The organism is Streptomyces sp. NPDC057271, assembly GCF_042668715.1.
Lineage (GTDB): Bacteria > Actinomycetota > Actinomycetes > Streptomycetales > Streptomycetaceae > Streptomyces.
This window is the reverse complement of the sequence record NZ_JBHUYJ010000054.1, coordinates 1-52,219: the sequence shown is the minus strand read 5'-3', so window position 1 is coordinate 52,219 and position 52,219 is coordinate 1. Positions and strand designations below refer to the sequence as shown.

General features: G+C 71.4%; 40 protein-coding genes and 2 pseudogenes. 18 read left to right on the top strand and 24 right to left on the bottom strand.

The features are described 5' to 3' along the window. Together ACFUJR_RS23790 and ACFUJR_RS23785 are read left to right on the top strand one after the other, a co-directional pair. Positions 1-507 (top strand): transposase family protein (locus ACFUJR_RS23790; RefSeq protein ID WP_383450695.1); only part of this gene is annotated, 507 nt, incomplete at its 5' end. 120 nt (positions 508-627) lie between these two features. After that, entirely contained in the window at positions 628-774 is a 147-nt protein-coding gene (locus ACFUJR_RS23785) for a hypothetical protein (RefSeq protein ID WP_383450693.1), read from the top strand. A gap of 794 nt (positions 775-1,568) precedes the next feature. On the opposite strand, the gene ACFUJR_RS23780 is transcribed toward ACFUJR_RS23785, so the two are convergent. From ACFUJR_RS23780 to lanL, 5 genes are all read right to left on the bottom strand, one after another. Then, entirely contained in the window at positions 1,569-1,805 is a 237-nt protein-coding gene (locus ACFUJR_RS23780; RefSeq protein WP_383179128.1) for a hypothetical protein, read from the bottom strand. A gap of 137 nt (positions 1,806-1,942) precedes the next feature. Continuing rightward, positions 1,943-2,815 (bottom strand): ABC transporter permease, encoded by an 873-nt coding sequence (locus ACFUJR_RS23775; RefSeq protein ID WP_383179125.1) that lies wholly within the window; start codon positions 2,813-2,815, stop codon positions 1,943-1,945. Then, on the bottom strand, positions 2,812-3,882 hold the full coding sequence (locus ACFUJR_RS23770; protein WP_383179131.1) for an ATP-binding cassette domain-containing protein: 1,071 nt from the start codon (positions 3,880-3,882) through the stop codon (positions 2,812-2,814). The genes ACFUJR_RS23775 and ACFUJR_RS23770 overlap by 4 nt, the downstream gene beginning before the upstream one ends. Positions 3,883-4,205: 323 nt before the next feature. Further along, positions 4,206-4,361 carry a VenA family class IV lanthipeptide gene (locus ACFUJR_RS23765; RefSeq protein WP_164877874.1) on the bottom strand — a complete coding sequence of 52 codons (156 nt, stop codon included), beginning with the start codon at positions 4,359-4,361 and terminating at the stop codon, positions 4,206-4,208. 40 nt (positions 4,362-4,401) lie between these two features. Beyond that, positions 4,402-7,125: a class IV lanthionine synthetase LanL gene (gene lanL / locus ACFUJR_RS23760; RefSeq protein WP_383179122.1), complete on the bottom strand. Its 2,724-nt coding sequence runs from the start codon at positions 7,123-7,125 to the stop codon at positions 4,402-4,404. 931 nt (positions 7,126-8,056) lie between these two features. Between lanL and ACFUJR_RS23755 the strand changes: the two genes are divergently transcribed. Continuing rightward, positions 8,057-8,605, top strand: coding sequence for a DUF4262 domain-containing protein (locus ACFUJR_RS23755; protein ID WP_383179119.1), 549 nt, complete (start codon positions 8,057-8,059; stop codon positions 8,603-8,605). A 41-nt stretch (positions 8,606-8,646) separates the two neighbouring features. On the opposite strand, the gene ACFUJR_RS23750 is transcribed toward ACFUJR_RS23755, so the two are convergent. The 3 genes from ACFUJR_RS23750 to ACFUJR_RS23740 all read right to left on the bottom strand — a co-directional run bounded on the left by ACFUJR_RS23750 (position 8,647) and on the right by ACFUJR_RS23740 (position 19,893). After that, positions 8,647-10,239, bottom strand: a complete 1,593-nt coding sequence (locus ACFUJR_RS23750) for an ISL3 family transposase (protein WP_383179116.1) — start codon at positions 10,237-10,239, stop codon at positions 8,647-8,649. A gap of 784 nt (positions 10,240-11,023) precedes the next feature. After that, positions 11,024-18,358 carry a LamG-like jellyroll fold domain-containing protein gene (locus ACFUJR_RS23745; protein ID WP_383169633.1) on the bottom strand — a complete coding sequence of 2,445 codons (7,335 nt, stop codon included), beginning with the start codon at positions 18,356-18,358 and terminating at the stop codon, positions 11,024-11,026. A 476-nt stretch (positions 18,359-18,834) separates the two neighbouring features. Beyond that, on the bottom strand, positions 18,835-19,893 hold the full coding sequence (locus ACFUJR_RS23740; protein ID WP_383169635.1) for a hypothetical protein: 1,059 nt from the start codon (positions 19,891-19,893) through the stop codon (positions 18,835-18,837). Positions 19,894-20,032: 139 nt separating this feature from the next. Here ACFUJR_RS23740 and ACFUJR_RS23735 point away from each other — a divergent pair, with 139 nt between their 5' ends. Further along, on the top strand, positions 20,033-20,341 hold the full coding sequence (locus tag ACFUJR_RS23735) for a transposase (RefSeq protein WP_383169637.1): 309 nt from the start codon (positions 20,033-20,035) through the stop codon (positions 20,339-20,341). Further along, positions 20,338-20,949: an IS3 family transposase gene (locus ACFUJR_RS23730; RefSeq protein WP_383169639.1), complete on the top strand. Its 612-nt coding sequence runs from the start codon at positions 20,338-20,340 to the stop codon at positions 20,947-20,949. The genes ACFUJR_RS23735 and ACFUJR_RS23730 overlap by 4 nt, the downstream gene beginning before the upstream one ends. A 136-nt stretch (positions 20,950-21,085) precedes the next feature. Here the strand turns inward: ACFUJR_RS23730 and ACFUJR_RS23725 are convergent, their stop codons facing one another. Both ACFUJR_RS23725 and ACFUJR_RS23720 read right to left on the bottom strand, forming a co-directional pair. Next, on the bottom strand, positions 21,086-21,778 hold the full coding sequence (locus tag ACFUJR_RS23725; protein ID WP_383169688.1) for a transposase family protein: 693 nt from the start codon (positions 21,776-21,778) through the stop codon (positions 21,086-21,088). Positions 21,779-22,284: 506 nt separating this feature from the next. Then, positions 22,285-23,316 carry a hypothetical protein gene (locus ACFUJR_RS23720; RefSeq protein WP_383169640.1) on the bottom strand — a complete coding sequence of 344 codons (1,032 nt, stop codon included), beginning with the start codon at positions 23,314-23,316 and terminating at the stop codon, positions 22,285-22,287. Positions 23,317-23,486: 170 nt separating this feature from the next. Here ACFUJR_RS23720 and ACFUJR_RS23715 point away from each other — a divergent pair, with 170 nt between their 5' ends. Together ACFUJR_RS23715 and ACFUJR_RS23710 are read left to right on the top strand one after the other, a co-directional pair. After that, positions 23,487-23,666 (top strand): hypothetical protein, encoded by a 180-nt coding sequence (locus ACFUJR_RS23715; RefSeq protein ID WP_383169642.1) that lies wholly within the window; start codon positions 23,487-23,489, stop codon positions 23,664-23,666. Between the two features lie 51 nt (positions 23,667-23,717). Next, the gene (locus tag ACFUJR_RS23710; protein WP_361433997.1) at positions 23,718-24,017 is read left to right on the top strand and encodes a DUF1876 domain-containing protein; all 300 of its coding nucleotides are present in this window, start codon (positions 23,718-23,720) and stop codon (positions 24,015-24,017) included. Between the two features lie 57 nt (positions 24,018-24,074). On the opposite strand, the gene ACFUJR_RS23705 is transcribed toward ACFUJR_RS23710, so the two are convergent. The 5 genes from ACFUJR_RS23705 to ACFUJR_RS23685 all read right to left on the bottom strand — a co-directional run bounded on the left by ACFUJR_RS23705 (position 24,075) and on the right by ACFUJR_RS23685 (position 29,060). Beyond that, positions 24,075-24,851: a CBS domain-containing protein gene (locus tag ACFUJR_RS23705; RefSeq protein WP_383169644.1), complete on the bottom strand. Its 777-nt coding sequence runs from the start codon at positions 24,849-24,851 to the stop codon at positions 24,075-24,077. A 228-nt stretch (positions 24,852-25,079) separates the two neighbouring features. Then, positions 25,080-26,339, bottom strand: a complete 1,260-nt coding sequence (locus ACFUJR_RS23700; protein ID WP_383169646.1) for a glycoside hydrolase family 64 protein — start codon at positions 26,337-26,339, stop codon at positions 25,080-25,082. Positions 26,340-26,458: 119 nt separating this feature from the next. Then, entirely contained in the window at positions 26,459-27,019 is a 561-nt protein-coding gene (locus ACFUJR_RS23695; RefSeq protein WP_383169648.1) for an exonuclease domain-containing protein, read from the bottom strand. Between the two features lie 117 nt (positions 27,020-27,136). Next, a complete protein-coding gene (locus tag ACFUJR_RS23690; protein WP_383169650.1) occupies positions 27,137-27,802 on the bottom strand; it encodes a GntR family transcriptional regulator in 666 nt (221 codons plus the stop codon). Between the two features lie 82 nt (positions 27,803-27,884). Continuing rightward, complete coding sequence (locus ACFUJR_RS23685; protein ID WP_383169652.1) at positions 27,885-29,060, bottom strand: CaiB/BaiF CoA transferase family protein; 1,176 nt, start codon at positions 29,058-29,060, stop codon at positions 27,885-27,887. A 136-nt stretch (positions 29,061-29,196) separates the two neighbouring features. Here ACFUJR_RS23685 and ACFUJR_RS23680 point away from each other — a divergent pair, with 136 nt between their 5' ends. Then, entirely contained in the window at positions 29,197-30,402 is a 1,206-nt protein-coding gene (locus ACFUJR_RS23680; RefSeq protein ID WP_383169654.1) for an acyl-CoA dehydrogenase family protein, read from the top strand. 21 nt (positions 30,403-30,423) lie between these two features. On the opposite strand, the gene ACFUJR_RS23675 is transcribed toward ACFUJR_RS23680, so the two are convergent. Both ACFUJR_RS23675 and ACFUJR_RS23670 read right to left on the bottom strand, forming a co-directional pair. Next, positions 30,424-30,927 (bottom strand): FBP domain-containing protein, encoded by a 504-nt coding sequence (locus ACFUJR_RS23675; protein ID WP_383169656.1) that lies wholly within the window; start codon positions 30,925-30,927, stop codon positions 30,424-30,426. Between the two features lie 70 nt (positions 30,928-30,997). Then, a complete protein-coding gene (locus ACFUJR_RS23670; protein ID WP_383169658.1) occupies positions 30,998-32,362 on the bottom strand; it encodes a DUF6777 domain-containing protein in 1,365 nt (454 codons plus the stop codon). A gap of 116 nt (positions 32,363-32,478) precedes the next feature. On the opposite strand from ACFUJR_RS23670, the gene ACFUJR_RS23665 reads away from it, so the two are divergent. Further along, complete coding sequence (locus tag ACFUJR_RS23665) at positions 32,479-33,816, top strand: streptophobe family protein (protein ID WP_383169659.1); 1,338 nt, start codon at positions 32,479-32,481, stop codon at positions 33,814-33,816. Between the two features lie 25 nt (positions 33,817-33,841). Here the strand turns inward: ACFUJR_RS23665 and ACFUJR_RS23660 are convergent, their stop codons facing one another. The 4 genes from ACFUJR_RS23660 to ACFUJR_RS23645 form a co-directional block, all read right to left on the bottom strand. Further along, the gene (locus tag ACFUJR_RS23660; protein WP_383169661.1) at positions 33,842-34,429 is read right to left on the bottom strand and encodes a TetR/AcrR family transcriptional regulator; all 588 of its coding nucleotides are present in this window, start codon (positions 34,427-34,429) and stop codon (positions 33,842-33,844) included. A gap of 87 nt (positions 34,430-34,516) precedes the next feature. After that, the gene (locus tag ACFUJR_RS23655) at positions 34,517-35,521 is read right to left on the bottom strand and encodes a serine/threonine-protein kinase (protein ID WP_383169663.1); all 1,005 of its coding nucleotides are present in this window, start codon (positions 35,519-35,521) and stop codon (positions 34,517-34,519) included. Next, on the bottom strand, positions 35,521-36,195 hold the full coding sequence (locus ACFUJR_RS23650) for a hypothetical protein (RefSeq protein WP_383169665.1): 675 nt from the start codon (positions 36,193-36,195) through the stop codon (positions 35,521-35,523). Before ACFUJR_RS23650 ends, ACFUJR_RS23655 begins: the two co-directional genes overlap by 1 nt. A gap of 103 nt (positions 36,196-36,298) precedes the next feature. Continuing rightward, positions 36,299-39,001, bottom strand: coding sequence for an FHA domain-containing protein (locus ACFUJR_RS23645; protein WP_383169667.1), 2,703 nt, complete (start codon positions 38,999-39,001; stop codon positions 36,299-36,301). A gap of 89 nt (positions 39,002-39,090) precedes the next feature. Between ACFUJR_RS23645 and ACFUJR_RS23640 the strand changes: the two genes are divergently transcribed. Together ACFUJR_RS23640 and ACFUJR_RS23635 are read left to right on the top strand one after the other, a co-directional pair. Continuing rightward, positions 39,091-39,711, top strand: coding sequence for a TetR/AcrR family transcriptional regulator (locus ACFUJR_RS23640; protein ID WP_383169669.1), 621 nt, complete (start codon positions 39,091-39,093; stop codon positions 39,709-39,711). Between the two features lie 532 nt (positions 39,712-40,243). Continuing rightward, on the top strand, positions 40,244-41,635 hold the full coding sequence (locus tag ACFUJR_RS23635) for an NADP-dependent succinic semialdehyde dehydrogenase (protein ID WP_383169671.1): 1,392 nt from the start codon (positions 40,244-40,246) through the stop codon (positions 41,633-41,635). 30 nt (positions 41,636-41,665) lie between these two features. On the opposite strand, the gene ACFUJR_RS23630 is transcribed toward ACFUJR_RS23635, so the two are convergent. Both ACFUJR_RS23630 and ACFUJR_RS23625 read right to left on the bottom strand, forming a co-directional pair. Further along, complete coding sequence (locus ACFUJR_RS23630; protein WP_383169673.1) at positions 41,666-42,679, bottom strand: PHP domain-containing protein; 1,014 nt, start codon at positions 42,677-42,679, stop codon at positions 41,666-41,668. Positions 42,680-42,692: 13 nt separating this feature from the next. Then, entirely contained in the window at positions 42,693-44,780 is a 2,088-nt protein-coding gene (locus tag ACFUJR_RS23625) for a SpoIIE family protein phosphatase (RefSeq protein WP_383169676.1), read from the bottom strand. A gap of 89 nt (positions 44,781-44,869) precedes the next feature. Here ACFUJR_RS23625 and ACFUJR_RS23620 point away from each other — a divergent pair, with 89 nt between their 5' ends. The 4 genes from ACFUJR_RS23620 (at position 44,870) to ACFUJR_RS23605 (ending at position 48,107) form a co-directional block, all read left to right on the top strand. After that, a complete protein-coding gene (locus tag ACFUJR_RS23620; protein WP_383169678.1) occupies positions 44,870-45,226 on the top strand; it encodes a hypothetical protein in 357 nt (118 codons plus the stop codon). A gap of 215 nt (positions 45,227-45,441) precedes the next feature. Then, a complete protein-coding gene (locus ACFUJR_RS23615; RefSeq protein WP_352191786.1) occupies positions 45,442-45,642 on the top strand; it encodes a hypothetical protein in 201 nt (66 codons plus the stop codon). Between the two features lie 198 nt (positions 45,643-45,840). Continuing rightward, positions 45,841-47,019 (top strand): acyl-CoA dehydrogenase family protein, encoded by a 1,179-nt coding sequence (locus ACFUJR_RS23610; protein ID WP_383169680.1) that lies wholly within the window; start codon positions 45,841-45,843, stop codon positions 47,017-47,019. Between the two features lie 197 nt (positions 47,020-47,216). Then, positions 47,217-48,107, top strand: coding sequence for an aminoglycoside phosphotransferase family protein (locus ACFUJR_RS23605; RefSeq protein ID WP_383169682.1), 891 nt, complete (start codon positions 47,217-47,219; stop codon positions 48,105-48,107). Here the strand turns inward: ACFUJR_RS23605 and ACFUJR_RS23600 are convergent. Then, positions 48,079-48,369: pseudogene (locus ACFUJR_RS23600) on the bottom strand (cytochrome P450); the annotation flags it as partial. The gene ACFUJR_RS23605 and the pseudogene ACFUJR_RS23600 sit on opposite strands and share 29 nt — an antisense overlap. A gap of 179 nt (positions 48,370-48,548) precedes the next feature. On the opposite strand from ACFUJR_RS23600, the gene ACFUJR_RS23595 reads away from it, so the two are divergent. From ACFUJR_RS23595 to ACFUJR_RS23585, 3 genes and pseudogenes are all read left to right on the top strand, one after another. After that, positions 48,549-49,514 carry a GNAT family N-acetyltransferase gene (locus ACFUJR_RS23595; RefSeq protein ID WP_383169684.1) on the top strand — a complete coding sequence of 322 codons (966 nt, stop codon included), beginning with the start codon at positions 48,549-48,551 and terminating at the stop codon, positions 49,512-49,514. A gap of 7 nt (positions 49,515-49,521) precedes the next feature. Further along, positions 49,522-49,941, top strand: a pseudogene (locus ACFUJR_RS23590) (DUF2236 domain-containing protein); the annotation flags it as partial. Then, the gene (locus ACFUJR_RS23585) at positions 49,923-52,166 is read left to right on the top strand and encodes a tetratricopeptide repeat protein (RefSeq protein ID WP_383169686.1); all 2,244 of its coding nucleotides are present in this window, start codon (positions 49,923-49,925) and stop codon (positions 52,164-52,166) included. The pseudogene ACFUJR_RS23590 and the gene ACFUJR_RS23585, both read left to right, overlap by 19 nt. Positions 52,167-52,219 lie beyond the last annotated feature (53 nt).

Here is a 52,219-nt window from a genome sequence, read left to right as displayed (position 1 = left end):
GACTGGAACTACACCCTGCGGCCCGAGCCCTACGCCGAGATCAACGAGGCCCCGGACCCGTTCGACCAGCCCAGCCCCGATCTCGCCTGGCTACAGCATCCGGCAATCACCGGGCTCACCGCGGTCGAGTGGGACGCCCTGATCGCCCAGCTCCTGGCTCTCCACGACGCCCAGCGCGAGGGCGAACTCGACAAGCGGCGCGGTCACCGGCCCCGCATCAAGGGCGACGGCACCACCGGCCGCCGCCCCATCCTCACCCTCGGCGACCGCCTCCTCGCCGTCCTGCTCCACCAGCGGCTCGGCCTCCCGCAAGTCACCGTCGCCCGGCTCTTCGGCGTCACAGCTGAGACCGTCAACCGCCGCATCCGCGACGTCCGCCAACTCCTCCAGGCAGCCGGGCACACCGTTGAACCCACCGAAGCCCGACTGGCCGACCTGGACTCCCTCCACGACCTCGCGACCAGCCACGGAATCACCATCGCCACAGAGGTCAAGACTGCGGGTTAATGATCTGCAAGCCCTTAGCGTTTTCGCAGGTCACGCAAGTGCTCCTGGAGACCATGGTGTTGCTGCGTAGAGGCCGGGGCCGAGCTTGTGGATGAGCCCGCTATCGGCCCATCTGGAAAGTTGCCGATACCTCGTGTCGAGACGGATGTCGCCGAAGCGGGCGGCGATCTCTGCGACTCTCCAGAGTCGGTTCGGGTCGTCCTGGAGCAGGGCAAGAACGTGGTGTCGGCGGCGCCGGGCGGGTGCGGTGTGCCGGTCATCGCGTGAGACCGCGGGCAGCGGTGGTTGTTCGGGAGCGGGTTCGAGGATGGTGATGGCGAGGCGGGTGACACTGATGCTGTGGTCAGGGCGGCCGTCGTCACGTCGCTCGCTGTAGCGGGACATCGGTGACTTGACCTTGCGGGTGCTGACCCGGTGACGCCGCGGCGGCAGAAGACGGGCCAGGACCTGCAGACCGATCCGACGTCACCCATGACGCCCCACAGCGCCAGCCTGTGCGTGCGAATGTATCCAGCAGCCTGACGGTGGTCCTACCTCGAACACAGCTGTTTCGCGGACGGGTTGTGCCTGATTTCGGATGGGTGTAGCTCTCCGGAGCCGCACCCATCTGGCACCGGTCCTATCGCGCATATTCGGGGCAGGGCCCGCCCGTGCGGACCAGTCGGTCTACCTACGGCCGGCATGGTCGACTCACTGTGCTCCACCAGGGGACGGTATGAGTGAGTCGATGCTCAGGCACGGTTCGCAGAAGACGTGGGGGAGCTGAACATGCTCCTCCACGTCGATGCCACGCTGTGCCTGCCCCTGTACGCGAAATGGATGCGCGGTGTTCCCGACATCCACGCATGGCTCACCGGCCCTGCGATCGGCTGCCGCGGCTCACGTCTTGTCCCGACCGTGGCGAGCGGCTTCCCCGGCTTCGGCCAGTACCGCCCCCGGGCAGACGGCACCGGCTACGTGCCCTGGGCCCTCCAGGTCCTCGAATTCCGCGACGACCGGATCAGCGGCATCACAGTAGAGGTCGGAGTCCTTGGCGAGGCGGCAGCGGGTGCGGCCGTCGGTCAGGGGTTCTGGTTGACCGGGTCGGAGGCCAGGCGTGCGGTCACCGCCGTCAGCCATATGAGGCCAAGGCCTGCTCCGGCTGTGAAAGCCAGGACGGAGGCGGCGGAGGGCGCGAAGCCGGCGAGGACGGCGACGGGGACGAGGCCGCGAGGCCACGGCCCACCCGGAGTGGTCCCGGTCGGCGAGCGGACGGCACGCGGGGCGCCCGCATCGCGCGACGAATCGAGGTCCCACATGGCCCACACCTCCAAGACCGGGGACACTGTCGGCGACTTCCGGCTGCCCGGCAGGCCCCTCGCCAGCCGCGCGTGCCGGTGGCCCCCGGCGCGAGACTCAAGGCCGTTCAGGGCGATCGCGATCCGCTCGGGTGGGGTCATTCGGGGCGGCTGAAGCGCCGGGTGGCGTAGAGCAGGGCAAGGACGCCGGCGGTGAGGAGGGCAGCGGCTTCGAGGAGGAGCGGGGGCTGGTGGCCGAACCATTCGATGCCTGCCGCGGTCGCCTGGTCGGGCACGCGCAAGGCGATGGAGCGGCGCAACAGGTCCACGCCGTAGGCGAGGGGGTTCAGGGCGGCCAGCCCGCGTGCCCAGCCGGGGAGGTTGTCGAGGGGGAAAAAGCCGCCGGAGAGGAAGAGCAGCGGCATCATCACCAGGCCGAGGAGCATGTGGAAGAGCTCGGCGCGGCCGAGGCTGACGGCCAGGGCGAGCGCGAGGGCGGTGATGGTGAAGGAGGCCAGGATCATGCCGGCGAGGAGCAGGGCCAGCAGCAGCGGGTCGTAGGGCAGGCCTACCGCACCGGCCAGGGCCAGGAGGACAGCGCCTTGGACGGTGGCGACCACGGTGCCGCCCGCGCAGTTGCCCAGGAGCAGGGTGGCCCGGCTGACCGGGGCCATCAGCAGTTCTCGCAGGTATCCGCTCTGCCGGTCGGTGATGAGGCGGATGCCGACCATGATGGCGGGGCTCTGGACGGTCATCATCAGCATGCCGGGGAAGAGGTACACCTGGTAGCCCACGCCGAGCGTGGCGGTGGGGATCAGGGTGGCCAGACCGCCTCCGAGGATGAAGAGGTAGAGCACCGGCTGAATCAGCATCAGTGCGGTGTGGGTGCGCTGCAAGGACAGGCGCAGCAGGTCGCGGTGGACCAGGGCGTGGATCGCGCGCAGTTCCCGGCGCAGGCGGGTCGGGGGTGCCGGAGGCGGGTCGGCGTGGTCGTCGGGGTTTCCCGGCGCGGTGACGGCGGGGGCGGTCACAGGTCCTCACCCGCCGTCTTGGGTCCTGCGGTGTGGATGCTGCGGCCGGTGTGGTGGAAGAAGACGTCGTCGAGGGTGGGCGGGGTCGCGGAGGCGGCCCGGACGGGGATGCCCTCAGCGTCGAGTGCCGCGCACAGGCGGGGGATCCAGGAGCTGCCGTCGGGCAGGCGCAGGCTGATCCCGTCGGCGCCGAGGGCCGTACGGGTGCCCGGCGGTGCGGCGCGGCGCACGACGCGGTCGGCGGCAGGGTCGTCGTGGGTGCGCAGGACCACCCGGTCGTCGCCGATGGCGGCCTTCAGGGCGGTGGGCGCCCCCTGTGCGACCAGGCGGCCGGCGTCGATGATGGCGAGGCGGTCGCAGTTCTCGGCCTCGTCCAGGTAGTGGGTGGTGATGAAGAGCGTGGTCCCCTGCCTCTCGCGCAATTGGCGCAGGTAGTCCCAGACCTGGGCACGCGCGTGGGGGTCGAGTCCGGTGGTGGGCTCGTCGAGGAAGAGGACCCGCGGCTCGTGGAGGAGGCCACGGGCGAGTTCGAGGCGGCGGCGCATGCCGCCGGAGAGGGTGCGGACCGGGGCCCGCTGCCGGTCGCCGAGGCCGAGGGCGTCGAGGGTCTCGGTGGTACGCCGTAGGGCGTCGCGGCGGCTCATGCCGTACAGCCGGGCGTGGACGCGCAGGTTCTGCTGCACGGTCAGTTCCATGTCGAGTGCGCTGTGCTGGAAGAGCATGCCGACCTGACGGCGGACCTGGTCGGGGTGGGTGAGGACGTCGACGCCTGCCACCGTGGCCGTTCCGGCGGTGGGGCGGGCCAGGGCGCACAGGAGGGAGATCGTGGTGGACTTCCCCGCGCCGTTGGGGCCCAGGAACGCGAAGGTCTCGCCTTGGTGTACGTCGAGGTCCAGGCCGCGCACGGCGGGGGTGACGCTGCCTTCCGGGCCGGGGTAGCTCTTGCCCAGGCCTCGGGTACTGATGGCGTACGGCCCCCGGCCGGCGGGCCGCGCGCCGTCCGGGGCCGTGGCGGAGGTCGGAAGGGGCGCCCGTGCGGGGGCACCGGCACCGGCGTGCGGCTGCATGGTCACTCGGGTCCTCGTCTGCTGGGTGTCGTCCACGGACTTGGGCGCGCGATACGCGAGAGAGGCGGTGCGGTGCTCGGGGGCGGGTGCTTCGTGCCCCATAGAGGCGGGGCCGGATGCTCCGGCCGGTGGCTGCCGCGGGGGCGGCCACCGGCCGGAGGTCGGCCGGGATTCCTCGTGCTGCCCTGATCGGATTGGCGATGCGGCCGCAGGCGCACTGGGTGTCGCTGGCCTACGGGTGACCGGCGTTCAGTGCCTCGTCAGCAGCGGAGCGGTTGACGAGGCCGCCGGGCGGTATCGGATCCGAGGGGGCTACGGCCTGGTCAGGCGCAGCTGATGCCGACGCAGACGGTGTTGAGGAGCGTGAGCAGGCCGACGCACGCACACGTGTCGGCGAACGCGGCTCCGTCGGCGCCGATCGGGTCGGTCTCCGGAAGGGCGTGCAGGTGAGCCAGCAGTTCGAGGTCGCGGTTCTCCATGACTTTCTCCTTCTCTTGATGGTGTCGACAGGGGTTCCTGTCAGCCCGGCTGCTGGATCGTCCAGAGCCGGGAGTCCGTGTGGCGGGTCCGCAGGAGGAACGCCAGGATTCCTGCGGACCCGTCGCTCCAGCCCGTCGAGATGTCCCCGTACTCGTTGGGGAAGACGACGTGGCCGTCGCGGTGGATCTGTTCGGCGGTAATGAGGCGGGCCAGGGCCTCGGCCGACGCATGGTGGGCGGGATCGCCGGTGGCGGCGGCCATGTCGAGGAGGAAGTCGCCGTTGCCCGCCAGGCCGTGGCATTGGGCGAGGGGGGCCCGGGAGGCACGCTCCATGACGGCCCTCGTCGCGCCCAGGGCGAGGCCGCCGTACCGGTCGTCGCCGGTGGCCTGCCACAGCCGGAGCAGGAAGGAGCCGATTCCTGCCGAACCGTGGCACCAGTACGGGGCGGTGGGCACGTCACCGGCGCAGGAGGGCCACTGTGCCGCCTCGCCGACCGTCAGGGCGGTGGGCACGTCACCGGCGCAGGAGGGCCACTGTGCCGCCTCGCCGACCGTCAGGGCGGTGGCCGCCAGCGCGTCTCCCGCTGCCAGGGCCAGGTCCCTGTATTCCCGACGGCCCGTGACGGCTGAAGCGGCGAGCAGGAAGCATCCGATGCCGGCCGTCCCGTGGGCGAAGCCGAGATAGCGGTCACCGGCGCTCCCGGTGACCACTTCGGGAGGCGCGGGCCAGCTGACACCGGACGGTTCGGGCGTCGCAGCGGCGGTCAGCGCGTCGGCCGCCTCGACGACGCGTTCGGCGAATCGCTGGTCCTCGGTGCGCTGCCAGAGGTGGGCGGCGGCCAGTCCGCTCCCCGCCCGGCCGTGGGTGATGTCGTGGTGGGGTGCCGGTTCCTGGGGGGCCAGGGCCAGGGCCGTCGCGTGCTCGAGGAGCGCGCGGTCGTCGAGGACGCGGCCGGCTTCGTACAGCGCCCAGGCTGTCCCCCGGCCGCCGAAGTGCAGGCCGGCTCGCGTGGAGCGGGTGTCCGTCCGCGCGGCTATCCAGTGCCCCGCGGTGGAGAGCACCTCCGGCAGGCGCTGGTCACCGGTCAACTCGAAGTACCGGGTCAGGACCGCGAGGACACCGGCGGCGCCCTGCTGCACCGTGCACGGGTCGGTCTCTCCCGCCATGGTGGACACCGGCCACAGGCGGCGTTCGTCCTGCGGGGTCATCGAGCCGATGAGGTGGTCCACGATCCCCGCCACCGCGCCCTGCGTCGCGTCGGAATGCGGGGCCCGGTCGGCCGGGCCCGCAGCGGCCCGGCCCGGGAGTCCCCGTACGGCCCGGCGAAGGGCAGCGCCGGCCCGGTCGGGGTCCCAGCGCTCGGCGGGATCGTCACTCATCAGCCCGAGGATCATCTCGGGCAGACCGTCGGGCAGTCGCAGTAGTTCGTCGCAGGCGGCCAGCCACTCGGCGAGCCGCTCGTGCTCGGTCCTGACCGCGGGCTCCTCGGGCAGCAGGCTGGGGACCTTCCCGGTGAGGACGAAGCACACGGCGGCACCCAGGCTGTAGTAGTCGGCCGTCGGCGAGACCGGAGCGCCCGCCAGCCGCTCGGGGGCACTGAATCCGGGGGTCCCCACCGTGGTCGGGAGCGGGACGTCGTCCTTGAGGACGGCGAGCTCCAGGTCGATGAGGCGCAGTTCGCCGTCGGGCCGGACCATGATGTTGCCGGGCGTGAAGTCCCTCAGGACGCAGCCCAGGGCGTGGGCCGCGGCGAGGAGGTCCACCAGACGCCCTGCTTGGGCCAGGGCTTCGGCGCGGTAGCGCTCGCCGCCGACGTCGCGGAAGCGCTCGGCGACCCAGTTGCGCAGCGGGACACCCTCGATCTCCTCCTCGGCCAGGAACAGGTGTCCGCCGTGCTCGAACACGGCGAGCAGCCGCGGAGCCAGTCCCGTGCCGTCGAGGAACTCCAGAACCCGGGCCTCGACGCGCAGCCAGTCCCGCACGTCGGATCCGGAGGCGTCGGCTTCCACGTGCGGCCGGGCCTCCTTGATGACCACCGGCGCGTCCGCGGTGACGTCCGTCCCCCGGTAGACGCCGCCCTTGTTCGTGTGGCGGATCGCCTCCCGTACGGAGAAGCGCCCGCCCAGCAGGACTGGGCCCGTCGCGGCCGCCTCGGGCGGGGCGACCACGGCGGTGGGGAAGGGGCTCACCGCCCAGGACGGAGGGGAGTAACGCCCGGTGCGCACGTCTTCCACGGGGTTGCCGTCCGGGTCCTCCATGTACCACACCAGCAGGCCCGAGTCCGACAACCGCTGCCGGCCGACGAACGCCCCGTAGCGGTAGTGCACCAGGCTGTCCACGGCGTAGGGCTGGTCCGACAGGATCCGAGGGCCGGCGAGTCCCTTCGTGGCCCGGTGCAACTCCAGCGCGACATCGGCGGCGTCGGCGTCGGAGCGGGGGTAGACGGTGATGAACTTGCCGGAGCTACCCCTCGGAGTGGCGCGGGAGTTGAGCGCGCCCACCTGTTCCAGGGAACGGGCGAACTTGAACACGCAATCCCGGAGCAGCAGCACGCCCAGGGACTTGGCCAACACCGCGGGAGCGGAGGCGGACGTCGCCGACACGTGCAGCTTCCAGCCCTGCATGCGCTGCGCCGCGGAGGCCGGCGTGAGGCGGCACCACGTCGCATCCGTATCCACGGTCCACCGGGCGGTCTGACCTGTTGCGTCCAGCGCCCGGCCAAGAAGGTTTTGGAGATCGACTTCGCTTGCCTGGCTCGTCATGCCCATCCTCTCCACCGCGGGGACCGCAGGTTGGACTATGCCTTCGGAACGTATCGACCGGGCGTGCCCACGTCACCCGGCGCATCGAGCGCACTGTGGCATCCACGGCGCTGGACGGTTTCGGACGGCGCGGCGCACGGAGTGCGCGGGGGCGCATCCGGATGTGAATCCTCGAAGCTTCGGCGGATTGTCCTGCAGTCGTCATCTGCTGAAAGCAGCATTCATTCTGGATTGAGGTCCTGTCGATCCCGGATCGAAAATCTTGCCGCCGTGAATTCGGATCGCACGCCCAGGCATCTGACTCCTGTACGGACAGTGAAAAGCCATACGGCCGGCGGCGAACATGACCGCCGGTGCCGCACTGCCTGCGAAACCCTTTAACAGGCGCCAAACCCTGTGTCCGCCCCCGTTCAGCATGCCGAACGCCAAGGGAACGTGGGTTCGGGGCGCGTCTTGGCGGCGCCATCGGGGCGACGCTCCGGTCCCAAAGCTTCGTCGCCGAGCAGCCCGTAGTAAAGGGTTCTATTTCGCCACTTTATTGACCAGCTATGGAAGGTGACAGGCCCCACCGTCGTGAATTGTGATCACAGTCCTGGGCTGCACTCGAACGAAATCTCCAGTGCCCGATATTTTCGTGCGGTCGTGACGGTTTGGCTGAAAACCGCAATGTCGGACCCTCGTTGGCCGATCGAGAAGGGTGCAGCCGACAGGGCGTCAGATTCAGAAGAGGAGTGAGGCGACTGGATTGTCCGCAGGGGAAAGGTGTGGCCATTGCGGCAGCCGTAGGACTTTCCTGGATGGCTTTGTTCATGAGAACCGGGTTCTGGCACAGATCTTGGGGAGCCAACGCGGAGGGTGATGGCGCTGTTCGATTGAGAGCGGTCCAAACCCCGGTGGCTCGACGTGAGGGCTCACCTCGTACCCTCCGCACATGACTGATGATCCGTTCCAGTGCCGCTGTGTCCTCTGCCATGACTACGGCGACCGGGACGAAGCGGACCGCATGGATCTGACGGTCATCGAGCATGTTCAGCAGCACGGATGGCACGTCGTGATGGTTCCCGAAGACGAGATCGGTCCTGGATTCGCCTACACGATCGGCCTCGCGCACACGCACGGCGGACCTGAACTCGCCATGTTCGGGCTCGATCTCCACGCCATGCACCGCATGCTCAACACCCTCGGAGGGAAGTCCGCCTCGGGTGAAGCACTGGCGGACGGCCAGAGCCATCCTGATGTTGTCGCTGGTCATCGAGTCACGCTCAGGCAGGTTGATCGCGGTTGGCACCGGACCTTTTTCGGGCAGGCCATCGGGTTCTACCGGCGGCCGCCTCTCCCCGTGCTGCAGGTCGCGTGGCCTGATGCTGAGGGCCGTTTCCACTGGGATGAGCAGGCTGACGAGAGGCATCGCGAGTCACAGCCTCAGTTGTGGCTGCCTCCGAGTGACCATCCTGTCGGAATCTGGACGAGCGAACTCTGATCTGGGACGCGGCGGGTGCGAGCCGGCACCCGGGTGATGCGCTACTGAAGCAAGACCATCTTGCGTAGGAGTTCGAATCCGGCCCGACCGTAGAGCTGCCGCTTGATCTTCTTGATGCGGTTCACGGCACCCTCGATGCTGCCGGAGCTCCAGTCGAGAGTGAGCCCGGCGGTCACGGCGTCGAGGTCTCGGAGCAGGCGGAGTGCGAAACCGGTGAGCCCGGGCAGCTGGCTGGCGTCTAGTGCGTCGATCCAGGCAGGGAGTGTGGCGCCGAGGCGGTCGGTGAGGATCTCTCCGAAGCCGCGGACATGTCCGGCGGCCGTGTCCAGTTCAGGGCAGCGGGCCAGGACCTCCTTCAGGCCGACGCGGTCTTCCTCGGTCAAGGTCGTGGGGTGGCGGGTGAGCCAGCCGGTCACCTGCCGCACCGTCGGCGGCCGGGGCGGCGCCTCGGAAGGAGCTCCGCGCAAGGTGGCGATGTGGGAGCGGGCCATGCCGTACGTGACCGGGGCGTGCTCGGCGACCAGTTCGCCATGCAGTCGGGTGACACTGGTGCATCCCTCGGCGAATCGCCTTTCCAGGTAGGGCTTGTAGGGGTCCAGCCTGCTGGGCCGGGGCGGGTTCTCGCGGATGGTGTCCTGCCAGCGTACGGCGTTCGCGTACCGGAGCACGGTGTTCAGGCCCCAGCCCAGGTGCCGGGCGATCGCCCGGCGTGAGTGGCCCTGGGCGAGCATCTCGTGGACCAGGGTGTGAGCGGCCTTCTTGCGCTCGGCCCGCCGGCCGACGGGGTCCGAGTCGTCCGGCGGCCAACCGGAAGTTGGTCGGGTGCCCTGCGGCAGCATGCCGCTGGGCGACGGATTGCGCACGCAGTCGCGGTGGGCGGCGACGCAGGTCTCCACGGCCCGGCCGAGGCCCTGCCACAGATGGAACCGGTCGGCGACTTGCAGAGCGTCGGGGGCTCCGCGCCGGGCGCCCTCGGCGTAGGCGCCTGCCCGGTCTCGACAGATGATTTCCACGCCGGGGTGGCGGACCAGCCAGGCGGCCAGCGGCCCGGCTTCACGCGTCGGGAGGATATCGACCACGCGATGGTCTTCGACGCTGGTCAAGACGGTGGAGTAGGTCTGGCCGCGACGGATCGCGAAGTCGTCCACGCCCAGCACACGCGGCGTGCTAAACCGTGGATCGGGCAGTGTCATGACCCTGCGTAACAGGGTCATCCTTCCCGCGCCGAATCCCAGCTGGGCGGCCAGCCGCGCGCCGGCCCGCCCCGCGAGGGCAAGCCCAACCCGCTCCAGGGCGTGGTTGAGCCGCGTGGTGAACCGTGCGTACGGGGCGGCCAGCCGCGAGAACGGCTCGGCGAACGTCCGGCGCGGACACTCCGCCGACCCGCAGATGAAGCGTCGGACCGTCAGCCGGATCACAAAGCCCTGCTCAGCGAGCGGAAGGTCCTTCAGCCTGCGCTGGTAACGGTCGTGGATTCGGTCCGAGAAGCGGCCGCAGTCCGGACACGCCGCCGCGGCCGCGCGGCCTCTCGCCGCCACCTCGACCGTGCCGAACGCGGCCGTAACCGCCTCGACATCCACCTCGTCGATCCCCTCGAACACCAGCGAGTCCCAGAACGGTGCGTCGGTCTGCATGGCCAGCACCATCACCGTCCACAGCCGACCAGAGGAACGGACGGAATACACCTGAGGGAGCGTCACTTCCGGCTGTCAGACGCCAAGGCGTACGCCGTCTCGCACGAGCCAGTCCCTCGCAATCGAACATCGAGGTAACGCTCCGCGACGGCTCCCCAAGATCTGTGCCAGAACCCGGTTCTCGTGAACAAGGCCAAGCGAATCCCCGCTCTGGGGGCGATCACTATGCTAGGGGCTGTATCGAGTGCCGATCATGAGTTCGCGGTCGGGCCGTGGAGCGGTGCGCAGCTGTCGCCGACGGAGGTGTTGTCGCTGATTGCTGCGGTCTTCGAGTCTGCCTGGGTACGCCGACGGGCGGGGACGGGCTGATCCGTCCCCGCCCGTCGGCGCGTGTGTTCGATCGCTGTCGGCGCCCGGTCCGGCGGTGTGCGGCCTGAGCGTGCGGGCCGGTGCCGTCGGCGGCGGGTTCGATCGTGCGGCACTTGACAATCACGACGACGATCAGGACGACCTGGAGTGGGCCAGCTATGCGGCCGCGTGACGACGGTCCGTCGCTGGGCGGCACGTTTGCCCGTCGCCCTTCACGGCCGCGCGGTCGTCGGGTCCGGGGTGAGGGACGGGCGGCGGTCGCATAGGGCCGAAAGGTCGGCGGCGTACGCTGCGAGCCGCTCGCGCAGCACCCGCTGGGTCCTGACGGTGAGGTAGAGGACCTGTTGCCTTGTTGCCGGGGCGGTGCGAACGAGGCGGACCCGGCCCTCCGGGGTGCCTGAGGGCCGGGCGGGAGTCAGTTCTCCATGCCGAAGTAGCGGGTGAGGTAGTCGATGATCTCGGTGGCGTGGGGCAGGAGCTCGGGCAGCTGGGTCGCGAGGACCTCCCGGGTGGCGGTGGCAAGGGCGCCGGTGGTGGTGGCGGCCGGGCGGACGTACGGTTCGAGCCGCTTGATCAGTTCGTAGTTGCTGTCGATGTTCTCGGCGCGCATCGCCTTCTCCAGCGGCGGTGCGCCGGGCGGCGGTACGGGGGCGAGGACGCGGCTGACGTAGGTGACGCGGTGCAGGACGCGCCAGCACGGGGGCTTGGCGGAGTTCTGCCGGGCCTGGCGGAGGGCGGCGGCGTCAGGGGCGGCGCTGTTGGAGAGCCAGGTCGGGTCGACGACCTTGTGGTAGAAGTCGTCGAAGTTGGCGCTGTTCTCGCCGAGGTAGAAGGTGAGGAAGCGGTAGGCGTCGACCTTGCCGGGCACCAGCACGGGTTTGCCGGCGGCGTCGTAGACCGGCTTGCCGTTGCTGTCGCGGCGCTGGAGGTCGCCGGAGGGCGCGCACTGGACGTCGAGGCCGAAGGAGCGGGAGGCGTCCTTGGCCTTGGCCCGGGTGACGCTGAAACCGCCGCCCACGGAGGCGTCGAGGCTGCCGAACCATCCGAGACCGAGGGCGCCGAAGCTGCCTTCGAAGCTGGCGCCGAACGAGCCGCTGAAGCTGTACGAGCCGGAGGTGGTCTCGCTGACGGCGTCGGTGGCCTCGGTGGTCTCGGCGAAGAAGCCGCCCTGGGCGGTCCAGACGTAGGTGTTGGCCAGGTCCCGGTGCGAGAAGCCGGTCGCGGCCGCGCTGCCGGAGGTGCCGCGGCTGGTCTCCTGCTGTCCGCCGGAGACGCCCATCGAGCGCAGCACCGACTGTGCCTGACCCTCGGTCGGGTCCGTGTGGTGGGTCTCGGTGGAGACGGACTCGTAGAAGGCTTCCAGGCGCTGCTGGTCGCGGGTGATGCGGCGCTTGAGCGCGTAGGCGTCCCGGGGCTTGAAGTAGCTGTACTCGCCGTACGCGGTGGCGGTGGGGTAGTCGGGGTCGGTGACCTTGCCGCGGTCGTCGATGCCGACCGCGCCGTCCAGGGTGCCCTGCTTGGTGTAGCGGGGGTTGATCGGGAAGTGGATGATGTTCCAGTCCAGCGGGATGTCGGGGTTGGGCAGCATCCGGTAGGCGACCAGGGCGCCGGTGTGCGCCAGGCGCAGCGCGAAGACGTCGGCGGTCTGGGACTGGACCAGGGCGGTGCCGGTGTTGGCGGGCACGTACCGGCGGCCGATGGCGCTGTTCAGCACCTTGGCCGCGTCCTCGGTGTACCCGGTCAGCGCCAGCTTCGTCCTTCGGGCGGTGTTCCTGCCCTGGCTGACCTTGGTGTCGGTGCTCCAGGTGTTGGCGAACTCCAGGCTTCCCTTCCCGCCGATCTTCATCTGGCCCTCGGCCAGCGGGGACGCGGTGCCGAAGCCGAGCGGGGCGGTGATCGTCAGGACGCTGGCGTCGGTCTCGACGCCGAAGGAGAAGTTGAAGGCGGCGTTGACGCTGCGGGTCCTGCTGGAGGAGAGGCTGCGCACCACCTGGTCGGCCTCGGCGAACTCCACGGAGGAGGCGCCGGCCCAGCCGTCGGCTTTGTCGGTGAGGTTCTCGGACGGCACCGGCGGGGCGCCCTCGACGTAGCCGACGAGCTGCGGGTCGAACTGGGCCTGGCCGACCCACTCGGTGGTCAGGTCGCCGACCTTGTAGCCGGTGACCAGGTGCCAGCGGCCGTCCCGGACGAAGGCGTAGCAGCGCTTGAGCACGCCGAGCGCCTCGCCCTTGGCGTCGTACTGGAGATCGGCGTACTCGGTGACGGCGGGTGCGCCGGCGATGGTGTCGTGGAAGGGGGTGCGGACGTCGGCGAGGGCCGAGCGGACCTGGGCGGTGTCGGTGGAGACGGGCGCGGTGGAGAGCAGGGTGCGCGGTCGCTTGGCGGAGAAGCCCAGGCTGTTGCCGCGCAGGCCCTCGTCCCGGACGGACGTGCTGCCGGGCTCGGTGGAGTCCCGGTCGAACGGCCAGTAGCCGAGCAGGTCCTGCTTCTCCCCGCGCAGGCGGGTGAACAGGTTGTCCTGGATCTGTTCCTGGGTGCGGACGGTCCGCCAGATGCGGACCTCCTCCAGCGTGCCGGTGAGCAGGTCGACCGGCTTGCCGTCCTCCAGCCGTGCGCCCAGGGTGAGTTGGGGGTCGCCCCAGGCCGCGGTGGTGTCCTGTGCGGTCAGTGGTGCCTCGGAGAGCGGCTCGCCGTTGCGGTACAGCCGCAGCGGGCTGGCCAGGGGGTCGACGTCACGGGTCCAGCGGGCGCCGCGCAGCTTCGCCGGGAAGGTACCGGACACGTCGAGGGTGACGTTGCCGGCGTTCTCGTTGAACGCCCAGCGCGCCAGCAGGCCCTTCTCGCGCGAGGTGACCGGCAGCCCGAGCCGGGCCTGCGGCCGGGCGGAGTTCCACAGCCGCAGCTCGCACAGCACGCCGGTCAGTCCGCGGCCGATCACCACCTCGCTGTTGTTGGCCTGCGCGCCGGGGCCGCTGTACACGAAGCTGCCGACGGCACCGCCGTCGAGGTAGAAGCGGATCTCCTGCTCCGGCTGGACCGCGTTCGTGGTCGTCTGGGTAGTGGTGGGCACTGCGGGCTTGCGGCGCTCGCGCACCACGGTGATGCGCTGGAACGCGCCGGGCGTGACGGCCCGGTCGGAGGTGTAGCGGACGGGCTTGCCGTTCGCCTCGGCGAAGGCGAATTCCACCAGGCCATCGGCCCGGATGCCCAGGTGGTACGGGACGCCGTCCCGCCCGCCGTCGACGGCTGTGCCCTTGGTGAGCAGGCCGATGGGCGTGCCCAGCTTGTCGATGCGGACGAAGGCCTCGACGGTGAGGTCCTCCAGCACGTCGAGTGCGGGTTGCGCGGCCACCGACAGGCCCTCGCCGCCGTCCAGGCTCAGTGCCCAGGACTGGGTGAAGGTGGCGGCGAGGTGCGCCCACTCGTTGCAGGGGAAGCGCTCGCCCGACTTCAGCACCCGGTCGCCCACCCGGGCGGTCACCTGGTAGCCCTTGATCGGCGAGGCCGGGCCGCTCGTGCCGGGGAAGGTCCAGTACCCCAGCAGGCCGGGTTCCCGGCCGGAGAGGCGCTGGTGGCGCTCGGCGGAGATCTCCTGCTTGGTGCGGGCCCGGCCGAAGACCCGGACCTCGTCGATCTGGCCGTCGAGGTAGTCGCCGCTGAAGGGGAAGTGGCCCAGGACCAGAGGACCGTTGCCGGTGTAGGCCCCGGTGGAGGTGCGGCGGGCGACCTCGACGCCGTCCCGGTAGAGGATCTGCTCCCGGGTGGCGTTCTTGTACACAGCGGCCCAGTGGTGCCACTCCAGGTCCGGGTATGCCTGAGTGGTCTTCATGTCGTCGCCGTACAGCGAGAAGTAGAAGGTCTCGTCGGGGTGGAACCACAGGTGCAGGGACTGGTCGACCCGGCCGGCCGTCGCGCCGTGGAACAGCAGCGGCTCGACGCGGCCCCGGGACTGGTTGCGCTTGGCCCACAGCTCGATGGTGAAGTCCCGGTTCGCCAGGTCGAGCGAGGGAGTCAGCTGGGCCTTGGTGCCGTTAACGAACTGCCAGGCCGGCAGGGCGGCCGGGGTGAGCGCCAGGGAGTAGCCCGATCCGTCCGTCCTGGCGTGGACGATCCGGCCCCCTCCGGCCTCGGGGTTGACCCATGCCTCCAGACTCAGGTCACCGGTCGGGGCGATGCTCTGCTGCTTGCCGGCGGGCAGGGTCAGATACTGCTCCTTGCCGTCGAACAGGAAGGCCCGGCCGGGCATCTCGGCCCGCCATCGGCAGCCGCGCCCGGTGATCGCCGCCTTGGCGGTGCCGTTGGGCACGGATTCGACCCCGCCCGTGCTCAGCGTGACCAGGCGGGAGCCGGCGGAGAGCAGCACCCCGGGACGGGAGGACTGCGCCCGGGCCCAGTCGTAGCCGACCAGGCTCACCTTGTCGCCGGACTTGGCCGGGACGCTCTTCGCCTTCAGCTCCAGCGACTTGGCGCCGATCGGGGCGTCGGTGGCCACGGCGTAGCCGGTGCCGCCAATCTGCAGGTGGGCCTTGGCCGGGACGGCGACGGTGGTGGGCGTGGTGAGTTCGACGGTGCTGCCCGTCACCCGGGCGACCGCGCCGAGCGTCACCGGGCGGCCGGGGCTGCCGACCAGCGCGGCGGCCATCTGCTCGGCCCTGCGCGGCAGCGAGCGCCAGGTCTCGGTGTCCGCGCCGACGGTGATCGTCAGGTCGCAGCGGCCGGGCGCGTCGCCGTCGCTGACCGTGATCGTGGCGCCGTCCAGGGGAACGGCCGGGTCCCGGGCGAGGAAGCCGATCGTGCCGGTGTCCCCGGCGAGCGTCCGGGTGCCGCGCAGGACGGCGGTGTCGTAGTACGCGGCGAAGAACTGGTCGTCGGCGCCGCGGAAGTACAGCACGAGGTTGCCGGTGCCGCTGTCCAGCAGCGCGGGCCGGTCGGTGCCCCGGGCGAACTCCAGCAGGCCGCCGGTCAGGCTCAGGCCGGTGTTGTCCACCGCGAGCAGCGGCATCGCGACCGTGAGGTCGTCGTCGCCCTGGAGCGCGCCCGACAGCTTGGCCAACTGGCTTCTGGCATCGGCGAGTTCCGCCTGCTTGGAGGTCAGGTTGAGCTGCAGCTCCGCGATCCGCTGCTGGGCCTTGAGCGCCTCCTGGAGGAGGGCGCGGGCAGTGTCCAGCTGCGCCTTGGCCGCGAGGTACTGCACGTCCACTCCGGAGCGCATGGCCACGCGGGTCATCCGGAACAGGCCCGAGTCCGCCTTGAGGCACTCGGCCGACTGCACCGCCGAGGCCAAGTAGTACGTGGAGGGGGAGCCGATCGCGAGCCGGCTCGCCCGGTTGACGATGCGGACGTACTCGCCCTCGGCGATCAGCTGGAACTGCGCCGACCGGTTGCCCGGGGTGCGGGCGATGGTGTCCAGCCTCTCGTTCTCCGCCAGGGAGTTGTTCAGGACGCGCACGTCCTTGTCGTACTGCGCGAAGGACAGCCAGTAGCAGGGCAGGCCGTCCTGGCTCTCGCCGACCGCCTCCACCCGCCAGGTCCAATCGGGGCGCTGGTCGTGGAAGAGCACCGGGGCGCCCTGCTGGCTGGCGTTGGCGGTGACCAGCCACTGCAGCTTGTAGGCGGCGCTGTTCACTTGTACCGTGCGCGGCGTCTTGAGCTCGATCCGGTAGGTCCAGGAGGTGATCAGGTCCTTCTCGGCGAAATAGCGCTGCTCCAGGGCATCGAATCCCGGCTTGAGCCGGTCGTGCTCCGCCTGGTACTCGGCCAGCCGCCCGGCCGCGCCCTTCAGCCGGTTGATGTCCGCCTCGATGACAGCGACCTCCGGCTCCAGCCGCTTGACCAACTGCTGCAGGGTGCTGACCTGCTCCGAGTCCTGGCCCCTCGTCGGCCGCTTGAGCACCTGCGGGTCCAGCACGTCCGGCACCTGGGCCAGCCGGCCGTCCCGGCCCACGGCGAAGTCCAGGGCGGCCACGGCAGGCTCCTGGCCGTACTTGGCGGCGAAGGCCAGCATCACCCGGGCCTGCCGCTTGGCGGGCTTGGGGTCGGCGCGGTAGCCCGCGACGACGTTCTCCTGCTGGTGGTAGAGCAGGGCCGACATGCCGGAGACCACCGAGCGGCCCTTGAGGGTGAAGCTGTCGCGCCGCACCCCAGGGTGGTCGCCGACCGGGGCGTCCGAGCCGGTCCACCGCGAGTTGCCCACGAGCGTGGCGTGCCCGGCGTGGTCGCTCTGGTCGTGGGCGGTGGTGCCGGTGCCCTCGTCGAAGCGGTAGTAGGCCACCAAGCCCGGCTCGTTGCCGATCAGCCGGTTGTTCAGGTCCGTGGTGAGTTCGGCCTGGGAACGCACCCGGTTCCATATCCGCAGCTCGTCGAGGTCGCCGTTGAAGAAGCTGTCGGTGCCGCCGGAACTCCGCCTGCCGACCAGGGTGTTCACGCCGGTGACCGGGGTGAACGGCAGTGCCGCGCTACCGGCCTGCTTGCCATTGACGTACACCTTCGCCGTGGTGCCGTCGAAGGTGGCGGCGATGTGGGCGTAGCTGTCCGCCGTGAGCGTCTCGGTGGAGGTGAGCGTTGTCGGCGCCCCGTCGTGGCTGAGGAACACCGCGCCGTTGGCGTCCACGCCGAACAGGTACTCCCCGCCGCGGCCCAGCACCGGGCCGTCGAGGGCGGCGGGTTTGACCCACGCCTCGATGGAGTAGGGCTTCCCGCCGAAGTGCAGCGGCCCCCGGTTGCCCAGGTCGAGGTGGGCGTCGACGCCGTCCAGGCGCAGCGCGGTCTCCGCATGGCCCTCGCTGCCGGTCACCGGCACCAGCTCGCGGCCGGTGAAGGGGCAGGTGCCGGGGCTGCGCTCGAACACCGAGTCCCGGTAGGCCACATCCGGGCTGGTCCAGAAGCGGGTGCCCTGGGTGTTGAACAGCCCCTGGGCGCCCTGCTCGACGTTGAAGCTGTCGACCCGCCCGGTGGCGTCGTTGTGGGCGAACAGCTGCCAGCGCTGCACGTTGGAGACGGCGGTCGGCACCAGGACGGCGGCGAACCGGCCCTGCGTCAGGTTCCGGACGAAGGACAGCTCCTGGGTCGGCTCGTGGAACGGGCGGCCCTCCATGTCCTCGGTGCCCAGGCTGTCCTTGGCCGACTCCGGGCGGGTCGCGTGCCGGCTGCGCTTGAAGCGCACCTCCAGCACCGGCTTCAACTTGCCGTCCACCAGCACGAACCGGTCGACGAGCAGGGTGTCGCGGACCAGCGGCACCTTCTTCGCGCCGCTGAGCACGTAGTCGGCGCGGGACGCGTCCCCCGAACTGCCGCCGCCGGTCAGCTTGTACACCGCGTCCGGATGCGTCTCGCCGACCGACTGCCGCAGCACCACCACGTAGGTGCCGTCCGACAGGACGTGGAACGGGGCGTCCGCCGTCAGCCGCGCCGTGCTGGACTGGAACGGGTCGATCTCCGCGGCCGTCGGCCGCTCGCCGGCACCGGCCTCCGCCCCGCCCCGCTTCACCGTCGGCATCGCCGTCGCGCCGACCACGGCGTACCCCACCTCGGAGATCTCCCGGGGGAAGGCCACCTCGGCCGGGTTGTCGCTCCAGTACGCCGAGTCCACCTCCCCCTTGGCCGCCGGACCGGACAGGTCCAGCACCGTGTAGACGATCCGGCGGGAGGCGTCCATCGCGAACGCGATCGTCGTGCCCTGGTGCCGGATCATCGTCACGTGCCGGTATGACCGGTCCCCGTACTTCTTGAGCAGGGAGTCCTGAGCTGCCACTGTTCCCCTTCCGGGCGCATGGAACGCCGCCCCCGGTCCATGCAGTCCGGGGGCGGCGTCGAGTGTGCGGATCTCTCCTGGCGGAGCGTCAGCGAGTCTGGCATGTGCGTTCGAAGTGAAGAGTCGGTTCCGGAGCTACTCCTGCCATACACGGCTTGAACACACTATGGGCGTGGCCTGACTTCGCTTGTCCGACTACGTGGAGGAGGCTCCCCGGGCTCGTACAGGTGAGCTCGACGACGCGCGCGGGCCCACCCTTCCAGCGGTGGGGACCGCGGTGGCGACGACGGCACTGTCGGGTTGTTCCGGGGTGGGGGCGGCGGTACAACGGGCGCGGGCCTGGGCCCAGGCGGTGTCAGCGGCGGGGAAGGCGAGGGGGATGATGCCCGGGAGGACTGTGAGGTGTTCAGCGATACCGGGGCGATGGCGGCCGGCTTCGACAAGGGCACAGGCGGGGGCGTAGAAGTGGTGTCGGCCTACTTCGGTGCTCCAGGCCCGGCCGGTGCAATTGCCCGGTCCCCGCCAAAGTGAAACGACGCACCGGCCGGCTCCGGACCGCCTCCGCCCCGGCGAGATCCCGGACCGGATGGACCACCGGCGCCTGTTTGTGCTGGTGGCAAGGGGGTTGAGGTCCAGGCTGTTGCTGCGTAGAGGCCCGGTCCGAGTTTGTGGATGAGCCCGGTGTTGGCCCATCGGGACAGCTGCCGATACATGGTGTGCAGGGTGATGTTGCCGAAGTGGGCGGCGATCTCCGCAGGTCTCCACAGGCGGGCCGGGTCGTCGTGCAGCAGGGCGAGGACGCGATGACGTCGGCGCTGGGCCCGGACGGTGTAGCGGTCGTCTCGGGAGGCCGTGGGCAAAGACGGCTGTTCGGGGCCGGGTTCGAGGACGGTGACGGCGAGGTCGGTGATCGTGCAGCTCCGGTCAGGGCGGCCGCCGTCGTGTCGCGCGCTGCAGCGGGACATCGGCGACTTGTCCTTGCGGGTGCTGGTCCGATGACGGCGGGGCGCAAGGAGGCGGGCCATCACCCGGCGGCCGATCAGTCCGAGGCATCCGTGCTCATCGGGAACGATCCCGACGGCCTGGACGACCTGGTCACGGGCGGTCTGGAGAGCCACATTGAAACAGCAACGATCGGGGTCGGTGCCGGGGACGGACTCGGCGGCCTCGACCATCACGGCCCGTAGGGCCTGGTAGAGCGCGAGCAGGGCCCACATCTCCTGTTCGAGGCCGGCCTGGTCGCCCGAGCGGAGGTTGCGACCGGCCAGGATCGTGTGGCGGAGCGCGTAGTACGCGCTCTCGTGTTCCCAGCGCTCGTGGTAGAGGTCGATCAGCGCCGCCGCGGGATGTCGATGGGCGTCGGTCAAGGTGGTGACCAGCCGGTAGGAGCCGGTGAAGACGGTTCCGTCGGCGCAGGTCACCGTGATCTCGGCGTCGATGACCCGGACGTTGACGGTGCCGATCACCGACAGGTAGGAGCCGTCGTCGAGGCGGGCCAGGACCGGGGTGCGGCGGTTGCTGTGGAGTCGACCCAAGACCTTCGCGCCGGTCGTAGTCGCCTGGGCGAGGAAAGCGCGTTGGCGTCGAAGCCCTTGTCCCACAGCACCTGAAGCTTCCCCTTGATCGTGGACACCTGGAGACTGGGATCTGAGGTTCCAGAGGAAGTAGTGCCAGGTGGGTAGCAAGTACACGAAGCGGTACTCGGACGAGTACAAGCGGGACGCGATCGAGCTCGTGCGGTCGTCGGGCCGGACGGTGACCGAGGTCGCCTGGGAACTCGGGATCAGCTCAGAGTCCCTGCGAGGCTGGGTGAAGAAGGCCCGGGCCGCCCAGGACAACGGATCGGGATCCGGCGCCGTGCGGGCCACCGACGACCGGGACGAGGAACTGAAGCGGCTGCGGAAGCTGACGGTAGAGCAGGCGAAGACGATCGAGATCTTGAAAAAAGCGACCGCCTTCTTCGCGAAGGAGAGCGACCGGTGAGCACGATATGCCGGTTCATCCACGCGGAGAAGGCGAACTACACGATCGTGCTGCTGTGCGAGGTGCTGAAGACCGCCCGGTCCACGTACTACGCGTGGGTGGCCGGAGCCGAGGCCCGCGAAGCGAGGCGACGGGCGGACGAGGCCCTGGCCCACGAGATCACCGTGATCCACATCGCGTCCCGGCGGAACTACGGCGTCCCGCGCGTCGCCGCCGTACTGCGCCGGCAGGGCCCGGTGGTCAACCGCAAGCGGGTGGAGCGGGTCATGCGGGAGAACGGCATCGCGGGGAACGGCCGACGCACTGGACGCCGCAGCCTGACCAAGGCCGACACCAGGGCGGTCCCGTCGCCGGACCTGATCGGCCGGGACTTCACCGCTACCCGCCCCGGAACGAAGATCGTCGGAGACATCACCTACATCCCCACCGCCGAGGGCTGGCTCTACCTCGCCTCGTGGCTGGACCTGGCCACGCGCGAGGTGATCGGGTACGCGATGGCCGACCACCATCCCGTCGGGTGTGGTGGCGGTGCAGCCGGCGGAACACGTCGAGGCGGGCCTCGCGCACGTTGCCCCAGGCTTTTCTGCCCTGGAGTGTTTCGCGTTTGAAGGTTGCGCTGAAGGACTCTGCGAGCGCGTTGTCCGCGCTGGACCCGATCGCGCCCATGGTCTGGCGGACACCTGCTGACCTGCAGGCTTCGGCGAATGCCCGACTCGCGTATTTGGACGGATTCAATGAGCTTCTTCAGCGTTGCCGCTCCAGCGTGAGGATGGCCTTGGCGATTGACGTCATGCGGTTGGGGCTGCACCGGGACCTGCGGAAGATCCGCCAGGACTTCAGGCTCGCGACACCGCGTTCCACGGGCGCTCGTGCTGCGGCCAGCGCCCGGTTGAGGGTCTTCTCGGTGGGAGTGAGTTCCTGGAGTGGCTTGCGTTTGATGCCGGTCGTCAGCCACGGTCCTGCGCCTTGGTAGGCGAGGTCGGCCAGGATGGGAACGCCCTGGCGCTCGCAGATCCGGATGATCCGGTGGGCGCGGGCGGCGGTCAGGTTGTGTGTGCGGCCCGGCAGGGCGGGCGAGAGCCACAGCAGCCGGCCGTAGGGGTCGGTGACGAGCTGCACGTTCACGCCGTGGCGCCGGTGTTTGTGGGAGTAGTCGGCCCGGCCGTCGCCGACCCGGTCGCACTCGGCGAGGGTGCCGTCGAGCAGGATGAAGTCGGGATCGTGCTCGCGCAGCGTCTTGAGCAGGCCCGGTGCTCGTTCGGTGAGCAGGTCGACGACCGCGCTGGTGTAGGCGTGGGCGGTGGACTCGCTGATTGCGAACCCGGCGGCGATCTTCGCCAGAGTGGTGTGCTCTCGTAGGTACACCAATGCCACCATCGCCCGCCGGGACGGACGGAGTTTGCAGCGCCGGTCGCCCTCACGGGTGACCATCAGCATGGTGACCCACTCCACGAGTGCATGCGGCAGGATGCATGACCAACGAGGCCCCCGAGCAACGTGACGGAGACGTCAGACATCTCGATCAACAGCCCGGGGGCCTCTCTCGTTGCGCTTCACGGCCCATCACCCGATCAGTGGACAACTCGAAGAAGCTCACTGGCCGCCGCTGGCAGCTGCAGAGGCCGGAGCACGCCCTGCCAGATCGCCCTCAAGTCCGGAATCCGGGTGAACTCCGATCGCCCTGTCCGTAACTCGCCCCAAGGCCCCGCCCTGGCGAGGGTGGGGTCTTGGGACGAGTTACCGATGGTGGGACTCGGGTCCGGTCTGGCGTTTCGAGTGGGGTACGGCGAGGGCTCTCGGCGGCCCAGGGCCTCAGATGTTCGTCGGGTGTGCGTCAGGGGTCGCACGTAGTGCCCATAGTGCGCGTAATGCACGTTGATCTTAAGCCCGTTTTGCGCCCTGCATGCCTCTGATCTGCTGTTTTCCTTAACCTGTTCTTGGCTCTACATCTTTTCGATGACGAACAACGGCGAGGTGGGCGGCATCAGACCGGCCGCGACCTGCTGGCTCACGGTGCCCGCGTTCGCCGGGTCGTACTCGTCCGGCACGGGGGTGTAGCCCGTCGAGCCGGAGGCCTCGACCGGCACCATGTTGCTCTCGCGGCCGCCGACACCGGGCTCGGTCCAGGCGCCGTCGTACCACTTCCGCCAGGAACCCGGCGCCATCTTGCCGGAGATCGGGGCCCGGGCCACGTGCGCGTGGAAGGCCTTCCAGCCGCCGCCCTTCTCCACGATCCGTGAGCCGTAGTAGACGTAGAAGTATCCCGAGGCGATGTCGACGAACAGGTGCGGATCACCGTCGCCGTAGTGGTACGTCTGCTGCGGGAAGGCCGCCGTGTCACCCCGCTTCGTACTGTATGGAGACGTGATGACGTGCGACGTGATGCGCCAGGTCCGTCCCTGGTCGGTGGAGACCGCGGAGTCGATCCCGTCGTAGTGGACGCCGTCGCCGAAGGGCTGCGGGGTGAACTCGTTGTGCACCAGGCCGTACCAGGCGCCGGTGTCCGGGTCGACCCACACCCCCGCCAGATCGCAGAAGTTCCTCTGGGAGTAGCCCGACCCGGCGGGCGGCGCGGTGGACTCCAGGCCCGTGGCGCTGTTGTTGCAGCGCCAGGTGGTGTCGTTGTTCCTGTCGTTGCTGTTGGCGGGGTCGACGGCGTCGCTGATCGCGCTCGACCGAGTGGCGGTGTCGAAGTCGGTACCGGTGTAGAACGTCCAACGGCGGGGCTGGGTCGCCCCGTAGAGCGCATGGGCCTGCTGGAAGTAGAAGGTGCCGTCCTTGTCGAGGTAGGGGGCGGCGGGGGTGTCGTCGGGGTGGGTCCAGGAACCCTTCGAGCCGACCGTGACGGTGTAGGTGGCGGCTGCGGCCGGGGTGTCCTCGGCCGACGGCGCCCCGGCGGCGACGCCACCGCCGCCGGTCAGGGTGAGGGCCAGAGCGGCAAGAGCCGTGACCAGGATGGATCTTCGAGCGGACATGCGTACTCCTCCCCGGGGCGGCGCGCGAGCCCGCGTCGGCCGCCCGTCGCGGAACCAGGCGTACCGCAGCCTGCTCGCCCCGGGAGGCGGCGCACATGGACGGGCGCGGGGGAGGGCTTGGACTTTGGCGCCGCGGTCGAGCGGGCCCCCGGCCACGATCAGGGGCCCGCATGTTCCCTCCGTCGGCCCGCTGTCCTGGTGCCTGGGGGGCGGTCGGGGTGGCCGTCGACGACGCGGGGCTGCGCGAGCGCATCGCGGCCGCCCGGCGCGCCCTGGACGACGTAGAGTCCGCCCTCTCCGCGCTCCCGCCGCCGCGCGCTCACGCGCGCGTGGACGGACCATGGGAGTAGGAAGGGACGCGCGGCGGCCCTACGCGTCCCGACGGTGCGAGGAGGCAGACCATGACACGGACCCTTGAGTGGACGGTCGGCCTGGAACTGGTCGAAGAGGACGGCAGGACCAAGGCCGAGGCGCATCTCAACACCGGCACGTCGACCCTCACCGGCCACGGCAGCGCACGGTGCAACCCGTCGGACGTGGACGTACCCGCGATCGGTGACGAACTCGCCGCGAGCCGGGCCATGAGGGACCTGGCCGGGCAGTTGATGCGCGAGGCCAACCGCGAGATGGAGGCGGTGGGCGCGGGGACCGTACCCCAGCACACCGGTCCCGGCTACGGCTGGCCCGAGGCGGTCTCGTAACGGGATCGCCTCGCGCACCGGGCCCGCCGGAACCTCACCGACGGGCCCGCTGCCGCGTCACACCCCGGGGGGCCGCAGATCGTCGACCGGGACACCGTGATCGGGGTCCTGGTCGCGCTCCGGCCCGAACGCCCGGGTACCGTCCCCGGCCCCGGCCAAGTCCACGCTCGCGTCCACGCTCCCGATCTCGGCGTCGTTCTCGGCGTCGTTCTCGTCGGCGTCGGCGTCGGCGTCGTCGCTCTCGGCGTCGTCCTCGTACGACAGCCGGTCCACGACCTCCACGACGCCGTCGACGCTCTCGCAGAGCCGGACGAAGGCGGGTGACAAGCTCCGGCGCGCCAGCGTGCCGCTGAGCGTCACCCGGCCCTCGTCGACGTCGACGTGGAGCGAGGCGGGGGAGAGGCCGAGGATGCGGACGACGACGTCCTCCAGGATCTCCTCCTGGATCGAGCGGTCGCGGCGCAGGAACAGCTGCAGCAGATCGCTCCGGCTGAGCACCCCGATGAGCTGACCGCCGGCGTCCACCACCGGCAGTCGCTTCACACGGTGCCGCTCCATCAGCCGTGCCGCCTCCACCGCGGTCCAGGACGGGCGGGCCACCACCACGGGGCTGGACATCATGGCCCCGGCGGTGCTCGGGCCGTCCTTGGCGGTGTGGCGGCGCAGGAGATCCGCCTCCGACACCACGCCGACCGGCCGGTCGGCCTCGTCGACGACCGGCACGGCGGTGATGCCGTACTCGTCGAGCAATCGCGCGATCTCCTTGAACGACGTCCCCGGCTGCACGGCCACCGCGGTCGGCGTCATCAGGTCGGCGACAGTGCGGTTCCGCATCGTCCGTTCCGTCCCTTCTCCGCTCCTCCTTCCATGATCCCTCACATGGCGGGACCGCCTGTGCCGTGGATGCTCCGCTGCGCGTCGACGTACGGGACACCGGCGCCGGGCCCGTCGAGGGCCCGGGCCGCGCCGGGGCCCGAACCGTCCGCCGCGACGGAAAGGTCGGCGCGTACGCACGTATGACCGGAGAGTGCGTCGGAGCGCTGCGCCCGGCCCCGTTCGTCGCTAGTTGAACGGGTCGAGTGTGACGTACGCCTGCTGCGGGTTGCCGTCGTGCACCAGGGACTCGTGCGCGCCGACGTCGTCGAAGGCGAAGCCGTAGGCCTTGCCGTCCGCCATGCGCGCGTGGATCTCGCGCGCGTAGTGGTTGGTGACGGAGTCCCGGTAGAAGCCGGCCGACGTGGTGTCCGGCTGCTGGGGGTTGGTGAGGAGGGTGGAGCGGTTGTATCCCGCGCAGAGGGTACGGGAGATGGGGCCGCGGACTTGATCGTTGGGCGCGTCGAGCCGCTTGTAGCAGCCGAAGACACTGTCGGAGTCGGGCTTCTGGAACGAGGTGACGACCGCGCCGGAGGTGTCGGTGAAGTTCATGATGTTGCCCGAGACGCGGCCGAAGTACTTCACGGACGGCTGGTTGGCGAAGGGGGTCACGGTGAGCGTCGAGGAGCTGTACTTCGTCCAGACGCGGTTGATGTAGTCGTCCATCACGGTGGACGGCAGTGCGCCGGCCTCGACGCCGTGGCCCGGCGCGAGGGTGCGCAGCACGGTGCCGTCGGAGCGGGTCTGGATCAGGTTCGCCCAGCCGCCGGGGCGGGCGCGGAGCGCGTCGATGAAGCCGTTGTAACCGCCGGGCTTGAGCCGGCCGGTGGTGGTGACGCTTCCGTCGGGGCGCCGGACGCCGACCGCGTACGGGGCCGAGACCATGTCGACCTGTGTGCTGTTGAGCCAGAGGCCCGCGTCGTTGAGCGTGTACTCGGACCAGTTGAAGAGGATGTTCCGGTTGGGGTCGCCCGGGTTCTGGACGGCGGGCTGCACGACACCACCGGTAGCCAGCTTGAAGACGAGCTTCTGGCCGTAGCTGAAGTAGATCCGGCCGGAGAACTTCGGCAGCCGGATCGTCATGGACTGCCCGCGGGCGGGGCCGGGGATGGCGGCGTCGGGTGCGGGGACCGGGACCGGACTTCCGGCGGGCCAGGGGTGGAAGGTGCCGCTCGCGTCCGCCCAGCCCTGGCGGCCTGTGGAGAGTTGGGTACCGAGGTTGTAGACGTAGATCTGCTCGTTGCGGCCGGAGTTGTTGGTGAACGTGAGCGGAATGGTGGCCGGGACGGCGGCGGCCCCGGTGGCGTCGGCGGCCTCGGCGGCGGTACCGGCGGACGCGGCCCGGACCGTGGGGGAGGGGCCGGCGAGCGTGACGGCGGTACCGATCAGGGCGGCGGCGGTGACGGGCGCCAGCAGGGTGAGCCTGCGGCGACGGCGGTGGGAAGGCACTGTGGGGGCTCCTCGGGTGTGGGGTGCGAGGGCTGAAAAGGGTCTGAGAGCGCTCTGAGAGCGCTCTCAGAATGGTGAGAATGAGATGACCCTGTCAATGCTTGCGGACGTCCGGGATGCTAGGCGGACGGCCAGGCGCTCCGGTCGTTCAGCAGAAGGACGAGTGCGGCGATGTTCCAGGCGTCGTCCTCGCCCCGGTGATGCCGGCCCTCCAGCGGCAGTCCCGCGATCTCCAACGCCCGCGCCATACCCGGGCGTTTGGCCAGGCCGTTCGCCTCGGTGAAGACGGCCTTGGCGTTGGTGTGCCGGTGGCCGAAGGGGTACTCCGTACCGGTCACCCGGCACTGCTCCGTGAACTGCCTGCGGTCGTAGTCGCCCCAACTGGCCCACGGGCGCAGCCCGCCGGCATGCTCGACGGCGAGCAGCCGGCAGGCCGTGGCGAAGTCCACGCCGGTGTCGACCTCCGCCTGCGTGAGGCCGGTCAGCTCGGTGCAGAACGGGCTGACCGTGGACCGGGCGGGCCTGACCAGGATGCGATGGCGGCCCGTCCGCTCGCCCGCGTCCAGGTCGACGACGGTGAGCCCGATCTCGATGATCTCGCTCACGGCCCCCGGCGGCCGCTTCCCGTCCCAGCAGGTCGCCTCGACGTCGACGATGTTCAGCAGGCGTCCATGACTCATGGCGACGAGGCTAGAGCGGGGGTGTGGAGGTGGTCACCCGGTTTTCGGGCGACGGGCACACCGGCGGGCGGGCGTGTGAACGGGCGGGCGTGTGAACCGGGGGCGCCGACCGGTGGTTCACTCCAGGTCCAGGATCTCCCGCAGTGCGGCGACCGCGTGGGCCCGGTGCTCGTCGAGCCACCGCACCGCGGCCTCCTCGTCCCCGTTGCGTACCGCCGAGATGGCGGCACGGTGCTCCCGTACCGCCAACTCGCGGTTCGGCTCCTCCGTGTAGTACAGCGAACGGTAGGCGTCGGTGGCGTCCCACAGGGTGGTGATCAGCCGGACCAGACGCGGCATCCCGGATGCCTCGATCAGGGCGAAGTGGAAGCGACGGTTGGCCGCTGCCATCGCCGTCACGTCCCCGGCGTCGGCCGCCCGTTCCACCTCCCGCTGGATCTTCTCCAGGGAGGTGAGGAGCCCGTCCTCGCCCCGCCGGAGCCCCGTGCGGACCGCCTCGGTCTCCAGGAGCTGCCGGATCCGGTAGACCTCCTCCAGATCCGCGAGCGACAGCTCGGCGACGAAGTAGCCCCGGTGGACGTGGTGGACGACGAGGCCCTCGCCCTCCAGGATCTTCAGGGCCTCCCGCAGGGGTACGCGGCTGACGTCGAGGCGGGCGGCGAGCGCGTCCTGGCGGATCTGCCCGCCGGGCCGCAGTTCACCGGCGGTGATCGCGCGCCGCAGCTCTTCGAGGACGAACTGCTGGGCGGTCGGCGGCCGCCCCTTCCGCACCGCGCTGCTCATCGCCTGTGACCTTCCGTCGTTCGGTAGTTCTGTTGTTCGGTTGCTCCGTCGTTCCGTGTCCCTGAACGATCCGTATATCGTCCTACGGGTCTTCGGGTACCCCTTCCAGCTCACCGACCAGGGAGGCGGTGTGCTCTCCCAGTCGCGGGGGCGTGGCGCGATAGGAGGGCGGGGTGACACCGAGCGTGATCGGGTTGACGACCTGTCCCGGGCCGGCCGCCTCGGCCGGCACCCGGGGCGCGAGGCCCAGCCGGTCGGCCAGGTCGAAGGCGGCGGCGAGATCGTTGATCGGCCCGCACGGCACTCCGGCGGCGGTGAGTTCCTCGAACCAGTGGTCGGCGTTCCGTTCGGAGAGAGGACCGGCCAGCGCCCCGACCAGCTCCTCGCGGTGGGCGACGCGGACGGTGTTGGTGGCGAAGCGCGCGTCGTCGGCGAGGCCGGGCAGGCCGAGGCACGCACAGAGCGCCCGGAACTGACGGTCGTTCCCCACGGCGAGGACCAGGGGGCGGTCCTGCGCCTCGAACACCTCGTAAGGGGCGATGCTCGGGTGCCGGTTTCCCATGGCACGGGGGACGACACCGGCCCCGAGGAGGGCGGCGGACTGGTTGGTGAGCGCGGAAAGGAGCGAGGTGAGCAGCGAGACCTCGACGCGCTGGCCCTCGCCGGTACGTTCACGGTGCCGCAGCGCGGCGAGGACGCCTATGCCCGCGTGGAGGCCGGTGATCACGTCGACGAGCGCGACCCCCGCCTTCGTGCCCTGCCCGTCCGGCTCGCCGGTCACGCTCATCAGACCGCCCATGGCCTGGACGAGGAGGTCGTAGCCGGGCAGGCCGGCGCCCTCTGCGGCGCCGAACCCGGTGACCGAGCAGTAGACGAGTCCGGGGTTGGACGCGCGCACGTCCTCGTAACCGAGGCCGAGCCTCTCCATCGTGCCGGGGCGGAAGTTCTCCACGAGGACATCGGCGCGCTCCACGACGGCCCGGGCCGTGGCCAGATCGGCCGGGTCGGTCAGGTCCAGGGCGACGGAGCGCTTGTTCCGGTTCACCCCGAGGAAGTAGGTCGCCTGTCCGTCGGCGAAGGGAGGACCCCAGGCGCGGGTGTCGTCCCCGGACCCGGGCCGCTCGATCTTGATGACATCGGCGCCCAGATCGGCCAGCAGCATCGTCATGTACGGACCGGCCAGAACGCGCCCGAAGTCGGCCACCACGATCCCGGACAGGGCCCCGGGGCCGGCCGTCACCTGCTGATCCGCGCCCATCACGCTCTCCTCCGCCGGTGATCGGATCCAGCTGGAACGTACGCATCGGAGATCCGATATTCAATACTGGATCCAAAATCCGATCTGCCGATACGCTTCGGAGCGCCGCATAGCCGCACGAGCCTGGAGGCCGTCCGTGAAGCCGTCGCCGCAGTCGCCGAACGCGTCGAAGCCGACTCCCGTCCACCCCTTCGATCTGCTGGCGATCGACGGTCTGCTGAGCGACGAGGAGCGGGACATCCGCCGGACCGTGCGCACCATGGCGGACAAGGAGCTGCGCCCCCACGTCGCCGAGTGGTTCGAGGCCGGGGCCATCCCCGCCCGGGAACTCGCCAGGCAGCTGGGCGGCGTCGGCGTCCTCGGCATGCACCTGGAGGGCTACGGCTGCGCGGGCACCAACGCCGTCGCGTACGGCCTGGCCTGTCTGGAGCTCGAAGCGGTCGACTCCGGCCTGCGCAGCCTGGTCTCCGTGCAGGGCTCCCTGGCGATGTACGCGATCTGGAAGTTCGGCTCCGAGGAGCAGAAGCAGCAGTGGCTGCCCGGTATGGCCGCGGGCGAGTACATCGGCTGCTTCGGGCTCACCGAGCCGGACGCGGGATCGGATCCCGGAGCCATGCGCACCCGCGCCCGGCGCGACGGCGAGGACTGGGTGCTCAACGGCACCAAGATGTGGATCACCAACGGCTCGGTCGCCGACGTGGCCGTCGTGTGGGCCCGTACCGACGAAGGCGTCCGCGGCTTCCTGGTGCCCGCCGGCACCCCCGGTTTCAGCGCGCCCGAGATCAAGCAGAAGCTGTCACTGCGCGCGAGCGTGACCAGCGAACTGGTCCTCGAGGACGTACGGCTGCCGGCCGACGCGATGCTGCCCGAGGCGCGCGGACTGTCCGGCCCGCTCGGCTGCCTCAACGAGGCGCGGTTCGGGATCGTGTTCGGCGCCCTCGGCGCCGCCCGCGACTGTCTGGAGTCCGCGATCGCCTACGCCGGCGACCGCATCGTCTTCGAACGGCCCCTCGCCTCCTACCAGCTGACCCAGCAGAAGCTGGCGGACATGTCCCTGGAGCTCGGCAAGGGCATGCTCCTCGCCCTGCACCTGGGACGCCTCAAGGACGCGGGCGGTCTCACGGCCGAGCAGGTCAGCGTGGGCAAGCTGAACAACGTACGGGAGGCCATCGCCATCGCCCGCGAGTGCCGCACCGTACTCGGCGCGAACGGCATCACCCTGGAGTACCCGGTGATGCGCCATGCCAACAACCTGGAGTCGGTCCTCACCTACGAGGGCACCAGCGAGGTCCACTCCCTGGTCATCGGCAAGGCGCTCACGGGCGAGCAGGCCTTTCGCTGAGCAGCGCCCCGCGCTTCCCCCCTAGCCGGCCGTGACCTTGGCGAGGAACGCGTCCAGGTTGGAGGACGTCCGCTCGATCCGCTCCTCCAGCGTCAGCGACTCCTCCTGGCGGCCGGCCCGCAGCCTGGGCTGGCGCCTGCCGCGGATGTAGAGGGAACAGGCCAGGTCGGAGCAGATGTAGATGCCGACCGTGTTCCCCTCGCGTCCGCGGCTGCCGGCGAGCGGCGCCGCGAGCAGGGTCACGCCCGACGAGGCATGTCCCGTGAGACAGACCTGGCACAGGCTGGACTTGACCGCGCTCGTGCGGCTCGTGGCGGGCACCCGCAGGGTGATGCCGAGCGGACCGTCCTCACGGGCCACCACGAGGTGGGCGCGCAGCGGCGCGCCCGGGTCGACCCAGCCGAGGAAGTCGAGGTCCTGCCAGGGGAGTTCGGCGAAGTCCAGCGGCAGCTTGAGTCTGCTTGCCTCGCCCTTCGTGCAGTTCACGAAGGACGAGCGGATCTGTCGGTCGGTGAGAGCTTCCACTCGGTGGACCGTACACGGATCGCGGGGACCCGGTCATCCGGATATCTCCCGGGGAGTCTCGGGCGGTCGCTCAGGCGTCCGGCCGGGCGTGCAGGGCGGACGAGCCCGCGACCATGGCGCTGTCCGGCCCGGACCGGGGGACCGGTGCCGAGCCGTCCGCCGCTTGTGGGCTGACCACGGAGGCCGACTGGTCCGTCGTGCCGCCGGTGGTCCCGTCCGTGGCCGTGTCGCCGGTCGCCGGCTCCGACGGCGTACTCGTACCGGGGGCATCGGGTGAGGCGGGCGACTCGGGGGCCGGCGGCGACGAGGGCGTGGAGACCGAGGGGGACGGCGAGGTCGGGGACTCCGTCACCGAGTCCGAGACGGAGGGCGACGGAGGTGCCGTCGGGGGGGACGTCGGCTTGTCCTGGCCCCCCGTGTCGCCCGGCTCGCGGGCGAACCAGCCGTCGGTCTCGGGGTCGTACACGATGAAGACGTTCACCACGGTCACCGAGGGCGCCACGACCACCACCTGGGAGGGCTGGTAGCCCGCCCACGGGGTGCCCGTCGTCTTCGGCGCCTGCTGGGCGACCGGCGGCGTCAGCGGATTGCCACAGGCGCAGCGCACCCGGGGCACACCCCGGTCGTCGACGAGCACCGCCGTACCGGCCTGGAGGACCGCCTGGTACGAGGTGGCGGTGCCGTCCCGGAAGCCGTGGTTGGTCACCCGCGTGTCGACCCGGAGCTGGAGCGGGGTCAGGGAGCGCAGGTAGCCAGGGACTTCGTTCGCGGACATGCCGAGAGTCGAGGCGAAGGCCGCGTTCTTGGCGGGCTGGTCGGCGAGATAGCTCACCTGCCGTTCGACGTCGCAGCTCGCCGCGTTCCGCGTTCCGCCGTACAGCCCCGCCGCCGAACCCGACACGCTGCGCGTGGCGGTGGCCTCCGCGGACCTGGTCGCACTGGGCAGCGGGGCGGGGGACAGCGAGGCATCCGCGGCGTCGGCCGTCGACTCGGTGAAGGGATCGGGGCCGGCGGCGGAGGCGTTCTGCAGGAACACCTCACCACCGCCGGAGCCGCCACCGCCACCGCCGTCGCCGTCCGGACGGGTGAGGACGACCACCAGGGCGATGGCCGCGACCAGCGCGGCGGCGATCGACGCCACCTTGGGTACGGAACGCCACCAGGGGCCCCCGCCGCCGCCCGCGCCACCGGCTCCACCGTCACCCGGGCCGCCCGGTACACCGCCGCCACCGGTTCCGTCACCGCCGCCGGGCCCGCCACCGCCCGCGGTTCCGCCGCCGGAACCGCGCGATCCACCCCCCGAGGCGCCGCGCGGGGGCCCGGAGGGCGGTGGGGGGCCGGCCGCTCCCGGTGTGGTGCTCGGGCCCGAGAGCGGACCCGAAGGGGGACCTGAGGGGGGTACCGAGGGGCGGTCGGACGGTGGGTGGGAAGTCACGTTTTTCCCTTTCTTCCGTTCCGGGCCCATTGTGTGCGTGGAACCGCCGTCCGCAAGCGGACGACGCCCACCCATCGGTACTGCGCAGGTCAACCACCGGTACTAGCGTGGGGAGCGTGAGCAGTCGGCTCCCCACCACATCCGGCCCGGCGCACGACGCCCAGCACCTCGCCCGCCACTGGGGCGAGGCGTTGGCAGCGGTCCTCGCCGGGTTCGTCGCGATGGCGGTCGTCGCCGCGCTCGGCCTCTGGGCCGCGGGCGCCGCCGACCTGCCCGGCGGCTTCGTGAACCTCGTCGCCGCGGTCGTCGTGATGGCCGCGGGCGGCCAGATCGGTCTCTCCGGCGACGCCGGCGCACTCGCGGGCACGAACGCCGATCTCACCGCCATGCCCCTCACCGTCACCCTGGTGGGTGCACTGGTCACGGGCTTCTGTTTTCTGCTCCCGCTGCGTCATCACGCCGTCGCCAGGACCCGTGACCTGCTCGCCCGCGTCGCGCGCACCGTCCTGCTCTGGCTGGCCGCGCTCGCCGGTCTCTCGGCCCTCGCCCGCCATGACTTCCCCGTCTCGATCGGTGGCGGCGAGAGCCAGGACGCGATGTCCGACCTCTTCGGCGAACTCCTCGACGCGGTGGACCCCACCGTCGGTTTCCGCACCGAACTCGGCCCCACCCTGCTGTTCGGCCTGCTCTGGATCCTCGGCGTCCTTCTCATCGCCCTGCTGGTCTCGCGCGGAACCCCGCTTCCGCCCCGACTGGTCCGCTACCACGAGTCCGTACGGCCGGTCGCCTCCGCGATGCTGCTCCTGCTCCTCGCGTACGTGCTCGTCGGCCTGGTCATCGGGATCGTCGTGGCGGCGACCCGGGGGCACGCGTCCGAGACCCTCGCCGTGATCCTGCTCGGCCTGCCCAACGTCAGCTGGCTCGCCCTCGGGGTCGGCATCGGAGGCTCCTGGGAGGGGACGGTCGAGGGTCCGTTCGGGCTGCCGATGCCCCCGATCCTCGACTCGGTGCTGCGCACGGACACCGGCGGCCTCTCGACCGTGGACCTGTCCTCCCTCGCCTCGTACGACTCCCGGGCCTGGTGGATGCTGCCGATCGCGGCCGTCCTCGTCCTGGCCGTGGCGTTCGTGGCAGCCGTCCGTTCGCCGTCCCGCACACGCCTCTGGCAGCACGCGCTCCACCTGGGCATCGCCTTCGCCCTGACCATGCTGGTCGTCGCTCCGATCACGAACGTCGAAGCGCGCTTCGGGCTCTCCATCCTCGGTATCGGCGAGCTGGAATCCCTCGGCGGACAGGTCGTGCTGCGTCCGCACGTCTGGAAGACGGCAGGCTTCGCCCTGCTGTGGGGGCTCGCCGCGGGCTTTCTCGGCGGGCTGCTCGCCTCGCGCGTCCACCGCCGCGGCGAGGTGGACACCCCCGAGCGGCAGCGGCAGCGGCAGCGGCCGAAGGGCTGAGGCGAGGCCCGCTTACGTACGCGAGTCAGCGGTACGAGGCGACGAGACGCGCCAGATGGCGCCCCGCGACCTCCAGCGGCACCGCGCTGCGGGCGGTCTGCGCCGCCAGCTCGGCGCCCTCCAGCGTGGCGATCACCGTGTGCGCCAGCTCCTCGGCGTCCGTCTCGGCGAACCCCGTCGCGGCCAGCTTCCCCGTCACCACCGCCCGCCACCTGGCGAACGCCTCGGCGGCCGCCTGCTGGAGGTCCGGGGCCGTGGTCGCCGTACCCACGACGGCGGAGGTGACCGGACACCCGTCGAGCCAGTCGGAGTCCCGCAGCCCCTGCGCGAGGGCCGCGGTGAGTGCGACGAGGGCCCTCTCCGGCTCGGGCTCCGTGTCGAGCGCCTCCCGCAGGAACTCGGTGAACTCCTCGTCGCCGAGCCGCACGGCGGCCGTGCCGAGCTCCTGCTTCCCGCCGGGGAAGAAGTGGTACAGGGACCCGAGCGTCGCACCGGCCTCGCGCGAGATCTGCTTGATGCCGGTGCCCTCGTAGCCCTGGCGCTGCATCAGGCGCGACGTCGTACGCACGATCCGCTCGCGCGTTCCGGCGGTCTCGGGATCGTAGGGGGTCATGGTCTTCACCCCGTCACACTATCGAACTTGAGCGTTCGTTCTAGGGGTGCCCGGGGAAGGGGCGCCCCTGAAGCCGTGGGCGTCGGGTCAGTGCCTGGTCGGGGGCGGCGTCCGGAAGACAGGGCGGGCCCAGGCCGGGGGTTCGGGGGGCGGTGACGGGGGCTCCGGGCCGAGCAGGCCGGTGCCGCCGCCCGGACCGGGACCGCCCCGCTCCAGGGCCGCCCGCAGCGCCGCGACGAACTCCAGACACGTCCCGTAACGCTCCTCCGGAGTCTTGGCCAGCGCCTTGGCCAGCACCTCGTCCGCCGCCTCCGGCAGCTCCGGACGTTCCGCGGACGGCGGGGGCGGGGGATCGTACTGGTGGGCCCAGAGCAGCGCCATGTCGTCGTCGCGGCGGAACGGCGGCATGCCGGTCAGCATCTCCTGGACCACACACGCCAGGCTGTACACATCGCAGCGGCCGTCCACCGGTTTCCCCGAGATCTGTTCCGGCGCCACGTAGTCGAGCGTTCCGACGAACTGGCCGACCGTCGTCAGACCGGTCAGCGACAACGACTTCTTCGTCAGTCCGAAGTCCGTCAGATACACGTGCTCCGGATGGTCGCTGTCCGTGCCCTCGGCGACCAGGATGTTGCCCGGCTTCACGTCCCGGTGGACCAGGTCGTGGGCGTGCGCCGCGTCCAGCGCGGACGCCACCTGGACGGCGATTCGGCCCGCCGTCACCGGCTCCAGCGGGCCCTCGCGGTCGAGGAGTGCCCGCAGGTCGCGCCCGGCGACGTAGCGCATCGCGATGTACAGCACGCCTTCCGTCTCTCCCGCCTCGAAGACAGGCACGATGTGCGGATGGTCGATCGCGGCGGCCACCCGCGACTCGTGGGCGAACCGCTTGCGGAAGGTGTCGTTGCGGGCCAGCTCGGGCGCCAGCAGTTTCAGCGCCACGGTCCGGTCCAGCCGCAGGTCGCGTGCCCGGTACACGACCGCCATCCCGCCACGGCCGATCTCGGCCTCGACCGTGTAGCCGGCGATCTGCCTGCCGACCAGTCCCGACTCCCGGCCGACGGGCAGATCCGCGTTACGGGCGGCGCCGGCCATCAGCCCTCACCCGGCTGGTCCGCCCGGTCCACGACCCGGGTGGGGGGCGGTCCCGCCGGGCGCACCGACGGACCGTCGCCCTCGTCGAGGCGGGGGACCACCCGCGTCGGCTCGTGCCCGGCCTCCGCCACCGCGCCCTCGGGCGGGCTCGCGGCCGCCGAGGGGCGCGCCGAGGTGGCGTACGTGCTCAGCGCCGTACCGTCGCAGTACACCCAGCGCTCGTGCTCCGCGTCGTACAGCCAGAGCGACTCGCCGTCGACCACCATCCCCACCCGCAGTCCGTGCGTCCGCCGCCCGAACGTGCCCCCGTCGGCCCGGCCGGCCGCCAGCTCCTCCGCCGCCCGCCGGTAGCGGCCGAGCGACTCCTCCGCTCGGGCGATCAGCGGCCGGGGGTCGGCGGTCCTGGCGAGCTGCTGACGGGCCTCCGGCGGATCCACGGGTACGGAGACGAGGAGCCGCGCGTCGACCCAGGCGGTCCACCCGTTGGAGCACAGGACCTGGCCCCAGTCCCCGACACGGTCCGTGAGCTGCACGGGCAGGAAGGCGTCGAGCGGCACGGTGGGCAGGCCCGGATCGGGGGTCTCCCAGGTGGGCAGACCGTCGCGCGGCACGACATGGGTCGGACGGAAGTCCGGAATGCCGTCCGGTACCGGGGGAGTGACCGGGATGCCCATGGGCCGCCTGCTTTCACCGTTCCGGATATCGGATGCTTCATCCTGGATGTCTGTTCCAGGATCGTGGATCCCGAATCCTGGATGTCGGGTCGGAGGACATCGGCTACTTCCGCATGATCACCGGCTCCTGGCGCCGCAACAGCCGCGCCACGACGAACCCGAGGACGACACAGAGCACGACCAGCATCCCCATGTCGAAGAGCCAGGCGCTCGCCGTGTGCTCCATGAGCGGATCCGCCGTCTTGTCGCTCGGTGCGACCTTCCCGATGTCGATGGTCGCCCCCATCGCCGCGAACGCCCACCGCGACGGCACCAGCCACGCCAGCTGTTCGAGGACCGGCGTCCCCGTGACGGTCAGCAGCGCCCCGCAGAACACCACCTGCACGATGGCGAGGAGGACGAGCAGCGGCATCGTCACCTCCTCCTTGCGCACGAGGGCGGAGACGAACAGCCCGAGCATCATCGCCGTGAACGACAGCAGCGCGACCGCCAGCGTGATCTCCACGAGGGGCGGCATCAGCACGCCCTTGCCGTCCGGGACGTTCAGCGGCACCCCGATCAGCGCGACCAGTGTGAGGACCACCGCCTGGACGACCGTGATCAGACCCAGCACGACGACCTTCGACATGAGGTACGCGGAACGGCTCAGGCCGACGGCTCTCTCCCGTCGGTAGATCGTGCGTTCCTTCACCAGCTCCCGCACCGCGTTCGCCGCCCCCGTGAGCACGCCGCCGACGCACAGGATCAGCAGCACGTTCAGCGTCGACTCGGGGTTGAGACTGCCCTCCGACAGAGCCCGGGCCATCGCGCCCATCACGAAAGGCAGCGCGATCATGATGGCGATGAAGGTCCGGTCCGCGGCGAGGGCCGCGGCGTAGCGCCGGACGAGGGTGCGGAGCTGGGAACCCCAGCTCTGCGCCTTCTGCGGCGGACCGGGCTCCGGCGCGCCCTCCTCGTGCGGCAGCCCCGGCCGCTGCATCGCATCGGAGATGTACCGGCGATGGTGGCGCGACGAGCGGTACTGCTCGGCCCAGTCGCGGCCGCGGTCGGACTCGAAGGCCTCGAACGCCTCCGGCCACTGGGCGAAGCCGAAGAAGGCCAGCGACTCGTCCGGAGGCCCGTAGTACGCCACACGGCCGCCTGGCGCGAGTACGAGCAGCCGGTCGCAGACGTCCAGGCTCAGCACACTGTGCGTGACGACGATGACCGTACGGCCGTCGTCCGCGAGCCCGCGCAGCATGTGCATCACCGAGCGGTCCATGCCCGGGTCGAGTCCCGAGGTCGGTTCGTCCAGGAAGAGCAACGACGGCTTGGTGAGCAGTTCGAGCGCGACGCTGACCCTCTTGCGCTGCCCGCCCGAGAGGCTGTGGATGGGCTGATCCGCCCGCTCGACGAGGCCGAGTTCGCCGATCACCTCGTCGACCCGGGCCCGGCGCTCGCCGGCGGCCGTGTCCTCGGGGAAACGCAGCTCGGAGGCGTAGGTCAGGGCCCGTTTCACGGTGAGCTGGAGGTGGAGGATGTCGTCCTGCGGTACGAGACCGATGCGCTGGCGCAGCTCCGCGTAGTCCCGGTAGAGGTCCCGGCCGTCGTAGAGAACCGTGCCGTGGTCGGCCGGGCGCTGGCCGGTCAGGGCCCCGAGCAGCGTCGATTTGCCCGCCCCGGACGGCCCGACCACCGCGAGCAGGCACTTCTCCCCGACGGGGAACGACACGTCCTCCAGGAGTGTCTTGCGGCCCTGGTCGACCGTGACGGCCAGATCCTGCACGTCGAGGGAGACCTCGCCGGTGTCGGTGAACTCGACCAGCTGACCACCGATGAGGCAGAACGCGGAGTGCCCGATGCCGACGATGTCGTCCGGGGTGACGCGGGCCTCGGCGACGGGACGGCCGTTGAGGAAGGTGCCGTTGTGACTCCCGAGGTCCTGGATCCAGAACGTGCCGTCGCCGCGCGCCTTCAGTTCGGCGTGGTGCCGGGAGACGACCAGGTCGTCGACGACGAGATCGTTGTCGGGGGCTCGCCCGATCCGCACGGTGCGCGTCGGCAGTGGCCTTACGGACGTGGGCTGCCGGAAGGTGCCGGTCGCGGCCGGATGCGAGACGGAGGACGGTCGGGGCGGAGTCCGCGGCGGCGCGGGGGGCGGGGGCTCCGGGGCCGGTACGGGAGGGGGTGAGGGGGGCGTCTCCGGACCCGGTACGGGTGGCGGCGCCGGCGTCGCGGGGCCGGGCTCCCGAGCCGGGGCCTCGGGCGATCCGGCCGACGGGGCCTCCGCCGAGACGGGCTCCGCCGAGGGGGCTGCCGCGGCGGGTGCCTCGGGCTGGGGATCAGGCGGCGCGGGAGCCGCAGGCTCGACACGTACGGGCGCCGGTCCCGAATCCTCCGGCTCGGGTGTGGCACGTACGGGCGCCGGTCCCGAATCCTCCGGCTCGGGTGTGGCACGTACCGGCGCCGGCGCCGGTTTCTCGGGCTCGGGTGGGGCCGCCGGCCCGGCCCTCCCGGAGAGGACGGCACGTGGGCCGTCTCCGGGATGCCCGAACCGTATGACCGTTCCCGGACCGACCTCGCGCACGGCGATGCGGTGGCTGTCCGCGAACGTGCCGTTCGTACTGCCCTCGTCCGCGAGCGTCCAGTGGTCGCCGACGGCCCGCAGGACCGCGTGGTGCCAGGACGTTCGGTCGTCGTCGAGGACGATGTCACTGGTGGGGTCGCGCCCGATGCGGTAGACCCGGCTCGGACTCATCACGGTCGCGTCCCCTGCGATCTCGAGGACGAGCTCGGGTGCGGCGGGCGCGACGGGCCGCTCTCCCATGCGTGAATTTTATCTTCCGGGGCTGATCCGTGCCTGCGAGAGCCGCCGGTATCGTGGGCGCCTCCAGTGCGACCGAAGGAGCTCACCCCGTGCCGAAAGGTGTCACCAAACGCCGCCCCCGGACACGGGCGGCCCTGCTGAAGGCAGCTCTGGAGACCTTCGCCGAGCACGGCTTCCACGCCACCACGATCGAGCAGGTCTGTGAGCGGGCCGGCTACACCCGGGGCGCGTACTACTCGAACTTCGCCAGCAAGGAAGAGCTCTTCCTCGCCCTCTTCGACGAGCACAGCGAACGGACCCTGCGACGGCTCGCGGAGGCCGTCGACGACCTCGCCGACGAGGACTACACCCTGGAGCGGCTCGCCGAACTCGCCTCCCGTATCGAGCCGGACGAGCGCGACTGGTACCTCGTCACCACCGAGTTCACCCTGCACGCCATCCGGGACCGGCAGGCGGCCTGGGTGCTCGCCCGGCACGACGCCCGGCTGCGGGCCGAGATCGCCCGGGGCCTGACGACCGTACTGCGCAGGGCGGGACGAGAACTGACCGTGGACGCGGACCGGTTCGCCCGGATGGTGATCGCCCTGCGCGAGGGCGGACTCGCGCAGAGCTACGTCGAGCCGGAGGAGCTGCCGCCGGGGAGCCTGGAGCGGGACTTCCTGGCCCCGCTGCTGGAGGCGTCGACACGGGAGATCGGCGTCGAGGAGTAGGGCCGGGGTCCGCGGTCCAGGCGCAGGTCAGGCGAAGAGGCCCGGGTCCGACGCGGTGATCCGGTCGCGCAGCGGGCGGGCCTGGAACCAGCCGGCCGGCCGCTCCCGGCCCGACCCCGGGCGATCAGCGCCGTCTCGCGGTCGATCGGCTGCGGCGGACCCGCGGCCATCGCCAACAGCTGGGCCTGGCACGAGCGTTCCATGGTGACGGACCACCAGACGGCCCTCGGCGACGGAACGGCCGACCGTGAGCAGCCCGTGGTCCTCGAGGACGCGGTGGACCTGCGCGTGGATGGCGAAGGGTGTCCGACGGGCGCGACCGGGTGCCCGGCGGGCGCGCCGCTGCCTGAGGCCCCGGCCGTACGGGACGACCCGCACCACCCTCACGGGACCCCGTGGCCGTCCGGGGACGGCGCGGCCGGCCGCATCCACCGCCGCCCCCGGACGGTCACCCCCGTGCCCCCTCCCCGATTGCGATCGACGGCCCGGCGCGGGAGGGTTCCTGTTGGGACGGACGGGCAGGAGGAGACACATGGCCATCGCCACCGTGAATCCCGCCACGGGCGAGACACTGCGTACGTACGACGCGCACGGGCACGACGAGGTCGAGCGGCGGATCGACGCCGCGCACGAGACCTTCCGGCAGTACCGCACCACCTCCTTCGCCGAGCGCGCCCGCCTCATGCGCCGTGCCGCCGATCTCCTCGACGAGGACGCCGAGGACGTCGCCCGCACGATGACCACCGAGATGGGCAAGACGATCACGGCCGCGCGCGCCGAGGCCGCCAAGTGCGCCAAGGCCATGCGCTGGTACGCCGACCACGCCGAGTCGCTGCTCGCCGACGAGCACCCCGCCCCGGGAGACGTCCGGGACTCGGGCGCCGACACCGCCCGTGTCCACTACCGCCCCCTCGGTACGGTGCTCGCGGTGATGCCCTGGAACTTCCCCCTCTGGCAGGTCATCCGGTTCGCCGCGCCCGCCCTCATGGCGGGCAACACCGGTCTCCTCAAGCACGCCTCCAACGTGCCCAGGACCGCCCTCTATCTGGGTGACCTCTTCCGCCGCGCCGGCTTCCCCGAAGGCTGCTTCCAGACCCTCCTCATCGGCTCCGGCGCGGTCGAGTCCGTCCTGCGCGACCGCCGGGTCGTCGCCGCCACCCTCACCGGCAGCGAGCCCGCCGGGCGCTCGGTCGCCGCCATCGCGGGCGACGAGGTCAAGAAGACGGTCCTGGAACTGGGCGGAAGCGACCCGTACATCGTGATGCCCTCGGCCGACGTGCCGCGCGCCGTCAAGACCGCCGTCACCGCCCGCGTCCAGAACAACGGCCAGTCCTGCATCGCGGCCAAGCGCTTCATCGTCCACGGCGACGTCTACGACGACTTCGCCGAACGCTTCACCGCCGCCATGACCGCGCTGACCGTCGGAGACCCCCTCGACGAGTCCACCGACGTCGGCCCGATCGCCACCGAGCAGGGCCGCGCCGACCTGGAGGAACTCGTCGAGGACGCCGTACGGAAGGGTGCCACGGTACTCTGCGGCGGGTCGCGTCCCGAGGAGTTCCCGCGCGGCTGGTTCTACCGGCCGACCGTGCTGACCGACATCACCCCCGAGATGCGCATCCACCAGGAGGAGGCCTTCGGCCCGGTCGCCACGCTCTACCCGGTGAGCGACATCGAAGAGGCCGTGGCCGTCGCCAACGACTCGCCGTTCGGGCTCAGTTCGAACGTGTGGACCCGTAACGACGCGGACATCGCCTTCTTCGTACGAGACCTGGAGGCGGGCGGCGTCTTCGTCAACGGAATGACGGCCTCCCACCCGGCGCTCCCGTTCGGCGGCGTGAAGCTCTCCGGCTACGGCCGCGAGCTCTCCGGCCACGGCATCCGCGAGTTCTGCAACGCGACCACGGTCTGGCAGCGGGCCTGACCGGCTCCCGATGCCGCGCGGGACCGGTCCCTACCGGTCCCGCGTCCACGCCAACAGCTCTTCCGTGGACCAGGTGTTGATCACGCGCTCCGTCGGCACCCCGCACTCCTCCGCCCGCGCGCACCCGAAGATCTGCCACTCCAGCTGACCCGGCGCGTGCGCGTCCGTGTCCACCGCGAACCGGACGCCCGCCGCCACCGCCTGCCGCAGCAGCCGGCGCGGGGGATCGAGCCGCTCCGGGCGGCTGTTGATCTCCACCGCGGTCCCCGACTCGACACAGGCCGCGAAGACCCGCTCCGCGTCGAAGACCGACTCGGGCCGCAGCCGCCCCCCGCTGACCAACCGCCCGGTGCAGTGCCCGAGGACGTCCATCAGCGGATTGCGTACCGCCTTCTCCATCCGCCGCGTCATCGCCGGCGCGTCCATCCGCAGCTTGGAGTGCACCGAGCCGACCACCACGTCCAGCCGGTCGAGCAGCTCCGGCTCCTGGTCCAGCGAACCGTCCTCCAGGATGTCGCACTCGATCCCGGTCAGCAGCCGGAACGGTGCCCACTCCTCGTTCAGCCGCTCCACCACGTCCAGTTGCTCGCGCAGCCGCTCGGGGGAGAGACCGCGGGCCACCTTCAGGCTGGGAGAGTGGTCCGTCAGGACCGCCCACTCGTGCCCGATCCGCGCCGCCGTACGGCCCATGTCCTCGATCGGGCTGCCCCCGTCGGACCACTCCGAGTGCAGATGGCAGTCGCCCCGCAGCGCGGCCCTGAGGGTCTCGCCGCCGACGGCCTCCGGCACGGGGATCTCGGCCTCCAGCCGCTCCAGATACTCCGGAATCCGTCCGTCCAGCGCCTCCCGGACCACCGCCGCCGTCTTGGGTCCGATGCCCTTGACCGACTCCAGCGTCCCGGCCGCCGCGCGCTGTCGTGCCTCGTCGCCCCCCATGGCCGCGACGGCGGCGGACGCGGTACGGAACGCCCGTACGCGGTACGTCGGCGCCTGCGAGCGTTCCAGGAGGAAGGCGATCCGGTCCAGCGCCGCCACGGGGTCCATCACCGCTCCTCACTCATCCTCGGGCGGACGGCGCGGGCGCGACCTGCGCGTGCACCGGGCCGATCTCGCACCACACCGCCTTGCCCTCGCCGCGCGGCTCCACGCCCCACCGCGAGGCGAGCGCGTCGAGCAGCATCAGTCCGCGCCCCGAGGTCGCCGCCTCGCCCGGCGTCCGTCTGCGGGGCCAGGCACTCGACCGGTCCTGCACCGACAGCCGTACCCGACGGACCGGTTCCGGCAGCACCTCCAGCGTGAGCACCGCGCCGCCCTCGGTGTGCAGCAGCACGTTGACGAGCAGTTCACCCGTCAACAGCTCAGCGTCGTCGGCCAGTTCGGCCATGTTCCAGTCCCGCAGCGCCTGGCCCACCGCCGCCCGCGCGTCCGAGAGGCCCTGCGGATCCGCCTGGTGGATGTACTGGTGGATGCGCGGCGCCCGAGGCGTGCCGGGGTCCGGGCTGCGTCGCAGCACCAGCAGTGCCACGTCGTCACCCGCGCCCCACCGCTCCCACAGCTGCTCCGACAGATGGTCCGCGAGCGCCTCCGCCTGCGGCGGTCCGCTGCTCATCGCCGACGACAGCGCCTCAAGCCCGGACTGGATGTCCGAGCCCGGCTGTTCGACGAGACCGTCCGTGCACAGCACCAGCGTCTCGCCCGGCACGAGGTCGAGCCGGGTCTCGGGGAACTCCTCCTCCCCGAACACGGTCGCCAGGCCCAGCGGCAGCCCGCCCCGGAGCTTCGGCTGCCCGACCCGGCCGTCCGTGTGCCGGATCAGCGGCCCCAGATGGCCGGCGCGCACCGCGCGCACGGTCCCGGTACCCAGGTCGACCTGGGCGTAGGTACAGGTCGCGAACCGGTTGGTGTCCAGCTCGGCGAGGAAGCGGGAGGCCCGCGCCAGTACGGTCGAGGGCGCGTGGCCCTCACCCGCGTACGCCCGCAGCGCGATCCGCAACTGGCCCATGATCGCGGCCGCGTGCGTGTCGTGGCCCTGGACGTCACCGACGACGATCCCGACCCGGCTCCGGGGCAGCGCGATCACGTCGTACCAGTCGCCGCCGACCTGCCGGCCGCTCCAGGCCGCGTGGTAGCGGACCGCGATCTCGCCGCCGGAGATCGCCGGGATGCGACGCGGCAGCATCGTCTCCTGCAGCCCGGTCGCCAGCTCCCGCTCCTCGTCGAAGAGGATGGCGCGCTGCAGGGACTGGGCGACGATCGCGGCGAGCCCCAGCAGCAGATTGCGTTCGTCCGCGTTGAACGCGGAGCGGCGCCGGTAGAACAGTGCCATCCCGCCGAGCGAACGCGCCTGTGCGACGAGCGGCAGATAGCAGGCCGACTTGAACCTCAGCCGTTCGACGTACGGCGCGAGGACGGGGAAGTCACGCCCGATGGTGGGGAACGAGGGTACGAACCGCGGCCGTCCGCTCAGCACCGTCTCGGCGAGCGGCAGTCCCCGGTCGAGCCGGCGCGAGCGGAAGTCGTTCAGCGCGTCCAGGGACTCCCCACTGAGCGCGATGAGGTTGAGCGAGCCGTTCTCCACCAGGCCGAGCGCGAGCCCGTCCGCGCCGAGCCGGGCGAGCCCGCCGGGCCCGGTCATGGCCGCCGTCACGTCGTCCACCGTCACGGCCCGCGACAGCGCGTGCGTGGTCCGCTCGACGATGCTCGTCTGGACCTCACGGCGCTTCTCCAGGTCAAGCACGAATTCGGAGTGCGCGACCTCGGTGGTGGTGTCCCGCACGATCCCCACGATGCGGTGCGCCATGCCGTCGGACGTCCGCAGAATCCGCGCCTGCACGTGCGTCCACTGGGGTGCACCGTCCTCGTCCTCGGTCTGGAAGTGCGCGGAGTACGAGGTTTCCCCGCTGGTGATCGCGTGGCGGATCACCTGGCCGAGCCGGACTCGCTCCTCCTCGTCGAGGCGCTGGACGAGCGTGGCCGGGCGGCCGTCGAACCCGCCCGATTCCAGCCCGAAGACCAGCAGCCCGGCCTCGTCGACGTCGATGGTGCCCGTGTCGAGATCCCAGTCGAAGCTGCCGGTCCGGTTCATGGCGAGCCGCTCGGTGGGCCCGATCTCGCCACTGTGCGTGCGCCGGTCGTCATCGGTCATCCCCACCATTGTCGAACCCGTACCCCTCCGACGCCATGGCGGCGACACACCGCGTGCCGGAGTGGTGACCGAGGGGGGAGAAGCGCCCGGTGATCATCCCGTACCGCGTCGTCGGCCCTTGCCGGGCCCTGCTGCCCGACGGCCGGGAGGCCCCGCCCGGCGGCGCCAGGCCGAGGGCGCTGCTCATGGCGCCGGACGGTGCCGACGGGCGTGGCGTCCGGACGGGTGAGCTGATCGAGCTGATCCGGGAGGACGACCCGCACGGGGCCGGCGCCGCTGCGCTCCAGGCGCCGGCCGGGCGGCCGGCGCCGGGCGCTCGGGCGGGCGGCCGTGGTCTCGCTCGCCTGCGCCTGCCGGATCTGCTGCTGCTCCTGGACGACTGCGAGCACGGGGTGGGTGCGGCGGCGAAGCTGCTGGAGCAGGTGCCTGCGCGCTGCCCGGGGTGACGGTTCCGTTCCTGTTCGTCGGCGCGTTCAAGGGGTGCTCGGCAACACCCTCAAGGTCCGCGCCGACACGCCGCCGACACCCACCCGACGCGGCGACCGGTACCGGACCCGCACCGGGCTCGCGCCCGCGCGACGGCACGGCGGCCCGGCCCGGATGCGGTCCCGGGTACCGGACACGAGAATGGCCGGTACCGGAAGAACTCCTAGGAGGCGGCATGAACGCTGAGTCCGACAAGACATCTCCGGGGGACAGCCCGACGCCCGACCGCCTCTTGCATGCCGGGTCGGAGGGCGAATACACGGCGGAGGACCTCGTCCTCGCCTCAGGTCGTGACGTGAATCCGAAGAGCATCGCGTGGGCGGAGCGCCGCATGGCGGAGAAGGGACGCGCCTCCCTGGACGAGCTCTTGCCCTGACCCACGCCCAGAAGAATCCCGCGCCGCCCTCGGTCCGGCCTCATCCCCCACCGGGCCGAGGCGGCACCCGGTCTTCCCCACCCCAGCCTTGCCCCCGCGCCGTCCGGGACGGTCGTGGGGCTTCCCCATGTGTGGAACACGTTCTACCGTGGCCGCCGTCGCGCGCACGGTACCCAGGACGCCGCCACGGGAGGCCCCATGCACCTCGAGTACACGCCCGCCCAGCACCGCCTGCGCGAGGAGCTGCGCAGGTACTTCGCCGAGCTCGTGCCGGAGGACGTCCACGCGCGCTATGCCGACCCCGCCGCGCAGAAGCGGTTCTACCGCGAGACCTTGCGCAGGCTCGGCACCGACGGCTGGCTCGGCGTCGGGTGGCCCGTCGAGTACGGCGGGCGCGGGCTGAGCCCCATGGAACAGTTCATCTTCTTCGACGAGGCCGCCCAGGCCGGTGCCCCGCTGCCGCTGATGGCCCTGAACACCGTGGGTCCGACGATCATGCAGTTCGGGACGGACGAGCAGAAGGCGTACTTCCTGCCGAAGATCCTCTCGGGCGAGATCGACTTCGCCATCGGCTACAGCGAGCCGGACGCCGGCACGGACCTCGCCGCCCTCAGGACGCGGGCGGTCAGGGACGGTGACGAGTACATCGTCAACGGGCAGAAGATCTGGACGACGAACGGCGACACCGCGGACTGGGTCTGGCTCGCCGTGCGCACCGACCCCGACGCGCCCGCCCACAAGGGCATCACGATGCTCCTCGTACCGACGAGCGACCCCGGCTACTCCTGCACCCTCATCAACACACTCGCCTCGCACGACACCACGGCCAGCTACTACGAGAACATCCGCGTGCCCGTCACCCGTCGCGTCGGCGAGGAGAACAAGGGCTGGCGGCTCATCACCAACCAGCTCAACCACGAGCGCGTGACCCTAGCCGCCCACGGCACGATGGCGATCCGCGCCCTCCACGACGTCCAGCGCTGGGCCGCCGGCACCAAGCTCGCCGACGGCCGACGGGTCATCGACCTCGGCTGGGTCCGTCGGAGTCTCGCCCGTACGCACGCTCGGCTCGACGCGATGAAGCTCCTCAACTGGCAGATGGTGAACGCCGTCCAGCAGGGCACCCTCACCCCCCAGGACGCCTCCGCCGTCAAGGTCTACGGCTCCGAGGCCCGCCGCGACGCCTACGCCTGGCTCATGGAGATCGTGGGCGCAGCCGGGGCCCTGAAGGAGGGCTCGGCGGGCACGGTCCTCCACGGCGAACTCGAACGTGGCTACCGCTCGGCCGTCATCTTCACCTTCGGCGGCGGCAACAACGAGATCCAGCGCGAGATCATCTCCTGGATAGGCCTCGGCATGCCCCGCGTCCGCCGCTGACCGGGGTCGCCGCTGACCGCGGTCGCCCCGTTGCCGGGTGCCCCAGGGAACAGCCCGATCGCGGCCGCGCGGTCCGGTGCGCCCGGGCGCGGGTGCTTTTCGGATGAAACGTGGGCGCGGACCGCGTAGGGGTGGCGGTGGGGCGGGTAGGCCGGTACTTCGAGTGCCGCAGTCCCCCACCGAGAAGAGCCCCGTACGTGCCGCTCGACGCCCCCCTCCCCGCGGATCTGCGGCAATGGGTCACGCACCGGTTGCCCGGGCTCGCCCATGTCCTGGACGTCTCCTGGTCCCGCGGGGACTCCAGGGTCTGGCGCGTGGACTCCGGCACGGCGGCGGCGTACGTGAAGCTGAGCCCGAGCCCGGAGAACTTCGCGCGCGAGGTGCGCGGCTACGACCATGCGGCCCACTCGCTCGCCACGGGGGAGGCCCCTCGGCTCCTGGCCTGCGATCCGGGCCTGCGGGCCATCCTGAGTTCACCGCTCACCGGCCGCGTCGTCAGGGGCCTCCCGCTGACGGCCGCCGAGGAGACCCGCGTCCACGAACTCGCAGGCCGGCTGCTCCGACGGTGGCACGATCATCCGGTGCCGAGGACGGGCCGGGAACGTACGGACATCCTGGCCGCGGTGGCCCGGCAGGCGGACGAGGCCGCGGCCTGTCTGGAGCGCACCGCCGACCACCTCACCGACGCCCAGCGCGCCCTCGTCCAGCGGGTGGGCGACGAGCTGCCCAGACTGGCCGAGGACCTCCCGATCGTCTTCCGGCACGGCGACTACTCGACCCGTAACTGGCTCTGGGACGCCCGGCGCGGCACCCACAGCCTGATCGACTTCGAGAAGTCCGCCCACGGCATCGCCGTCGAGGACCTCGTGTGGCTGTGCTGCGCGGCCTGGCCGCCACGCCCGGAGCTCGCGCCGGCGTTCCTCGGCGGATACGGGCGCGGGCTCTCCGACACCGAGCGGCGTGCCCTGCCCCTCTTCACCGCACGTCTGGGCGTCTCCTACCTCGACGCGGGCATCGCACAGCGGGAACCGGGCCTCGCGGACCGCGGCCGGACCATCCTCACGCGCATGGTCCACGCCACCGCCTGACGACGCTCCAGGGACGTACCCTGTCCACGCCGATGCGCAGATGGCGCGGGCCGCGCGGTACCGCGTTGTGACGGTACGGCGGCGGGTCCATCAGGAGCCGCGGGTGGTCGAGACGGCGGGCCGGCGTGGAGAGCGCGATCTGGGCCTCCAGCCGGGCCAGCGGCGCACCGAAGCAGGAGTGGATGCCGCTGCCCAGGCCGAGATGCCGGATGTCCTCGCGGTCCGGGTCGAAGCGGTCGGGGTCCTCGAAGCGCTCCGGATCTCCCCCGGACCAGCATGGGAGTCGCGGCGGGCCCGCGCTCGCCGAGGGCCGCCCTGCGGTGCCGCCGAAGGAGTGGCCCGGGGCGGGGCCGCGCCCCCCGAAGCCTCGGCGACCCGCCGTAGGGCGGCCCGAACGGTGCACGGCAGACTGTGCGGTTCACCGCGTGAACGGAGCCTCCCATGACGGACGTACCCGACCTTCCCCAGCCGGCCGACCCCGCCGACCCGACCGCCGGAGGTGCGCCCGTCCACCCGCCGTACCCGGTGCGGACGAAGCGGCTCAGTCTGCGGCCCGTGCGCATGGACGACATCGAGGCCATCCACGCCCACCGCTCGCTGCCCGAGGTGGCGCTCTATCTGCCGCACGAGCCGCACACGCGGGAGGTGACCGCCGAGGTCGTCGAGCGTGTCATCGCGGGGGAGTCGCTCGCCGAGCCCGGTGACTGGTTCGACCTGGCCGTGGAGGACGAGTCCGGCCGGGTCGTGGGCGAGGTGCTGCTCCGCCGTGAGCCCGACGAGCCGGACACCGGGCAGGTGGGGTTCGCCTTCCACCCGGACGTGCACGGCACCGGTATCCCCACCGAGGCCGTCGCCGCCGCGCTCATGCGCCGTATCGGCATGCGGCACGAGTCCGTCCTCCGCGACGCCAGCTTCCTCAAGAACGAATGGTGCAGCGACTCGGTGTTCGCCGCCCTCGCCCGCGAGTGGCGCAGGACCCCGGAGCGATCCACGGACGAGCGTGCCGTCGACACGGCGCTCACCGTCTTCCTCTCCGCCTTCACCCGCCGCTGCGGAGAGCCGGTCAGCCTGGACGCGGCCCGTGCGGTGCTCGCGCCGGAAGCCGTGATCGCGTACGTGGCGGCGGACGGGAAGGTCACCCGGATGGATGTCGATGAGTTTCTGGTGCCTCGTCAGGAATATCTGAACGGAACGGAGTTGACCGACTTCGAGGAGTTCGAGGTCCAGTTCTCCACCGTCGTCGCCGGCGATCGCGCCCTGCGGACCTCGCTCTACTACAAGCACGGCATCCGCGGCGGTGTCCCCTTCTCGGCGTGGGGACGCAAGCACACCCAGGTGAAGCGGGCCGCCGGCGAGTGGCTGATCGACTCCGTGACCTGGACGGACGACCCCGAGGTCCGGGGCTGAGAAGAACGACGACGTCCGGCCACGGCTCGCCGCGGGCGAGGACGCCCGCACGGTCGACGCCTTCCTGCGCCGTCCACCCGCCATACCCGCCCTCGTACCGGCGCGCGAGATCATCTGGCGGCGCGTGGCATCACTCGCGTACGACTCCCTGCCCCACTACGCCCACGAGCTCTACGGCAGGGTCGCGCCGCCGGCCGGCACCGTCACGTACCGGCTCACTGCCGCGGCCAGTCTGCTGCGCTCCGTGCCGGCCGGGCTCCGCCGGCGGCTGCCGCCAGGTCACATCTTGAAGGCGATGGCCCGGCTGGGCCCCGAAGCGCGCCCCGCGCCGTACACACTCAGGCACAAGGCGGCCATACTGGACCCGCCGGGGAGGGCGCGGAACATCAACGGGGGCGACAGCACGCGATGGCGGACACCAGGCTGATCCAGGGCCGGTACCGGCTGCACGACGTGATCGGGCGGGGCGGTATGGGTGAGGTGTGGCGTGCCACCGACGAGTCGCTCGGCCGCGGGGTCGCGGTCAAGTGCCTCAAGCCGCTGGGACCGCAGCGGGATCCCGCCTTCATGAGGGTGCTGCGCGAACGGTTCCGGCGAGAGGCCCGGGTCGCGGCCTCCCTCCAGCACCGCGGTGTCACCGTCGTCCACGACTTCGGTGAGTACGACGGGGTGCTCTTCCTCGTCATGGAGCTGCTGGAGGGACACAACCTCAGCCAGCTCCTGGAGGAGAACAAGCAGCACCCGCTGCCGGTCCACGACGTCGTGGACATCGCGGAACAGGTCGCCGACGCCCTCGCCTACACCCACCGCCAGGGCATTGTCCACCGCGATCTCAAGCCCGCCAACATCATGCGGCTCGGCGACGGGGCCGTGAAGATCTGCGACTTCGGGATAGCGCGCCTGGGCGCCGACATCGGCTTCACCTCCAGGCTCACCGGCACGGGCATCGCCATGGGCACGCCGCACTACATGTCGCCGGAGCAGATCAGCGGCGGCGAGATGGACCACCGCAGCGACCTGTACTCGCTCGGGTGCGTGCTGTACGAGATCGCCACCGGTGCCCCGCCCTTCGACCTGGAGGACTCCTGGGCCGTCCTCGTCGGCCATCGGGACACCCCGCCCGAACCGCTGCGGACGCACCGCGCGGAGCTGCCCGACTACCTGGACCGGATCGTCCTCGATCTGCTCGCGAAGACGCCGGACGGGCGGCCCATGGACGCGAGCGACCTGCGCCGCAGGATCGTCACCGCCCGTACGGGCCCGGGCCCGGTTGTGCGGTTCGCGCCGACGCCCGTCGGGGCGCCCGAGCCGGCACCGGGCCCGCTTCCCGCCTGGGCCAGGGGAATGACCACCGGGCACCGCGTCACCGCCGGCTCCCTCGCGCTGCGGACCATGGCGTTCGACCCGGCCGCAGACCTCACGGGGGAGTGGACGACCGCGTCGCCGGTGCCGCCCGAGCGGACCGCCGAACGGCCCGCTCCACCGCCGGAACTCCTCGCCGTGCTCGCCAGTCGGCACAAGGCGGGGCTCAGCCTCGGCCGGCTCGGCCGCTGGCACGAGGCGGAGGGCGTGCACCGGTCCGTCGTCGAGGACCGTCGCCGCGTCCTCGGACCCGACCACCCCGACACGCTCACCAGCGGGTACGAACTCGGGTTCACGCTCAGCAGGCTCGCCCGGCCGGCCGACGCCCTGCGCGAGTTCGGCCGGGTGGCCGAGGCGCGCGAGCGCGTCCTCGGCGCGGACCACCCCGACACCCTGGCCGCGCGCCAGGAGACGGCGTACGTCCTGGGCCGCCTCGGACGCCACGTCGAGGCGCACGAGGTCTACGCGGGGGTGCTCGCCTCGCGTGAACGCACCATGGGCCCGGAGCACCCCGACACCCTGCGCTGCCGCCACAACCTGGCGTTCAACCTGGGTCGGCTGGGGCGGCTCGAGGAGTCGTACCGGATGGCCGCGGAGGTGGCCGTGGCGCGTGCCCGGCTGCTCGGTGACGAGCATCCCGACACGCTGGTGACCCGGTACGAAGTGGCTTACGACCTCGGTCGGCTGGGACGCTGGGCGGAGGCGCTCACCGCCTACCGCGAGGTCGCCGCGGCACGGGGCACCGTGCTCGGGCCGGACCACCCCGACACGCTCGCCGCCCACTACGAGGTGGGTATCTGTCTGGGCCGGCTCGGCCGGAGCGGCGAGGCGCTGGGCGTCTACCGCGACCTTGTCGACGCCCGCACGCGGGCCCTCGGCCCCGACGACCCCGAGACGCTGCGCGCCCGCCACGGCCTCGGCGTCAACCTCGGGCGTCTCTCCCGGTGGGAGGAGGCCGTGGAGGAGGCCCGCGACGTGTGGTCGATCCGCGAGCGCGTTCTCGGCGAGGACCACCCGGACACGCTCGTCAGCCGGCGCGAGATCGCCGTGGGCCTCGGCTGGCTCGCCCGCTGGGAGGACGCCCTCGCGGTGTACCGACACGTCGCCCGGGCACGCGCACGTGCGCTCGGCGACGACCACCCCGACACCCTCTCCAGCCGCCACGACGAGGCCGACTGCCTCGAACGCCTCGGCCGCCAAACGGAGGCCGTCGAGCTGTACCGCCAGGTCGCCTCCCCCCGAGACGGCGAAGGCGTCGCAGCCGCCCCGGAGAACAGGCCCGCCCACTAGCTTGACTCTGTCGGTGATCTTGAAGTGGCGGTCAGTTGCCGGTCGTTCGCCAT

Bases quoted from the DNA above. Each gene is read 5' to 3' on its own strand.
- ACFUJR_RS23780 (WP_383179128.1), bottom strand. From the start codon at position 1,805: ATGTGGGACCTCGATTCGTCGCGCGATGCGGGCGCCCCGCGTGCCGTC.
- ACFUJR_RS23770 (WP_383179131.1), bottom strand. From the start codon at position 3,882: ATGCAGCCGCACGCCGGTGCCGGTGCCCCCGCACGGGCGCCCCTTCCG.
- ACFUJR_RS23765 (WP_164877874.1), bottom strand. From the start codon at position 4,361: ATGGAGAACCGCGACCTCGAACTGCTGGCTCACCTGCACGCCCTTCCG.
- lanL (WP_383179122.1), bottom strand. From the start codon at position 7,125: ATGACGAGCCAGGCAAGCGAAGTCGATCTCCAAAACCTTCTTGGCCGG.
- ACFUJR_RS23755 (WP_383179119.1), top strand. From the start codon at position 8,057: ATGACTGATGATCCGTTCCAGTGCCGCTGTGTCCTCTGCCATGACTAC.
- ACFUJR_RS23750 (WP_383179116.1), bottom strand. From the start codon at position 10,239: ATGCAGACCGACGCACCGTTCTGGGACTCGCTGGTGTTCGAGGGGATC.
- ACFUJR_RS23725 (WP_383169688.1), bottom strand. From the start codon at position 21,778: ATGCTGATGGTCACCCGTGAGGGCGACCGGCGCTGCAAACTCCGTCCG.
- ACFUJR_RS23720 (WP_383169640.1), bottom strand. From the start codon at position 23,316: ATGTCCGCTCGAAGATCCATCCTGGTCACGGCTCTTGCCGCTCTGGCC.
- ACFUJR_RS23715 (WP_383169642.1), top strand. From the start codon at position 23,487: ATGTTCCCTCCGTCGGCCCGCTGTCCTGGTGCCTGGGGGGCGGTCGGG.
- ACFUJR_RS23710 (WP_361433997.1), top strand. From the start codon at position 23,718: ATGACACGGACCCTTGAGTGGACGGTCGGCCTGGAACTGGTCGAAGAG.
- ACFUJR_RS23705 (WP_383169644.1), bottom strand. From the start codon at position 24,851: ATGCGGAACCGCACTGTCGCCGACCTGATGACGCCGACCGCGGTGGCC.
- ACFUJR_RS23695 (WP_383169648.1), bottom strand. From the start codon at position 27,019: ATGAGTCATGGACGCCTGCTGAACATCGTCGACGTCGAGGCGACCTGC.
- ACFUJR_RS23690 (WP_383169650.1), bottom strand. From the start codon at position 27,802: ATGAGCAGCGCGGTGCGGAAGGGGCGGCCGCCGACCGCCCAGCAGTTC.
- ACFUJR_RS23685 (WP_383169652.1), bottom strand. From the start codon at position 29,060: ATGGGCGCGGATCAGCAGGTGACGGCCGGCCCCGGGGCCCTGTCCGGG.
- ACFUJR_RS23660 (WP_383169661.1), bottom strand. From the start codon at position 34,429: ATGACCCCCTACGATCCCGAGACCGCCGGAACGCGCGAGCGGATCGTG.
- ACFUJR_RS23655 (WP_383169663.1), bottom strand. From the start codon at position 35,521: ATGGCCGGCGCCGCCCGTAACGCGGATCTGCCCGTCGGCCGGGAGTCG.
- ACFUJR_RS23650 (WP_383169665.1), bottom strand. From the start codon at position 36,195: ATGGGCATCCCGGTCACTCCCCCGGTACCGGACGGCATTCCGGACTTC.
- ACFUJR_RS23645 (WP_383169667.1), bottom strand. From the start codon at position 39,001: ATGGGAGAGCGGCCCGTCGCGCCCGCCGCACCCGAGCTCGTCCTCGAG.
- ACFUJR_RS23635 (WP_383169671.1), top strand. From the start codon at position 40,244: ATGGCCATCGCCACCGTGAATCCCGCCACGGGCGAGACACTGCGTACG.
- ACFUJR_RS23630 (WP_383169673.1), bottom strand. From the start codon at position 42,679: ATGGACCCCGTGGCGGCGCTGGACCGGATCGCCTTCCTCCTGGAACGC.
- ACFUJR_RS23625 (WP_383169676.1), bottom strand. From the start codon at position 44,780: ATGACCGATGACGACCGGCGCACGCACAGTGGCGAGATCGGGCCCACC.
- ACFUJR_RS23615 (WP_352191786.1), top strand. From the start codon at position 45,442: ATGAACGCTGAGTCCGACAAGACATCTCCGGGGGACAGCCCGACGCCC.
- ACFUJR_RS23610 (WP_383169680.1), top strand. From the start codon at position 45,841: ATGCACCTCGAGTACACGCCCGCCCAGCACCGCCTGCGCGAGGAGCTG.
- ACFUJR_RS23595 (WP_383169684.1), top strand. From the start codon at position 48,549: ATGACGGACGTACCCGACCTTCCCCAGCCGGCCGACCCCGCCGACCCG.
- ACFUJR_RS23585 (WP_383169686.1), top strand. From the start codon at position 49,923: ATGGCGGACACCAGGCTGATCCAGGGCCGGTACCGGCTGCACGACGTG.